This is a genomic window from Monashia sp. NPDC004114 (genome assembly GCF_053603855.1).
Window position 1 is genome coordinate 1 of the sequence record NZ_JBSGGK010000031.1, and the last position, 51,343, is coordinate 51,343.

At 70.5% G+C, this 51,343-nt stretch carries 44 protein-coding genes; 25 read left to right on the forward strand and 19 right to left on the reverse strand.

Annotation, left to right across the window (positions count from 1 at the left end; translation table 11 throughout):
• Positions 1-654: 654 nt before the first annotated feature.
• On the reverse strand, positions 655-2,022 hold the full coding sequence (locus ACWEOW_RS24200; RefSeq protein ID WP_452271811.1) for a polysaccharide biosynthesis tyrosine autokinase: 1,368 nt from the start codon (positions 2,020-2,022) through the stop codon (positions 655-657).
• Positions 2,023-2,197: 175 nt separating this feature from the next.
• Between ACWEOW_RS24200 and ACWEOW_RS24205 the strand changes: the two genes are divergently transcribed.
• The 8 genes from ACWEOW_RS24205 to ACWEOW_RS24240 all read left to right on the forward strand — a co-directional run bounded on the left by ACWEOW_RS24205 (position 2,198) and on the right by ACWEOW_RS24240 (position 10,754).
• Complete coding sequence (locus tag ACWEOW_RS24205) at positions 2,198-4,288, forward strand: glycosyltransferase (protein WP_452271812.1); 2,091 nt, start codon at positions 2,198-2,200, stop codon at positions 4,286-4,288.
• The gene (locus ACWEOW_RS24210; RefSeq protein WP_452271813.1) at positions 4,285-5,637 is read left to right on the forward strand and encodes an O-antigen ligase family protein; all 1,353 of its coding nucleotides are present in this window, start codon (positions 4,285-4,287) and stop codon (positions 5,635-5,637) included. The genes ACWEOW_RS24205 and ACWEOW_RS24210 overlap by 4 nt, the downstream gene beginning before the upstream one ends.
• The gene (locus tag ACWEOW_RS24215) at positions 5,634-6,773 is read left to right on the forward strand and encodes a glycosyltransferase family 4 protein (protein ID WP_452271814.1); all 1,140 of its coding nucleotides are present in this window, start codon (positions 5,634-5,636) and stop codon (positions 6,771-6,773) included. Before ACWEOW_RS24210 ends, ACWEOW_RS24215 begins: the two co-directional genes overlap by 4 nt.
• On the forward strand, positions 6,770-7,792 hold the full coding sequence (locus ACWEOW_RS24220) for a glycosyltransferase family 4 protein (protein WP_452271815.1): 1,023 nt from the start codon (positions 6,770-6,772) through the stop codon (positions 7,790-7,792). The genes ACWEOW_RS24215 and ACWEOW_RS24220 overlap by 4 nt, the downstream gene beginning before the upstream one ends.
• Before the next feature lie 13 nt (positions 7,793-7,805).
• Positions 7,806-8,942 carry a glycosyltransferase gene (locus ACWEOW_RS24225; RefSeq protein ID WP_452271816.1) on the forward strand — a complete coding sequence of 379 codons (1,137 nt, stop codon included), beginning with the start codon at positions 7,806-7,808 and terminating at the stop codon, positions 8,940-8,942.
• The gene (locus tag ACWEOW_RS24230; protein WP_452271817.1) at positions 8,939-9,718 is read left to right on the forward strand and encodes a hypothetical protein; all 780 of its coding nucleotides are present in this window, start codon (positions 8,939-8,941) and stop codon (positions 9,716-9,718) included. The genes ACWEOW_RS24225 and ACWEOW_RS24230 overlap by 4 nt, the downstream gene beginning before the upstream one ends.
• Entirely contained in the window at positions 9,715-10,026 is a 312-nt protein-coding gene (locus ACWEOW_RS24235) for a hypothetical protein (RefSeq protein ID WP_452271818.1), read from the forward strand. The genes ACWEOW_RS24230 and ACWEOW_RS24235 overlap by 4 nt, the downstream gene beginning before the upstream one ends.
• Positions 10,027-10,133: 107 nt before the next feature.
• Complete coding sequence (locus ACWEOW_RS24240; protein ID WP_452271819.1) at positions 10,134-10,754, forward strand: hypothetical protein; 621 nt, start codon at positions 10,134-10,136, stop codon at positions 10,752-10,754.
• Between the two features lie 242 nt (positions 10,755-10,996).
• Here the strand turns inward: ACWEOW_RS24240 and ACWEOW_RS24245 are convergent, their stop codons facing one another.
• Positions 10,997-12,001 carry a TlpA family protein disulfide reductase gene (locus ACWEOW_RS24245; protein ID WP_452271820.1) on the reverse strand — a complete coding sequence of 335 codons (1,005 nt, stop codon included), beginning with the start codon at positions 11,999-12,001 and terminating at the stop codon, positions 10,997-10,999.
• 73 nt (positions 12,002-12,074) lie between these two features.
• On the opposite strand from ACWEOW_RS24245, the gene ACWEOW_RS24250 reads away from it, so the two are divergent.
• Genes ACWEOW_RS24250 through ACWEOW_RS24270 form a run of 5 tightly spaced genes read left to right on the forward strand, consistent with a single transcriptional unit; the run spans position 12,075 to position 17,167 of the window.
• Positions 12,075-12,872, forward strand: coding sequence for an exodeoxyribonuclease III (locus ACWEOW_RS24250; protein ID WP_452271821.1), 798 nt, complete (start codon positions 12,075-12,077; stop codon positions 12,870-12,872).
• A 31-nt stretch (positions 12,873-12,903) separates the two neighbouring features.
• A complete protein-coding gene (gene trpS, locus ACWEOW_RS24255; protein ID WP_452271822.1) occupies positions 12,904-13,950 on the forward strand; it encodes a tryptophan--tRNA ligase in 1,047 nt (348 codons plus the stop codon).
• A 53-nt stretch (positions 13,951-14,003) separates the two neighbouring features.
• A complete protein-coding gene (locus ACWEOW_RS24260; protein WP_452271823.1) occupies positions 14,004-15,065 on the forward strand; it encodes a glycosyltransferase WbsX family protein in 1,062 nt (353 codons plus the stop codon).
• A gap of 19 nt (positions 15,066-15,084) precedes the next feature.
• Positions 15,085-16,233, forward strand: coding sequence for a glycosyltransferase family 4 protein (locus ACWEOW_RS24265; protein WP_452271824.1), 1,149 nt, complete (start codon positions 15,085-15,087; stop codon positions 16,231-16,233).
• Positions 16,226-17,167: a glycosyltransferase family 2 protein gene (locus ACWEOW_RS24270; protein ID WP_452271825.1), complete on the forward strand. Its 942-nt coding sequence runs from the start codon at positions 16,226-16,228 to the stop codon at positions 17,165-17,167. Before ACWEOW_RS24265 ends, ACWEOW_RS24270 begins: the two co-directional genes overlap by 8 nt.
• On the opposite strand, the gene ACWEOW_RS24275 is transcribed toward ACWEOW_RS24270, so the two are convergent.
• Both ACWEOW_RS24275 and ACWEOW_RS24280 read right to left on the reverse strand, forming a co-directional pair.
• Positions 17,102-18,772, reverse strand: coding sequence for an oligosaccharide flippase family protein (locus tag ACWEOW_RS24275; protein WP_452271826.1), 1,671 nt, complete (start codon positions 18,770-18,772; stop codon positions 17,102-17,104). The two genes, ACWEOW_RS24270 and ACWEOW_RS24275, sit on opposite strands and share 66 nt — an antisense overlap.
• 112 nt (positions 18,773-18,884) lie before the next feature.
• Positions 18,885-19,460 carry an acyltransferase gene (locus ACWEOW_RS24280; protein WP_452271827.1) on the reverse strand — a complete coding sequence of 192 codons (576 nt, stop codon included), beginning with the start codon at positions 19,458-19,460 and terminating at the stop codon, positions 18,885-18,887.
• A 50-nt stretch (positions 19,461-19,510) separates the two neighbouring features.
• On the opposite strand from ACWEOW_RS24280, the gene ACWEOW_RS24285 reads away from it, so the two are divergent.
• A complete protein-coding gene (locus ACWEOW_RS24285) occupies positions 19,511-20,581 on the forward strand; it encodes a hypothetical protein (protein WP_452271828.1) in 1,071 nt (356 codons plus the stop codon).
• Between the two features lie 22 nt (positions 20,582-20,603).
• On the opposite strand, the gene ACWEOW_RS24290 is transcribed toward ACWEOW_RS24285, so the two are convergent.
• Entirely contained in the window at positions 20,604-21,323 is a 720-nt protein-coding gene (locus tag ACWEOW_RS24290; RefSeq protein ID WP_452271829.1) for a class I SAM-dependent methyltransferase, read from the reverse strand.
• A gap of 78 nt (positions 21,324-21,401) precedes the next feature.
• On the opposite strand from ACWEOW_RS24290, the gene ACWEOW_RS24295 reads away from it, so the two are divergent.
• A complete protein-coding gene (locus ACWEOW_RS24295; RefSeq protein ID WP_452271830.1) occupies positions 21,402-21,932 on the forward strand; it encodes a 2'-5' RNA ligase family protein in 531 nt (176 codons plus the stop codon).
• 21 nt (positions 21,933-21,953) lie between these two features.
• Entirely contained in the window at positions 21,954-23,075 is a 1,122-nt protein-coding gene (locus ACWEOW_RS24300) for a YihY/virulence factor BrkB family protein (protein ID WP_452271831.1), read from the forward strand.
• Positions 23,076-23,215: 140 nt separating this feature from the next.
• Here the strand turns inward: ACWEOW_RS24300 and ACWEOW_RS24305 are convergent, their stop codons facing one another.
• The 11 genes from ACWEOW_RS24305 to ACWEOW_RS24355 form a co-directional block, all read right to left on the reverse strand.
• Complete coding sequence (locus ACWEOW_RS24305) at positions 23,216-24,760, reverse strand: D-alanyl-D-alanine carboxypeptidase family protein (protein WP_452271832.1); 1,545 nt, start codon at positions 24,758-24,760, stop codon at positions 23,216-23,218.
• A gap of 64 nt (positions 24,761-24,824) precedes the next feature.
• Positions 24,825-25,574: a succinate dehydrogenase/fumarate reductase iron-sulfur subunit gene (locus ACWEOW_RS24310; RefSeq protein ID WP_452271853.1), complete on the reverse strand. Its 750-nt coding sequence runs from the start codon at positions 25,572-25,574 to the stop codon at positions 24,825-24,827.
• A gap of 14 nt (positions 25,575-25,588) precedes the next feature.
• Positions 25,589-27,571, reverse strand: coding sequence for a fumarate reductase/succinate dehydrogenase flavoprotein subunit (locus tag ACWEOW_RS24315; RefSeq protein WP_452271833.1), 1,983 nt, complete (start codon positions 27,569-27,571; stop codon positions 25,589-25,591).
• A gap of 3 nt (positions 27,572-27,574) precedes the next feature.
• On the reverse strand, positions 27,575-28,300 hold the full coding sequence (locus ACWEOW_RS24320) for a succinate dehydrogenase cytochrome b subunit (RefSeq protein ID WP_452271834.1): 726 nt from the start codon (positions 28,298-28,300) through the stop codon (positions 27,575-27,577).
• A 156-nt stretch (positions 28,301-28,456) separates the two neighbouring features.
• Complete coding sequence (locus ACWEOW_RS24325; RefSeq protein ID WP_452271835.1) at positions 28,457-29,236, reverse strand: succinate dehydrogenase/fumarate reductase iron-sulfur subunit; 780 nt, start codon at positions 29,234-29,236, stop codon at positions 28,457-28,459.
• Positions 29,233-31,161: a fumarate reductase/succinate dehydrogenase flavoprotein subunit gene (locus tag ACWEOW_RS24330; RefSeq protein WP_452271836.1), complete on the reverse strand. Its 1,929-nt coding sequence runs from the start codon at positions 31,159-31,161 to the stop codon at positions 29,233-29,235. Before ACWEOW_RS24330 ends, ACWEOW_RS24325 begins: the two co-directional genes overlap by 4 nt.
• Complete coding sequence (locus ACWEOW_RS24335) at positions 31,161-32,006, reverse strand: hypothetical protein (protein ID WP_452271837.1); 846 nt, start codon at positions 32,004-32,006, stop codon at positions 31,161-31,163. The genes ACWEOW_RS24330 and ACWEOW_RS24335 overlap by 1 nt, the downstream gene beginning before the upstream one ends.
• 103 nt (positions 32,007-32,109) lie before the next feature.
• Positions 32,110-33,300, reverse strand: coding sequence for a glycosyltransferase family 4 protein (locus ACWEOW_RS24340; protein WP_452271838.1), 1,191 nt, complete (start codon positions 33,298-33,300; stop codon positions 32,110-32,112).
• Positions 33,301-33,473: 173 nt separating this feature from the next.
• Positions 33,474-34,562 carry a mannose-1-phosphate guanylyltransferase gene (locus ACWEOW_RS24345; protein WP_452271839.1) on the reverse strand — a complete coding sequence of 363 codons (1,089 nt, stop codon included), beginning with the start codon at positions 34,560-34,562 and terminating at the stop codon, positions 33,474-33,476.
• A 161-nt stretch (positions 34,563-34,723) separates the two neighbouring features.
• Positions 34,724-36,322: an ABC transporter permease gene (locus ACWEOW_RS24350; RefSeq protein WP_452271840.1), complete on the reverse strand. Its 1,599-nt coding sequence runs from the start codon at positions 36,320-36,322 to the stop codon at positions 34,724-34,726.
• Positions 36,319-37,260 carry an ATP-binding cassette domain-containing protein gene (locus tag ACWEOW_RS24355; protein WP_452271841.1) on the reverse strand — a complete coding sequence of 314 codons (942 nt, stop codon included), beginning with the start codon at positions 37,258-37,260 and terminating at the stop codon, positions 36,319-36,321. Before ACWEOW_RS24355 ends, ACWEOW_RS24350 begins: the two co-directional genes overlap by 4 nt.
• Before the next feature lie 80 nt (positions 37,261-37,340).
• On the opposite strand from ACWEOW_RS24355, the gene ACWEOW_RS24360 reads away from it, so the two are divergent.
• Positions 37,341-37,865, forward strand: a complete 525-nt coding sequence (locus ACWEOW_RS24360; RefSeq protein WP_452271842.1) for a GbsR/MarR family transcriptional regulator — start codon at positions 37,341-37,343, stop codon at positions 37,863-37,865.
• Positions 37,866-37,982: 117 nt separating this feature from the next.
• Complete coding sequence (locus ACWEOW_RS24365) at positions 37,983-39,575, forward strand: acyl-CoA mutase large subunit family protein (RefSeq protein WP_452271843.1); 1,593 nt, start codon at positions 37,983-37,985, stop codon at positions 39,573-39,575.
• A gap of 92 nt (positions 39,576-39,667) precedes the next feature.
• On the opposite strand, the gene ACWEOW_RS24370 is transcribed toward ACWEOW_RS24365, so the two are convergent.
• Genes ACWEOW_RS24370 through ACWEOW_RS24380 form a run of 3 tightly spaced genes read right to left on the reverse strand, consistent with a single transcriptional unit; the run spans position 39,668 to position 42,183 of the window.
• Positions 39,668-40,546, reverse strand: coding sequence for a carbohydrate kinase family protein (locus tag ACWEOW_RS24370; protein ID WP_452271844.1), 879 nt, complete (start codon positions 40,544-40,546; stop codon positions 39,668-39,670).
• On the reverse strand, positions 40,543-41,496 hold the full coding sequence (locus ACWEOW_RS24375; protein ID WP_452271845.1) for a pseudouridine-5'-phosphate glycosidase: 954 nt from the start codon (positions 41,494-41,496) through the stop codon (positions 40,543-40,545). The genes ACWEOW_RS24370 and ACWEOW_RS24375 overlap by 4 nt, the downstream gene beginning before the upstream one ends.
• Positions 41,497-41,505: 9 nt before the next feature.
• Positions 41,506-42,183: a (2Fe-2S)-binding protein gene (locus ACWEOW_RS24380; RefSeq protein WP_452271846.1), complete on the reverse strand. Its 678-nt coding sequence runs from the start codon at positions 42,181-42,183 to the stop codon at positions 41,506-41,508.
• A 31-nt stretch (positions 42,184-42,214) separates the two neighbouring features.
• Here ACWEOW_RS24380 and ACWEOW_RS24385 point away from each other — a divergent pair, with 31 nt between their 5' ends.
• The 7 genes from ACWEOW_RS24385 to ACWEOW_RS24415 all read left to right on the forward strand — a co-directional run bounded on the left by ACWEOW_RS24385 (position 42,215) and on the right by ACWEOW_RS24415 (position 50,840).
• Positions 42,215-43,468 carry an amidohydrolase gene (locus tag ACWEOW_RS24385; RefSeq protein WP_452271847.1) on the forward strand — a complete coding sequence of 418 codons (1,254 nt, stop codon included), beginning with the start codon at positions 42,215-42,217 and terminating at the stop codon, positions 43,466-43,468.
• Positions 43,469-43,580: 112 nt separating this feature from the next.
• Positions 43,581-44,657, forward strand: coding sequence for a BMP family lipoprotein (locus ACWEOW_RS24390; protein ID WP_452271848.1), 1,077 nt, complete (start codon positions 43,581-43,583; stop codon positions 44,655-44,657).
• 303 nt (positions 44,658-44,960) lie between these two features.
• Complete coding sequence (locus ACWEOW_RS24395; protein ID WP_452271854.1) at positions 44,961-46,616, forward strand: ATP-binding cassette domain-containing protein; 1,656 nt, start codon at positions 44,961-44,963, stop codon at positions 46,614-46,616.
• Positions 46,613-47,731 carry an ABC transporter permease gene (locus ACWEOW_RS24400; RefSeq protein ID WP_452271849.1) on the forward strand — a complete coding sequence of 373 codons (1,119 nt, stop codon included), beginning with the start codon at positions 46,613-46,615 and terminating at the stop codon, positions 47,729-47,731. The genes ACWEOW_RS24395 and ACWEOW_RS24400 overlap by 4 nt, the downstream gene beginning before the upstream one ends.
• Entirely contained in the window at positions 47,728-49,002 is a 1,275-nt protein-coding gene (locus ACWEOW_RS24405) for an ABC transporter permease (protein WP_452271850.1), read from the forward strand. The genes ACWEOW_RS24400 and ACWEOW_RS24405 overlap by 4 nt, the downstream gene beginning before the upstream one ends.
• Positions 49,002-49,493 (forward strand): cytidine deaminase, encoded by a 492-nt coding sequence (locus ACWEOW_RS24410; RefSeq protein WP_452271851.1) that lies wholly within the window; start codon positions 49,002-49,004, stop codon positions 49,491-49,493. The genes ACWEOW_RS24405 and ACWEOW_RS24410 overlap by 1 nt, the downstream gene beginning before the upstream one ends.
• Positions 49,494-49,550: 57 nt before the next feature.
• Complete coding sequence (locus ACWEOW_RS24415; protein ID WP_452271852.1) at positions 49,551-50,840, forward strand: thymidine phosphorylase; 1,290 nt, start codon at positions 49,551-49,553, stop codon at positions 50,838-50,840.
• Positions 50,841-51,343: the final 503 nt, after the last annotated feature.

Consider the following 51,343-nt stretch of genomic DNA (forward strand, 5'->3'; position numbering starts at 1 on the left):
GTGCCCTAGAAACCTGCCCGACGTCTCTGGTCGAGTGGCCGCCCCGTCCCACGCGCCCGACATGGTGGGGCGGGTTCGTGTGTGACGGGTGGGACAGGGCGCCCACTCGACGTGGAGAGGAGGGCCGCTCGGGTCGGTCGAGCGTGGCTGGGCCCGGCGGCATACGCCTGGCCGGCCCGGCGGCATACGCCTGGCCGGCCCGGCGGCCTGCGCCTGACTGTCGCGTGCCCTAGAAACCTGCCCGACGTCTCTGGTCGAGTGGCCGCCCCGTCCCACGAGCCCCACATCGTGGGGGCGCGGTCGTGTGTGACGGGTGGGACGGGGCGCCCACTCGACGTGGAAAAGAAGGGCGGCTGGGGTCGGTCGGGCGTGGCTGGGCCGGGCGGCATACGCCTGGCCGGCCCGGCGGCCTGCGCGTGGCCGTCGCGTGCCCTAGAAACCTGCCCGACGTCTCTGGTCGAGTGGCCGCCCCGTCCCACGCGCCCGACATGGTGGGGCGGGTTCGTGTGTGACGGGTGGGACGGGGCGCCCACTCGACGTGGAAAAGAAGGGCCGCTGGAGTCGGTCGGGCGTGGCTGGGCCGGGCGGCATACGCCTGGCTGGCGCGTAGCCCAGCAACCGTCGATCCATCAACGGCATACGAGCGGGCGAACCTCAGACGCGAACCGAGCCCCGGGTGGGGGTGTTCTGACGCTTGTCGCGCTCGCGCCGCTCGCGGCGGCTCAGCTTGACGTCCGCGTCGCGGTTGTAGCCGTAGTAGCCGTAGCGGTATGCCGTCGACGAGCTCGCCGGGACCATGTTGAGCGCGAAGCCGGCCACGGGTGCGTCGACCGTCTCGAGCGACTGGACGGCACTCGCGAGGTCCTTCTTGCGGGTGCGCTCGGCACCGACGACCATGATCAGGCCGTGGGTCAGCTTGTTGATGAGCACGGCATCGATGACCGGCACCACGGGCGGGCTGTCGACGAGGATGAAGTCGTAGTCGTGGGCGAGCTTGCCGAAGAGCTGCTCCATCGGCTCCGAGCCCAGCAGCTCGCTGGGGTTCGGTGGGATCGGGCCGGCCGGGAGCACGAACAGGGACGACTGCCGCCACCGCTGGATGACGTCGTCGGGCTCGGCGTGGCCGAGCAGCAGCGTGGTCAGGCCGAACGAGCCGTCGAGGCCCATGGTGCGCGCCACGGACGGGTTGCGCAGGTCGCCGTCGATGAGCAGCACCTTGGAGCCCGCATCCGCCATCGCCAGGGCGAGGTTGATCGTCGTGGTGGTCTTGCCCTCGCCGGGGACCGACGAGGTGACCACGAAGGAGTGGCCGCCCGTCGTCACGTCGACGAACAGGATGTTGGTGCGCAACCTGCGAATCGACTCCGCATGTCTGCCGTGCGGGTCGCTCTCGAGGGACAGCAGGCCGTCCTTGCCGGTCTTCACCAGCGGGATGTCACCGAGGATGGGACGGCCGGACAGGGCCTTGATGTCATCCTCGTTGCGGACCTTGGTGTCGAGGGTGTGGGTGAGCAGGGCGAGGCCGATGCCGATCGCGATGCCCAGGAGGCCGCCGATCAAGAGGTTCCGCTTGGCGTTCGGCGATGTCGGCTCACCGGGCGGGGTCGCAGGAGTGATCGTCTCGGACTGCACCGACTGGTCGTTGGCGGCAAGCAGCGGGGAGAACTTCTTGGCCGTCGACACCTCGGCCAGCACCGGGCCGACCGAGTTCGCGATCTGGGCGATGACCTGCGGGTCGCCACCTGTCGCCGTGATCGTCATCATCGGGGCGTTCTGCGACACCTCGCCGGACAGGCCCAGGGGGTAGCCGGGCGACAGGCCGAGCTTCGCGCGCAGCGGGTCCGTGACGGGCGGCTGGGTCAGCACCTCGAGGTAGGTCGTCAGGTCAGATGCCTGGAGCGCCGCCCGGCCCGCGTCCTTTCCTGCCTGCGGGCTGGGATCCGTGGCAGAGAAGAAGATCTTTGCGCTTGCCGTGTAGGTGGCAGGCGTCAGCATCGTCTGGACTGCCGTCGCTGCGATCACCGCGAGAAGGCTCAGCGCGATGATCCGCCAACGTGCTCCCAGAACGCTGAGAAACTCCCGGAACGTCACCTTGCCCCCGGCCCAACTCGACAGTACGTGCGAGCATCCTCCCATATCATCACAGGGGTTTGCGCCGTCTCTGGGACATCCCCGGCGTGCGAGCGAAGCAGGAGGAATGCTGATGTGGGCACTACGGGTGTCCCACAGTGCCGTCGTCGACGCCTGGCGCGAACGGGAGCGGGCGCTGCGGGCGCGGGGCCACCGTGTCTCGCTGTTCTCCGCCGCGTCGTGGTCGGAGGGTGGGCGGGTGGTGCCCCTTGCTGCGCGGCCGGGCGAGGAGGTCGCGCCGGTGCGGACGTTCGGCACCCACCCCGCGCTCTTCGTGTACGACCCCCGGCCGCTCTGGTCCGGTCTCGGGCAGCCGGTCGACGTCGTCGACATCCACGAGGAGCCGTTCTCGCTCGCAGCCGCCGAGATCATCGCCTTACGGGCGCTCCGCCGCCAGCGGGCCCCCTACGTCCTCTACTCCGCACAGAACATCGACAAGCGCTACCCCGTGCCGTTCCGATGGCTGGAGCGCTGGGCGCTTCGGGGGGCGGCCGGTGTCAGCGTCTGCAACGCCGCGGCCGGGCGCATCGTCGAGCGTAAGGGCTTTCCGGGCCGTGCCCGCGTCATCGACCTCGGGACCGACCTGACGGTCTTCACCCCGGGCGGTGGTCCGCGCACCACGGCCACCCACAGCACCGACGGCTCCGACGGCGCGAGCGGCTCCGCGGGGGGCTCGAGCACGGTCGTCGTCGGCTTCGCCGGCCGGCTCGACGCGGCCAAGGGGGTCGACGTCCTCCTCCGGGCTCTGGCGCTGGACGAGTCGCTCCGGGCCCGTGTCTGCGGCGACGGGCCCGAGCGGGCCGGGCTCGAGGCCCTGGCGCAGACGCTGGGCGTGTCGGACCGGGTCGAGATCCTCGGCGCGGTCGAGCCCGAGCGGCTGCCCGCGTTCTACCGGTCGCTCGACGTGCTCGCCGTGCCTTCGCTGACCACGACGAGCTGGGTCGAGCAGTTCGGCCGCGTGGCGCTCGAGGGGATGGCGTGCGGCATACCCGTGGTCGTCAGCGACAGCGGCGCCCTGCCCGAGGTGGTCGGCGAGGCCGCCCTGGTCGTCCCGGAGGGCCAGCCGGCAGATCTTGCGAAGGCACTCGCGGAGGCGGGCCGGGACACTGACCTGGCCGAGCGGCTGCGGAGCGCCGGCCTCGCTCGCGCAGCCGCCTCGTCGTGGGAGCACGTCGCGCACGAGCACGAACGGCTGCTGCTCACCGCCGCACACCGGGCGGATCCCGACGCTCCGACGGAGCGTCCCCTCGAGGTCGTCGTCGTCGCGTACGGCCAGCCCGACCTGCTGCGCGCCTCGCTCGAGCCACTGCGTGGCCTCTCGGTCACCGTCGTCGACAACTCCTCGTCGGGCCAAGTTCGCGCGGTGGCGAACGCCGCCCGCGCGCGCTACCTCGACCCGGGCCGCAACGGCGGATTCGGCGCCGGGGTCAACGTCGCTCTCGGGCACATCGACCCCACCGCGGACGTGCTGCTGGTCAACCCCGACGCCGTCGTGCAGCCGGCCGACATCGAAACCCTGCGGAGCGCGCTGCATGCGGACCAACAGCTCGCGAGCGTGGGGCCCGTCCAGGCCGACGCCGAGGGCCGCGAGTCCCAGGTCTACTGGCCCTTCCCGTCGCCGGTCGCGACCTGGGTCGAAGCCGCGGGGCTGGGCCGGTTCCGGCGCGCCCGGTACGTCATCGGTTCCGTGCTGCTGCTCCGACGCGAGGCGCTCGACCAGGTCGGCGGCTTCGACGACGAGAGCTTCTTCCTCTACGCCGAGGAGACCGACTGGGCCTACCGGGCCACCCGCCTCGGCTGGCGGCACGCGGTGGTGGAGCAGGCGCGGGCCGTCCATCTCGGCGCGGCGACGAGCACCGACGCCCAGCGCCGGGAGACCCACTTCCACGCCGGGCACGAGACGTACCTGCGAAAGCACCACGGCACGCTGGGCTGGCAGGTCAGCCGGGCCGGCCAGGTCGCCGGCTCGGCAGTGCGCGCAGTCGTCCTCCGCGGTGAGCGTGGGCAGGCAGCGGGGCAGCGTATGCGGCTCTACCTCGCTGGTCCTCGCCGCACTGAGGTCCGCCCGTCCGACGCGGTGCGCGCCGGTGCGGATGCCCCCAACCCCATGAACGACGGCTCCGACACACCGGCAGTGGGGGCACAATGGCGAGCGTGACCACCGCAGGCCGACGCGCCGGGCCGGCACCCGGCTGGTTCGGCCGGGTGTTCCTGGTCCTCGGTGTGCTCGTGCTGTTCGTGGCGGTCGGCCGCCTGGCCGTCGACCTGCCCGAGGCGGCGATCATGATCGCGGTCGCGGTGCTTGCCATCGGCATCACGGCCGTCCAGCCGGGGCTCATCCCGCTCGCGGTGCTGCCGCTGCTGCTCGCGGTCATCCGCGTCGGCAGCTCCGGCGTCGACCTGTCGCTGTCCGACTTCGCCCTCGCTTTCGCGACGCTGCCAGCGCTCCTGCTCGCGCGGCGGCCGTTCTCCTCGGGCATGCGGGCCGTCCTCTGGGCCTCGGCGGCATACCAGTTCGCAACTCTGGTCACGGTCGTCAACAACCCGTATGCCGCGAACGCCACCGAGTGGGCCCACGCGTGGATGACCGTCTCGGGAGGCCTCATCGTCGGCTGGGCGGTCGGTGCCAACGGCCATGCCCGGCTCGGCATGCGCCTGCTGGTCGGGACGATCACGGTTCTCGCGGTGATCACGATCGTCGAGGGCGCCGTGCACTTCGCCAATGGGGAGTTCGCCCCGGTCTACCCGAGCTTCCCGTACCCGATGCACAAGAACTTCGTCGGGACTCTTACCGCGATCGGCGCCACCATCGTGTACGCCCGCCCGAGCTGGGTGGGGCTGGGCAAGCGCGTGTCGGTCGTCCTCATGACGCTCATGATCGTGGCGACACTGCTGACCCAGTCGCGACAGGCGGTCATCGGGCTCATCGCCGCGGTGTTCCTGCTCGTCCTTCGGTCCAACGGCGAGCACCGCCGGTCCAAGCTCATCCTCCTCATCATGGGTCCGCTCGCGCTGTTCGTGACCAACCTCGTCCAGGACCAGATCCAGTCCGGCAACCAGTTCAACTCGGTGTTCCAGCGCATCTCCTGGCTGCAGGACTCGATCGACGTCTGGATGACCGACCCGTGGTTCGGCGTCGGCCTCCGATGGTGGTACACCGACCGCTTCGTCGTCCGGTTCCAGCCGCCGAACGCCGAGATCGAGGTGCTCACCTCCGGCGGTCTGCTCGGCCTCGCCGCGTTCGTGGCCCTGCTCATCGTGACGCTGCGCGTCGCGTGGAAGCTCGACCCGGTCTATGGGTCGGTCGCGCTCGCGGTGCTCGTCAACCGGTTCGCACAGGCGCAGTTCGACCTGTTCTGGGCCGCGGTCCAGGGCTCGGTTCCGTTCGTCGTGCTCGGCATCTGTCTGGGCGCCAAGGCGTATGCCGACCGCGCATCACCCGAGTCCTCCGAGCCTGCCGGGGTGGTCGCCCCGGATGGGCACAGGATCCCGGCGGGAGCCTCATGACCACGATCGTCCAGATCACCCCCGAGATCGGGCCGGGCACCGGCGTCGGTGCGGTCGCCCACCACCTCGAGCAGGAGTGGCAGCAGCGCGGGATCGACGTCCGGCGCTTCACCCTCGATGACGCCGGAGGTGCCTGGCTGCCAGCGCCTGGTGGCGGGGTGACCGGTCGGCTGGCCCTCATCGCGCGCGTCGTCTGGTTCTCCACGGTGGGCACCCGCCGAGCGCGTCGCTACCTCGCTTCTCACCCCGAAGCACTGTCGGTCTGTCACAACGACGCGCTTGCCGGTGACGTCTACGTCAACCACGGGATCGTCCAGGCCGCGATGCGTGCCCGGGGACACTACTGGTTTCGGATGGTCCGCAACCCGCTTCACCTCTTCACCACGCTCCGCGACCGGCGCCGCTACACCCGCCCTGAGACGCACCGGCTCGTCGTCAACCTCGTCAACGACGAGGACCGCCTGCTGCGAGCGGCATACCCCGGGCTGGCGATCCCCACCGTCGTCATCGGCAACGGCGTCGACATCGATCGCTTCCGGCCGCCGTCCGACGACGAGCGGGCACAGGCGCGGGCTGCGCTCGGGCTGGGCCCAGCGGACCGCTGCGTCCTGTTCATCGGCAACGAGTTCGGCCGCAAGGGGCTGCCTGCCCTCGTCGAGGCGGTAGCCGGGCTCGGCGACGACGTGCACCTGTTCGTGGTGGGAGGCACCCCCGACATGGTCCGCGCCGAGGTGGCCACCGCCGCGGCGGTCCGGCTGGGGCCGCGACTTCACTTCGCCGGCGCACACCCCGACCCTCGTCCGTGGCTCGCCGCCGCCGACGTGCTCGCCAGCCCCAGCGCCTACGAGTCGTACGGTCTCGTCGTCCTCGAAGCGCTCGCGTCCGGTGTCCCGGTGGTCGCGACCCCCACGGGCTGCGTCCCGGACGTCGTCGTCGACGGCGTGAACGGCGCGGTCGTCGAGGGCACATGCTCGGCCATCGAGGACGGACTGCGCCGGGTGCTGTCCATCGACCACGCCCGTGCGAGCGCCGCGGCCCGCGCGTCGGCGACAGAGCACTCGTGGTCCGCGGTGGCCGACCGGTACCTCACGATGCTGGGCCGGCTCGCGGAAACCCCCGTGCGAGACGCGACATGAGGGTCGTCCACGCGATCAGGTCAGACGCGTTCGGTGGGGTCGAGAACTACGTCGCGCGCTTGTCCCGGGCTCAGGCAGAGACCGGTGACGAGGTGACGGTGATCGGTGGCGACCCGATGCGCATGCGCAACGTCCTCGGGCCCGGCGCGGCGCAGGTGGTCCCCGCGACGTCGGTGGCGGCGGTCTGGCTCGCCGTCCGCGACCATCTCGGCGCCGCCGACGTGGTGCACGCCCACATGACTGCGGCCGAGCTCGCGTGCTCGGTGGCGATGATCGGCTCGAGGGTGCCCCTGGTCTGCACCCGCCACTTCGCGCAGCGGCGCGGACGGCACGCCCTGGTCCACCTGGGGTCGAGCCTCGTCGCCCGGCACATCGCCGCGCAGATCTCGGTGAGCCGCTTCGTCGCCGACTCCGTCGAGGGCGAGAGTGTGATGATCTATCCCGGCGTGCCACCAGAGCCTGCCGCACCGGACTGGGCGAGCAGGGAGCCCGTCGTCCTCGTCGCACAGCGGCTCGAGGACGAGAAGCACACCGACGAGGCCATCCGAGCCTTCGCCATCTCCGGGCTTGGCGCGGAGGGCTGGCGCATGGAGGTCGCCGGCGACGGCGCGTGCCGCGGGTCCCTCCAACGGCTGGCTCAGCAGCTCGGCACCGGCGACTCGGTCCGTTTCCTCGGGCAGCGCTCCGATGTCGGCCAGCTGATGCGCACCAGCCGGATCCTTGTCGCGTCCAGCCCGTCCGAGCACTTCGGCCTGAGCGTGATCGAGTCGATGGCGAGCGGCCTGCCCGTTGTGGCCACGGCATCGGGAGGGCACCTCGAGACCCTGGGCACCGTCGAGGGCGCCCGGCTGTACCCCGCGGGCGACGTCGACGCTGCCGCGAAGGCGATCCGCCGGCTGGCCGAGTCCCCGGAGTCCTGGGCGACCTACTCCCGGAGTCTTCGGGAGGCGCAGCAGCGGCACTTCACGCTCGACCAGCAGCTGGAGGCCACCCGGCGCGTCTACGAGGCGGTGCTCTGAGATGGATCTCGTCGTGACCTCGCTCGAGGCCTGGGACACCGTCTGGCGACGTAACCAGCACCTCGTCGCAGGCCTGCTGCGCCGCGAACCCGACCTGCGCGTCCTGTTCGTCGAGCCCTCGACCGACCCGATCCATGCGGCCCTCGGTTCCGCCCAGCCCCGTCGGGGACGAGGCTTGCGCCCCGCGCCCGAGCTGGACGGCATACGCGAGGGGCGGCTGTGGCTGCTCGAGCCGACCAAGTGGCTCCCACGACGGGTCGACGCCCGCCTCGACGAGCGCTGGGCCCGGCAGGTGCTGCGTGCAGTGCGCAAGCTCGAGCTCGTCGACCCGGTGCTGTGGGTCAACGACCCGACTGGGGCGTTGCTGGTGTCCGCGACTCCGTGGCCCTCGCTCTACGACATCACCGACGACTGGACCAAGGCGGTCCGGCCCGCCCGCGAGACCGACCGCATCGTGGCGCAGGAGACGATTCTGCTCGACCGGTGCGACGAGATCGTCGTCTGCTCGCCGGCGCTCGCCGAGAGCAAGGGTGCCGACCGGCCGGTGACGCTCGTCAACAACGGCGTCGACGTGGCGGCATACCGCGTCGACCGCCCGCGTCCTGCGGACCTGCCTGCCGGACCGGTTGCGCTCTACGTCGGCACGCTGCACGCCGACCGTCTCGACCTCGACCTCTGCGTCGAGACGGCGACCGGGCTCGAGGGGGCGGGGCACCTCGTGCTCGTCGGACCCGACGCGCTCCAGCCGGCCGAACGCACCCGGCTCGAGGACGCCGGCGTGGTGCTGCTCGGGCCGCGCGACTCCGGCGACGTGCCCGCGTACCTCCAGAACGCCGACGTGCTCGTCGTGCCGCATGTGGTCACGCCGTTCACCGACAGCCTCGACCCGATCAAGCTGTACGAGTATGCCGCCGCGCGCCGTCCCGTCGTCGCCTCGCCGGTTGCCGGGTTCCGTGACACGGACGACCCTCATGTGGTCGTCGCACCGGAGGACTATTTCGTGGCCGCTGTTCATGCGGCGCTCTCGGGGTCGGGCGAGCCGGTCGAGGAGCCCGATGCCTCTCGCGTCGACGAGCTCGACTGGAGCCATCGCGTCACGGAGATGGCCGCCGTGATCGACCGCCTGTCCGGCGACCGGGAGAGAACATGACCAAGGAGCTCACCGTGCACCGTCCCGTCGACGTGCGTGCCCTCGGCGCCGTCATCCGCATCCTCGTGCCGACGCGCGAGCTGCGAGCCGCCGTCGAGCGGACCTGGCGGCTGTGCCTCGCCGAGCCCGGGAGCGACATCGCGGCCACGGTCACGGCGGCGACCCCGTCTGACGACAGCGACGAGTCCCTGTCACGGACGATGCAGGGGCTCACCCAGCAGGTCACCGGCGCAGCGATCCGCGCTCGGGCGGGCTCGCTGCTGATGTTCCACGCCGCCGCGCTGTCAGACCAGTCGACGGGAGCCACCGTCGCGGTGGTCGCGCCGGGCGGCACCGGGAAGACGACCGTCGTGCGCACTCTCGGCCGGGGCCGGGGGTACGTGACCGACGAGACGGTCGGCGTCGCCCTCGACGGCTCGATCGCGCCGTACTCCAAGCCGCTCTCGGTGCGGCGGCCCGACTCGCCGACGCTCAAGGACGAGGTCCCGCCGGAGGAGCTCGGGCTCGAGCCGCCGGCGGTCGACCCGTGGCTTGCGTCGCTCGTCGCGCTGCGACGCGACCTCGACCCGGGAGAGCCGGTCGTGGTGGAGCGGGTCGGCCTGCTCGAGGGACTCGTCGCACTCGCGCCAGAGACGTCGTCGATCGCCGAGCTGGACCATCCGCTGCAACGTCTCGCCGACCTCGTCGACAAGGTGGGCGGCCTGCGGCTGGTCCGCTACCACGATGCTCACGACCTCGAACCCATCGTCGCCGAGCTGCTGCGGGGGCGGCGATGAACGCCCCAGGGCAGGAGCACGACCGGGTCGTCGTGCGGCGCGGTGCGGTCGTCGATCGTCTCGACACCGCCGACGGGACAGTGGTGCTCGTCGACAACGGGTTCGTCCACCGGGTGCTCGTCCTGTCGCCGGTCGGCTCGACGCTGCTCGATGTCCTCGACGAAGCAGGCGGTGCTGTGGGCCTCCCTGAGCTGACCGAAATACTGGTCGAACGGCTCGGCGAGCCGGATGGAGTGGACCCGGAAGACGTGGTCTGGCAGGCTGTCGATGCGCTGACCGCCGAGCACGTCGTCGTCTCCGAATCGTGACCTTTGGCGGTTGTCCCAAAATAGCCCGAACGGGGTATGCAAGGCGCAGGTTTCCGGTATCTTGGCAGCGCGTCTCGGGGTTTATTCATCGAGTGGGGGATTTACACATGTCGAACAACCATGGCGTCCAGTCGACGTCTCCAAGCCGGCGCTCTGTTGTCAAGGGTGCCGCTTGGGCAGTACCGGCGGTTGTCGTGGCTGGCGCCGCGCCGACCGTCGCGGCATCGAACGGGCCGCTCGAGTTCACCGGTGGTGCCTGCAAGCTTCCGGGCAACGCCACGGACGTGCTCAAGGGCTACGTCTTCGAGCTGACCGCGAACAACACGACCGGCCCGCTGCCGACCATCGGCATCACGGTCATCAGCAACGTCAAGATCAACAGCACCGCGGTGAGCGGGTTCAACGTCTCGATCCGCGGCGCGAGCCCCACCTGCTCGGGCGTCTGCGCGACGACGTCCTGTGGCGCACCTGCTGCGCACGCCTTCTGCACGCCGGACGGCGCGCAGCAGCAGATCCTCGTCTACACGGCCGACAAGCCGACCGGCAACAGCCAGAACGCCGAGATGTCGCTGTGTTACCAGCGGTACGACTGCTTCAGCGGCTCCTGCACGCCGATCGACCTGGCTCCGGTCTGCATCACGAGCGGTATCCACAGCACGCCTCCGGCCACCGAGGGCGGCGGCAGCTGCAACGTGACCAACGTCTTCCCGATCCCGACGACGATGTGAGGTCCTAGACGCGAGAACGGCGGCACCCCGACGGGTGCCGCCGTTTCTTGTCTCCGGACTCCCGCGGCGGTCAGCCCAGCCTCTCGCCCGGCTCGTCAGCACCGCAACACACCGGGAAACCGCAAGCACCCCATGGAAATAACCGCAGAACCTTGCGACTGCTCGGTGTGTTGCCGGAGCTGGGCGGGTCTGGTGTTGGGGCGGGGAGAGGGGCGGCGGGGCGCGGGCGCTCGTCCTGGGCGTCAGTCGAGGGTGCTGGCGCCCAGCTGCTCGGCGATGTCCGTGACGAAGGCCGCGACCTCGACATCGCCCGTGACCGGTCCACCGGCCAGCAGGCCATCGGCGCCGAGGACGACCGCGGACGGCGTCCCGCGGAACCCGAAGCTGGCCGGGAGCCGGTAGAGCGGGTCGTGCAGCGAGCGGGGCTCGTCCTGCGCCGTCAGCGTGCCGACACCCGGATCGACAGCGACGACATGGCGCACGTCGAGCTGCGGGAGCTGCTCACGCCACCGTGGCGTGGCCTCGATGACCTCGACGCACGGCGAGCAGCCCTCGGAGACGAACAGCAGCAGCTGGGCGCGGCTCGCACTCAGCTGCCGAAGGTCGGTCTCCGTGCCGTCACCGAGCACGACGGGCAGGGCGGGCGTGATGGCCCGCACATAGTCGCCCTGCTCGGCTGGATCGTCATCGGCACCGGTGCTGGACGAGGCGCTCCTGGCGGCATCGCCACGTGCGGGGGCCGTGACGAGAAAGGTCGTGACCGCGGCTGCCCCGGCGGCGGCGAGCCACCACCAGGGGGCGGTGCCGTCGACGACGCGTCCGAGCAGCGAGTCGCCGCCGAACGACCCGACGAGGCCCAGCACCGCCAGGGCGACGAGCCACCCGTTGCGCACCACCGTGCGCCGTCCGATCTGCCCGGGCGCGAACTCGCCGAAGCACGCGCAGTCCACCGGGACGTCGAAGCCCAGCGCGCGCACGACGAGAAGCAGGTATGCCGCGAAGAGCAGCACCGCGGCAACGGCGGCGACGACGCCGAGCCAGCCGCTCGCGACGAGGAGCAGCAGCGCGAGCAGGATCTCGCCCCAGGGCAGCGCCTCGACGGCCGGCTTGCTGTTGAACGGGGCGGGCACCCGCAGGTCGCGGAACGCCTCGGCGGAGCGTCGCGGTGACTGGAGCTTGCCGACGGCGCTGACGACCAGGACGACGGCGAGGATGACAGGTGCGATGGCGAGGGCGTCAGACGGCACGACCGCATTCTAGGCAGCCCGGCGCGACCGGCCCGGGGGAATCCCTGTCGGCGGACTCCTGCACAATCTGCGCATGCGCATCGTGTCGGCCAACGTCAACGGCATCCGCGCCGCCGCCCGCCGCGGGGCGGTCCCATGGCTGCAGCAGGCGGCTCCGGACGTCCTGTGTCTGCAGGAGGTCCGCGCGAGCGACACCGAGCTGGCCAAGGTGCTCGCCGAGATCGGCCTGGGGGACTGGTCGGTCGCGCACACCGAGGGTGATGCGAAAGGACGCGCCGGGGTGGCGGTAGCGACCAGGGAGACCCACACGGCATACGCGGTGGGGCTGGACGGCGACTTCGTCGACGCGGGGCGCTGGGTGGAGGCCGAGATCTCCACGCCCTCCGGGCCCATGACCATCGCCTCGACCTACGTCCACACCGGGGAGGCAGGGACCGACCGGCAGACGGTCAAGTACGAGTTCCTCGACGCCATGAGCCGCAGGATGCGGCGCGCGGCCGCGGCGGGCGGCCTCATGGTCGTGACGGGCGACCTCAACATCGCCCACCGCGAGGCCGACCTCAAGAACTGGAAGGGCAACCTGACCAAGTCCGGCTTCCTCGGGCCCGAACGGGCCTACCTCGACCGATGGCTCGAGGCGGGCGACTGGACCGACGTGCACCGGCGACTGGCGGGCGAGGGCCCAGGCCCATACACGTGGTGGTCCTGGCGGGGAAAGGCGTTCGACAACGACGCCGGCTGGCGGATCGACTACCAGCTCGCGACGAGACGGCTGGCCGAGCGGGCCACCGCTGCTTACGCCGGCCGGGCCCCGACGTATGCCGAGCGGTGGAGCGACCACGCACCAGTCGTCGTCGAATACGCCCTCTGACTTCCGGACTCCGTGCGGTCCCGGCCGATCTATGGGCCAGAATGCACCCATGCCCTCGACGCCCACCGTCCCGACCTCCACACCGCGCAGCCTGTCCGGCATGCAGCCGACGAGCGACTCGCTCCACCTCGGCAACTACATCGGTGCGCTCGTCGAGTGGGTGCGGCTGCAGGAGACTCACGACGCGTACTACTTCGTCGCCGACCTGCACGCCCTCACCGTGGCCACCGACCCGTCGGTCCTGCGGCAGCGCACCCGGATCACGGCAGCGCAGTTCATCGCCGGCGGTGTGGACCCCGGGCGGTCGGTGCTCTTCGTCCAGAGCCACATCTCGCAGCACACCGAGCTGAACTGGATCCTCAGCTGCCTGACGGGCTTCGGCGAGGCGAGCCGGATGACCCAGTTCAAGGACAAGTCGGCCAAGGGCACCAACACGAACGTCGGGCTCTTCACCTACCCGGTGCTCCAGGCCGCGGACATCCTCATCTACGACGCCGACGTCGTGCCGGTCGGCGAGGACCAGCGCCAGCACCTCGAGCTCTCGCGCGACCTCGCGATGCGTTTCAACACCCGCTTCGGCGACACGCTCGTCGTCCCGGAGCCGCACATCATGAAGGCGACCGCGAAGATCCAGGACCTGCAGGACCCGACCGCCAAGATGAGCAAGTCGGCCGCGACGGACGCAGGCCTCGTCAGCCTGCTCGACGAGCCCGGCCGCGTGGTCAAGAAGATCAAGTCGGCGGTCACCGACACCGAGCGCGACATCCGGTTCGACGAGGAGAACAAGCCCGGCGTCTCGAACCTCCTGTCGATCCACTCCGCGCTGTCCGGGCGCTCGATCGGCGAGCTCGAGGCCGACTACTCCGGCAAGGGCTACGGGGACCTCAAGAAGGACGTCGCCGAGGTCGTCGTCGAGGCGGTGACGCCGTTCCGCGACCGGACCCTCGAGCTGATGACCGACCCGGCCGAGCTCGACCGCATCCTTGCCGACGGCGCGGCGCGCGCCCGGGAGGTCGCGGAGGCGACGGTTCGTCGGGTCTACGACAAGGTCGGCCTGCTGCCGCGTCTAGGTCGTTGAGCGCGCACGCCGCCGCGCACGACGACGCGTATCCGACAAGGAGTGGATGACCGATGAAGGCACGGGCCATCGCCTTCTACCTGCCCCAGTACTTCCCGATCCCCGAGAACGACGAGTGGTGGGGGCCGGGGTTCACCGAGTGGACCAACACGGCGCGGGCGCGCCGGCTCTTCCCGGGCCACCAGCAGCCGACCCTGCCCTCGGAGCTGGGCTTCTACGACCTTCGCGTCCCTGAGACCCGCGCGCTCCAGAGCGACCTGGCCCAGGCCTTCGGCGTCGAGGCCTTCGCCTACTGGCACTACTGGTTCGGCAACGGCGACCGCATCCTGGAGCGGCCCTTCGCCGAGGTCCTGGCCAGCGGTGAGCCCGGCATCTCGTTCTGCCTGGCGTGGGCCAACCAGACCTGGACCGGCATCTGGCACGGCGCGCAGGACCGCATCCTCAAGGAGCAGACCTACCCCGGGCCGGAGGACGACCAGCGTCACTTCGACACCGTGCTGCCGGCCTTCCGCGACGAGCGCTACCTCCGCGTCGACGGACGACCCGTGTTCTATGTCTTCCGTCCGGAGGACCTGCCCGACCCACGGGAGTTCGTCGACCGCTGGCAGGCGATGGCCCGCAAGGCCGGCCTCGACGGTCTCTACCTCGTCGCCGAGGCCAGCGACCTGCTCGGCGCGGGGGTTCGCTACTCGCGTGCCGCCGCCGACGGCTTCGACGCCGATGTCTACATGCGCATCCCGGCGCGGGTCGACCGCTACACGCACCTGCGGATGCGCGTGCTGCGCAAGTCCATGGGCGGCGGGCCGGAGATCTACCCGTACAGCGAGGATGCCGCCAGCCTGCACCCCCACGGGCCGACCACCCAGCCGTGTGTCTACCCGAACTGGGACAACACCCCCCGGTCGGGCCGCGGCGGCCTGGTCCTCACCGGCGCCACGCCCGAGAAGTTCCGGCGCAACGTCGAGTCGGCGGTCTCGGTCCTGGCGAACCGCCCGGAGCAGGAGCGGCTCCTGTGGGTCAAGTCGTGGAACGAGTGGGCCGAGGGCAACCACCTGGAGCCGGACCTACGCGACGGTCGAGCCTGGCTCGAAGCCCTGCGCGACGGACTGGCATGAACGGGCGAGGCAGGCCACGGTGAGCCCGGCAGAGACCAGCGGGACAGAGACCAACGGTCCAGAGACCAACGCGCGGCCGTTGCGCATCGCGATGATCTCGTACTACCTGCCGAGCGGCAGCAAGATCGGTGTCGGGTACCAGGTTCACGCGCTCGCGACAGAGCTGGTGCGGCGCGGCCACCAGGTCGACGTCTTCACCGAATGCCCTCCGGTCTCCGGCGCGGCGTACGGCCATCGACAGATCTCCATCTCGGGCCCACTGCGGACGTTTCGCTTCGCGACCCGGCTCCGTCGCATGGACTTCACCGACTACGACGTCCTGCACGCCCACGGCGACGACTACTGGATGTGGCGGCGCCGAGTGGCCAACCACGTCCGGACCCTGCACGGCTCGTGCTTCGAGGAAGCCCTCCGGATCCGGGGGGTCTGGGAGCGTCTCCGGATGGTGCTGCTCGGCTTCAGCGAGGTCCTGGCCAGCCTGGTAGCGGACACGACGGTCGTGGTCTCGCCGGGCACGCGCCGCTGGACACCGTGGGTCCGCGAGGTGATCCCCAACGGCGTCGACCCGAGGCGCTTCCGTCCCGAGCCGGCATCGCGGTCGGCGCACCCGGTGGTCCTGTTCGTCGGGACGTGGGGTGGGCGCAAACGTGGTCGGGAGCTCGCGGACGCCTTCGCCAGCGCGGTCCGCCCGGCTGTGCCTGACGCAGAGCTGTGGATGGTGACCCAGGACGCTCCCGCTGCGGTTCCTGAGGGAGTCCGGGTTCTGGGACGGCTGTCGGACGACGAGCTGGCGCGGGTCTACCAGCAGGCCTGGGTGTTCTGCCTGCCCTCGACCTACGAAGGGTTCGGCATACCGTACGCGGAGGCGATGGCGTCCGGGCTCCCGGTGGTGGCGACCCCCAATGTCGGCGCCCGCTACGTCACCGCGCAGGGTCGGTTCGGCGTGCTTGCCGAGCTCGATGGTCTCGGCCCAGCCTTGGTCGAGCTGCTCACCGACGAGGGCAGGCGACGTGACTTGTCCGAGGCTTCGACGACCCGGGCGAGCGAGTTCAGCCTCGACCACGTCGTCGACGCGTATGAGCGGCTGTACCGCGACCGCGTGGCTACCCCAGGAACGTCGACCGCACTCCCCGCGCCACGACCACGGGCAGCGTCCGCCGATGGCTGAGATCACCGTCGTCATCACGGCACACAACTCGGGGGACATGCTGCAGGTGGCCCTCGACTCCGTGCTCGCGCAGACGTTCGAGGACTACGAGTGCATCATCGTCGACGACGCGTCGACACCGCCCGCCGAGACGCTCGTGCACGTCGAGGACCCACGGGTCACGTTCCTGAGGCTCGAGGCGAACGTCGGCGTCTCGATGGCGCGGAACATCGCTGTGAGCCGGGCGCGAACGCCGTGGATCGCGTTTCTCGACCATGACGACACGTGGAGCCCGGACAAGCTGCTGCTTCAGCACAAGGCACTGCTCGGCTCGCCCGGTGCATGGCTCTCCTACACGGCCTTCGAGTGGTTGTTCGCCGACGGTACGCGACTGGCTGACCCCCTCCGTGAGGTGACCTATCTGGGCCTGCTGGCGGACCAGATGGTCAACATGTCGAGCATCGTGGTCAGCAAGGCAGCCTACGAGCAGGTCGGGGGGTGCAACCCACTCCTCGTGTGGGCGCAGGACCATGACCTCATCCTCAAGCTCGTGATGTTCGGGCCACCACCTGTGTGGGTGAAGGACTGCGTCACGCAGTATCACCTGCACGGGGGCAACCACTCGTCGAACTACCTCGGGAGCATCACGTTCCGCAGGCTCGTCATCGAGCAGCACGAACGCCGTGCGCGTGCCAAGGGCGACGACAGGGTGCTGCCGGCGGCTCGTCGCGGCAGAGAGCGGGCCGACGAGCTGATGGCCGCGCAGTCGTTCGACGCCGCCCGCGCCGCGCACCGTCGCGGCCAGCGCACGGAGACCGCCCGTGAGCTCGCGCGTCACCTGCGGGCGCGTGCGAGCCTGGTGGCCCGTCGAGTCTCGGCGAGGGGACGGTCACTCAGGGGCGCGCGTCAGCAGCCTGAGCACGGGACCGCCGATCCGCGCGACCGGGCCGGGTAGCGCGCCCATGATGGCCCGCCCGTCGGATCGCGTCATGCCGCTGCGGGCCACGACGATGAGCACGATGTAGACGGGTGCTCCCACCGCGACGGCCAGGACAGCGAGCAGGACCGGTGGCGCGTCGACGGCGCCTGCAACCAGCCAGGCGAGAATCCCGCTGACGGCGCCGATGAGCACCGGGAGTCCGCGCCCCAGGACGTGGACGGTGGCAAGGCCCAGCGCCCGCGCCTCGCTGCGCACGATGATCATGAGCCGGGTCACGACGCCCGCCCCGTTCGCGATGGCGGCGCCCCAGACGCCGATAACGGGGATCAGGGCCACGATTGCGGCGATGTTCACGGCCAGGCCGGCGACGTTCGACCACAGGACCGTCCGGCCGGCGAGGCGGGCCTGGACGAAGGCCTGCAGCGGGTTGCCCGCGACCACGATTCCGCCGAAGACGCCGGTGACGAGCAGGAGCGGAGCGGCCGAGGTGAAGCTCGAGCCGTACAGCGTCGGGATCAGCAGGGCGAGTGCGGGCAGGGCGACAGCGAGCAAGAGGCCCGCTATGGACGCGGAGGCGCGGACGGTTCGCAACAGGGCCGGGAGCACCGCGTGCTCGTCGATCTCGCGCAGACCGGAGATGGCCGGCACGAGGGGTCCGACGAGCGCCTGGGCCGGGCTGAACAGGTGCGCGGCGAGCCCGAATGCCAGTGCGTAGGCGCCGACCGCCTCGGGGGTGGACCAGGCGGTCAACGCGAAGACCTCGGTGCGAGACCCGACGAGGATGGCGAGCAGCCCCGCGAGGCCGGTCGGAAGGGCGTAGGGCCAGAATCCCGGTGGGAAGCGGGGCGGGATGCGGGGGCGGAAGAGCGCGCGCCGGTAGTCCCGGGCGACGAAGACCAGGGCGAGGCCGACGATCACGCCGTTGCCGGCGAGCCGGGTGACCCAGATGGCATCCGGGGTGCCCACCTGCAGGGCCGCGACCACGACGGCGGCCTGCGTGACGAGGCCGCTGATGAGGACCACCTGCGCAACCTGCGCGGTCTTGTTCTCGATCCCCAGCGCCTGAGGAGCCCCGTTCAGCACCGCGGGAATCAGGATGCCGAGCAGGAGGACCGCGACGAGCAGCGCGGGGCTCACCTGCAGCACGAGGATCAGCACGAGCGTGAGGATGGGAACCTCGACCATGAGCCGGAATCCCTGCCCCGAGGCGAGCAGCCGCTTGACCTCGTCGCGCCGGTTCGCGGAATGGGCCTTGGCCCCGAACTGGATGACCCCGGGGCCTACTCCCAGCGCCAGGACTGCCGCAGAGATCTCGAACAGCGTGGTGAGGAACGCGAGACGCCCATACTCCTCGACGCCGAGCACGCGCGCGACGAGGAGGTTGACGCCGAAGGCGATCGGCACCGACACGAAGGTGTTGATGATGGTCCAGTACGCACCGCGGACCGCCCCGTGCTGCAGCGATGCACGCGTGGTGTCGGCGGGGTCCGCGGGCGTTGGCTGCGGGTCGCGCTGGGGGTCGGGCTGGGGGTCGGGCTGCGGATCGCGCTGGGAGCCGGGCTGCGGGCCGGGCTGGGAGCCGGGTTGGGAGTCGGCGGGCTGGGGTGGCTCGGCGCTCACGGGCGGACACCGTCCTGCCGACCTGGTGTCACCTCGCGTGCGGGCCCCGGGTCGTGGCTGAGGCCTCGTCGCAGCTGTCCGCCCCTGTTGCTCGCTGAGGGCAGCGTCGCTGTCAGTACCATTCGGGGCCGTAGTCGATCTCGTACGTCTGGTGGGGAGACCGGCTGCCGATGACCTTGGCCGGCACCCCGCTGACGACGGTCCACGGTTCGACGTCACGGTGGACGACGGATCCTGCGGCGACGACGGCGCCCTCGCCGATCGTCACTCCCTTGAGCACGATCACGCTGCTTCCGAGCCAGACGCGATCCTCGATCCGGATGCTGCCGAGGCGGCCGTCGAAGCCCGGTGCGTTGATGTCGTGGTCGGCGGTGATGAGCTGGGTGCGGCTGGCGATCACGACATTCCGGCCGAGCGTGATCCCGCCGCGCGCGTCCAGCAGGCACAGCCGACCCACGTGGCAGTTGCCCTCGATGGTCAGGTTCTGTGCCGCGAGGACCTCGGACCCGCCGAACAGGTACGTGTGCTCACCGGCGCTGAGACCCAAGGCACGCAGATAGGCGAGCCGCGCAGAGTTCCAGGGGACATGGGTCAGCAAGCGGTTGTGCAGGAGCTCCGCGACACCCCTGTTCGGCGTCACTTTCCGCAGGGGCCGGGGCAGGCGAGAGCGGAGCGTCGGCGAGGACATGGTGTAGATGGTCGCACACTCCCCGGGCGGCTCCGCTGTAGCCTGTCGCGATGGAGACGGGCGTTCACGATGGCACCGTCTACGTCAGCAAGTTTCCACCGTCGCGCAGCGGGATCGCGCTCTATGCACGCGTGTTCCAGCGCGTCCTCGAGCGACGTGGCCCCGTAACAGCTGTCCAGGCCCCACCGGACCCGTCCGACGCGCAGACCCTTCGCGCAGCCGCGCGCGGGTGGCGCCTGGGCAGGCGCCTGAGGCGTAGCAGCGCATCGTTGTGCCATGTCGAGCTCGGCGGGCGGTCGCTCTTCGAGTTCTTCCTCTGCGTCGGGCTGGTGACCGCGGGTGGTGGTCCGCGACTCGTCGTCACGTGCCACGACGCGCCGTCGCTCGTCGGCGCGTCTTTGCTGTTTCGCGGGCTCGACCGCCGCGGTTTCCGGCGTGCTGGACTCCTGCTGTCGTCCACCGTGGGAGCCCGCCTCGAACGCCGTGTCATCGCGTCGGCCGCGACCGTGCTGGCGCTGACCGGGGAAGGCGCCGACCGGCTCGCACTGAAGTTCGGGCGCGTGGTTCACCCGCTGCCACATGTCGTCGACCACCCGGTACTCGCTGCCAAGAATCGCGCAGTGTTCCTCCCTGGGCCGGTGGCCGACGCAGCGGAGGTCGAAGCGATAGCCGACGTCACGGCTCAGTCCGGGTGGAGCCTCGTGGTCGGCTCCTGCTCACCGGCGCTCAGACGGCACCTCGTGGAGGTCTTCGGTGACCGCCCGGACGTCGAGTTCACGGGGTTCCAGATGGAGGACGATCTGCTCGCAACCTTCGCGGCCGCCGGCATCGTGGTCCGTTTCCGCCGGCCGTCCGAAGGCGACAACGCCTTCGCTGCGAGCGGTCCGCTCATGTGGGGTGCCTCCCGAGGTTGTGTCTGCATCACCAACGACGGCAGGGCGGGAGCCCAGGAGCTGGCCACCGATGGCCTGGTCGTCCTGACCCCGGATCCGGTCGCCGGACTGGCGCAGGCCATCGCCGACTACACGCCCGCGACCGCGTCGCTCATCAGCGAGCGCACGCAGGAGATCCACGGCGTCCCCGCGGTCGCGGAGCTCTACCGGCGTGCCCTGACGAGCTGAAGCCGGCCGTGATCGTCGCTGCTCAGGAGCCGGACGGGCGCAGCGGCTTGCGGGCGACCATGACGATCATCGGACCCAGGGTCGGGCGCGCGATCGACATCCGGTTGAGCCCCTGCTTGACGACCCGGCGGACTGACGACGCGTCCTCGGTGTGGAAGTGCCGGCTCGTGGAGTACTCGATCTCCAGGCCGGCGATGGCCATGCAGCGCTCGACCTCGGGGAAGAGGTACTCGCGGGCGTGCCGGGCGTGTGGGACCCCGCCGATCCAGTCGTCGAGCGGGGTGTGCACCGTGCCGCCGCGCAGCAGCCGGATGCGGTTCATGACGTATGCCGCGTTGGGCGTCGTGAAGAACAGGTACCCGCCGGGTCGCAGGATCCGGGCGACCTCGCTGAGGGAGCGTACGGGGTAGTCGCGCAGATGCTCGAAGACCTCGGTGAAGATCACGCCGTCGAACGAGTCGTCGTCGAGCGGGTAGGGGGTGCGCTCGAGGTCCCACTCGACGTAGTCGACGCCGCCAGCCGCCAGCAGGTCCTTCATGCGGCCCTCGGTGCCGTCGGCCCAGCCGTCGGAGGCCACGCCGATGTCCACGGCGGTCGCGTCGTAGCCGCGGTCCGCGATCTTGACGATCTGGTCACCGGGAGCCGCACCCAGCTCGACGATGCGGGCCGGGGGCTGCAGACGCTCCGCGATCAGCTCGCCCAGGAACGCATACCTCGCCTGGGCGGTGACGTGCAGACTCATGGGCGGCACCCTACCCGGCCCGACTCGTCTGTGCGGCTGATGTTCCGGCGGCTCGCCACGTTCGGTACGGTCGGGGTCGTGAGTGTTGGCCATCCCACGACGATCGGTGTCTCGATCCCGATCCCGTCACCGCACGGCGAGTTCCTCCAGGAGCGTCGCGGCGCGTTCGGTGACACGTCCGCGTGGCAGATCCCCGCTCACATCACCCTGCTGCCCCCGACCGAGGTCGACGACGAGGGGTATGCCGCCTTCCGCGAGCACTGCGCGAAGGTGGCCGCCCAGCACGGCCCCTTCCGGGTCGTGCTGCGGGGCACCGGCACGTTCCGCCCGGTCTCCGATGTGGTGTTCATCCAGGTGGCGCAGGGAGTGTCGGCCTGTGAGGGCCTCGAGTCCGACCTGCGGTCCGGCCCCGTGCAGCGCGAGCTCGAGTTCAACTACCACCCGCACGTGACGATCGCCCACAACGTCCCTCTGGACGCCCTCAACCGTGCGTTCGACGAGCTTGCCGACTACAGCATCGACTTCCACGTGACGTCGTACTACCTCTACGAGCTGGGCACGGACGACGTGTGGCGCCCCGTTCACGAGTTCGAGCTGTCGGGAGGCTGACCGGTGCCGAGGTTCCAGGCGTTGACCACGTGGGTCAAGGCCTCGCGACCGTATGAGGCATGGCGCCGCTACGCCATCGCCAACGGCAACCTGCTGGCGGCGGGGGTGGCCTACTTCGCTTTCTTCTCGCTCTTCCCGGCCCTGGCCCTCGCCTTCGCGGTGTTCGGGACCATCCTCAAGGACCGGCCCGATGTCATGCAGACCCTCGTCCAGTCGGTCAACGACGCGTTCCCCGGGATGGTCAAGACACCGGAGACGCCGAACGGCGTCATCAGCATCGAGGCGCCTTCCAGCCTGACCCTGACCATCACCGGCGTCATCTCGTTCGTCACCCTGCTCCTCGCGGGCCTTGGCTGGGTGGGCGCGTTGCGCACTGGGATCCGGGGGCTGTTCGGCCTCAAGGCCTCGAGCGACAACGTCGTGTTCCGGCGGGTCCGCGACCTGTTCGCACTCGTGACCCTCGGGGCGGCCATCCTCGTGTCGGCCTTCGTCACGAGCGCCGTGGGCGGCTGGACCGGCACCGTGGCAGGCTGGCTCGGGCTGAGCGGCACCGGACCCTTGGTCGGCGTGCTCGGGTTCGTGCTCGGGGTCGCCCTCGACACCGCCATCATGGTCATCCTGCTGCGGATGTTCTCGCGGATCTCGCTGCCGTGGCGCAACGTCCGCGACGGCGCCGTGCTCGGCGCGCTCGCGATCACGCTGCTCAAGCTGATCGGTGGCTACCTCGTCAGCAGGGTGACGTCGAACCCCCTCCTCGGTGCCGTCGCCGTCTCCGTCGGTCTGCTCTTCTGGCTCAACCTCATCTCCCGCATCATCCTGCTGTCGGCGGCCTGGGCGGCCGCCAACGTCGACGTCGAGCGACTGGGCGCCGCGAACATCGGCCCGACGCTCGACCGCGTCGGCACCCCCGATCAGGACCTGCCGCGTCCTCCGGCTCTGTCCGCCGCGGCCGCCGGCGCGATGTCGGCCCCTCCGCCCGCCACCGGCGCCCCGACGTATGCCGCGCCGCTGGATGCGACGGAACGGCATACGTCAGCGGGGGGCTCGCGGGCGGCGGACCGGGTCAGCGTCGCGGCCGGAGCCGTGCTCGGTGCGGCCGCGACGGCCGCCGTGCTCGGGACACGTCGCAGGCGCCGGCGCTGACGACGCCTGGGAGTGGGCTCGAAAGGCCATCTGAAGGAACCACTCGATCGGGCGCGCGTGTGTCAGCTCGAGTGGCCGGAGCCAGAGCTACGGGACGGCGCGGTAGGCGCGCTCGTCACAGGCGACGAGGCCGACGGAGGTCACGTGGAGCTCCCGTCACTGCGGCGGCGGGCCCGACGGACACCCATGATGGTGGCGATGGCGACGAGGAGCACCGCGAGTGCGCCGCCTCCGACGAGAAGCACCGACTCACGGCCCGATCCGGCGATGGAGGCCACCGCCAGCTCGACCGACGACGGCGGGGGCGTGGTGATACCGGCGGCGGGCGTCGCCGGTCCGGCCGAGGGCTTCACGGCCGTCGCGGTCGTGGCGCTCGGTGGTGTCGCCTCGCCCGGTGAGACGAGACGCCCGACGGGCGTGACGCGCCCCGCGTTGGCGAAGCCCCAGTCGAGCAGCGCCGCAGTCGGCTTCCACGAGCCGGTGACGCTGCCCATCTGGGCGACCAGGAGGGTGCGGCCGCCGCGCGTCGCGGCGCCGATGAACGTGTGCTGGGCGCGATCGGTCCGGCCCGGCTTGATCCCCACGGCACCCTGGTAGTGCCTGAGCAGGTCGTTGATGTTGTAGATGTGGAACGGCTTCCACACCTTGCCCGACACGTCCTTGCCGCCCGGAAAGACCGCGTCGCGCTTGACGATCGTCGAGCGGAACTCCGGGAGCAGCATGGCCTGCCGGGCGATGAGGGCAAGGTCGTAGGCGCTCGAGCGCTGGTTGCCCTCGTCGAGACCGCTCGGGTCGACCACCACGGTGTCGAAGGCGCCGATCTGCTGGGTCGTCTCGTTCATCAACGCCACCGTGCGGTCGTAGCCGCCGGCCGCGTCGGCCAGCGTGTAGACGGCGTCGTTGGCGGAGAACATCAGCATCGCGTCGAACAGGCTGTGGACCGGATAGGGGTTGCCGGCGATGATTCCCACCCGCGAGCCCTCCGCGTTCTGCGCGTCCGCGCTCGCGCGGACCACGGTGCGGGGGTCGAGCCGCGGCATCAGGGTCAGCGCCGTCAGGGTCTTCAGTGTGCTCGCGGGGCGCAGCCACGCGTGCGGCGACTTTGCGGCCAGGATCTCGCCGGTGCCGAGGTCCGCGATGACGTAGGAGACGTCGAAGACGTCAGGGGGTGCCGGCACTCCGGGACGGGCATCGACGACGACGCCGGTCGACCCGAGCCGGGAGCCTCCGACGACCGTGTCCGCGGCCCATGCGGGGTGAGCGAACGGCGTGGGAGGGGCGTTACGGCATACGGTCCGCGGTTTGGCCGGTCTGGCTGGCTTGATCGGCGCGCCGGGGCGCGGAGGCGGCGTGACTGTCGCTTTGGGCGTCACGGGAGCAGTCGTGGGCGTCGTCGGCTCGGCGCTAGGGAAAACCCGTGGGGTGAGCACGACGCCGGGAGGCACGACGGTCGGGGTCTGCCAAGGCGCACACGTCGGCCCGGCCGCCGGAGCGGCAGCAGGCGCGACGGCAGGAGAGCCAGCGGGCGCGACCGCCGGGGCGCCGGCCGACGCCACACCCGGTGCCATGGCCGGCTCGGCGGCTCCCGCCGTCGTCACCGACAGGCCCAGTGCGGTTGCGCTGAGCAGGGCGCCCGCGACGGGGATCGTCCACGGGCGTCGCTGGCTCCGGTCAGCAGTCGTCATCGCCGGGAAAGACTAACCCGCCCCGGAGGTCCGGGGCGGGCGGTCGGACGAAGTGTCGTCAGGTCTACAGCACCTCGCGGTGGACGAGCGCGTGGCGCAGGTCCCGGTTCAGCTGGTTGATGACGTCGAGCGGGATCTCCTTGGGGCAGGCCAGGGAGCACTCGCCGATGTTGGTGCAGCCGCCGAACCCCTCGGCGTCGTGCTGGCTCACCATGGTGACGACCCGCGCGTCACGCTCCGGCTGGCCCTGCGGAAGCTCGCCCAGGTGGGTGATCTTCGCGCCCATGAAGAGCATGCCGGAGGCGTTGGGACACGCCGCGACGCAGGCGCCGCAGCCGATGCAGGCTGCGGCCATGAACGCGCGGTCCGCCTTCGGCTTGGGCACGGGGACCGAGTGGGCCTCCGGCGCCGCGCCGGTGTTCGCGCTGATGAAGCCGCCGGCCTGGATGATCCGGTCGAACGACGTGCGGTCGACGACGAGGTCCTTGATCACCGGGAAGGCGTCGGCCCGCCACGGCTCGATGGTGATCTCGTCGCCGTCCTTGAACGAGCGCATGTGCAGCTGGCAGGTCGTCGTGACCTCCGGCCCGTGCGCCTTGCCCGAGATCATCAGACCGCACATGCCACAGATGCCCTCACGGCAGTCGGAGTCGAAAGCGATCGGCTCCTCCCCGCGGGCGTTCAGCTGCTCGTTGAGCACGTCGAGCATCTCGAGGAAGGACATGTCGGGGGAGATGTCCGTGACCGGGTAGGTCACCATCTCGCCCTTCGCCTTCGGACCGGACTGGCGCCAGATCTTGAGGGTGAGGTTCATCGGGGTGTTCTCGGTCACTTGTAGCTCCGCTGCTTCATCTCGACGAACTCGTAGACGAGGTCTTCCTTGTGCAGGACCGGTGCCCCGCCCTCACCGCCCCACTCCCACGCCGCGACGTACGCGAACTCGTCGTCGTGGCGCAGCGCCTCGCCGTCCTCGGTCTGGCTCTCGGCACGGAAGTGCCCGCCGCACGACTCCCGCCGGTGCAGGGCGTCGATGCACATCAGCTCGCCGAGCTCGAGGAAGTCGGCGACGCGGCCGGCCTTCTCGAGGCTCTGGTTGAGGGTCTCGGCGGACCCGAGCACCTTGAGGTTGCGCCAGAACTCGTCGCGCAACCCGCGGATGAGGTCGATGGCCTTGAGCAGGCCCTCCTCGCTCCGCTCCATGCCGCAGTACTCCCACATGATGCTGCCGAGCTCACGGTGGAAGGAGTCGACCGACCGGTCGCCGTTGATCGACAGCAGCCGGGATACGCGGGAGTCGACCTCGGCCTTCGCCTCGACGACGTCGGGGTGGCTCTCGTCCAGCTGGGGGTACGGACCCTTGGCGAGGTAGTCGCGGATGGTGTGCGGCAGCACGAAGTAGCCATCGCCCAGGCCCTGCATGAGGGCTGAGGCGCCGAGCCGGTTGGCCCCGTGGTCGGAGAAGTTCGCCTCACCGGTGACGAAGAGGCCGGGGATGCTCGACTGGAGGTCGTAGTCGACCCACAGGCCGCCCATCGTGTAGTGCACCGCCGGGTAGATGCGCATCGGCACCTCGTAGGGGTTCTCGCCCGTGATCCGCTGGTACATGTCGAGCAGGTTGCCGTACTTCTCGGCGATCGCCTCGGCGCTCATCCGCTTGAGCGCGTCGGTGAAGTCGAGGTAGACGCCACGGCGGAAGTCGCCGACCTTCGGGCCGACACCCCGGCCCTCGTCGCAGACGTACTTCGCTGCGCGAGAGGCGATGTCACGGGGGACCAGGTTGCCGAAGGAGGGATAGATCCGCTCGAGGTAGTAGTCGCGGTCCTCCTCGGGGATCTGCCGCGGGTCCTTGTCGCAGTCCTCGGCCTTCTTGGGCACCCAGATCCGCCCGTCGTTGCGCAGCGACTCCGACATGAGCGTCAGCTTGCTCTGGTGCTCGCCCGAGACCGGGATGCACGTCGGGTGGATCTGCGTGTAGCACGGGTTGCCGAAGTAGGCGCCCTTGCGGTGCGCGCGCCACGTCGCGGTGACGTTGCTGCCCATCGCGTTGGTCGACAGGAAGAAGACGTTGCCGTAGCCACCGCTCGCCAGGACGACGGCGTCGGCCAGGTGGGTCTCGACCTCACCTGTCACGAGGTCGCGGGCGATGATGCCGCGGGCCCGGCCGTCGACGACGACGAGCTCGAGCATCTCGTGGCGGCTGAACATCTCGACGGTGCCGGCAGCCACCTGACGCTCGAGCGCCTGGTAGGCGCCGAGGAGCAGCTGCTGCCCCGTCTGGCCGCGGGCGTAGAACGTCCGCGACACCTGAACCCCGCCGAAGGAGCGGTTGTCGAGGAGGCCGCCGTACTCGCGCGCGAAGGGCACGCCCTGCGCGACGCACTGGTCGATGATGCTGGTGCTGACCTCGGCGAGGCGGTAGACGTTCGACTCGCGGGAGCGGTAGTCACCGCCCTTGACCGTGTCGTAGAAGAGGCGATACGTCGAGTCGCCGTCCTCCTTGTAGTTCTTGGCCGCGTTGATGCCGCCCTGGGCCGCGATCGAGTGGGCGCGGCGCGGGGAGTCCTGGTAGCAGAAGGTCTTCACGCGGTAGCCGGCCTCACCGAGCGTCGCGGCGGCCGCGCCACCTGCGAGTCCGGTGCCGACGACGATGACCGAGAGCTTGCGCCGGTTGGCCGGGTTGACCAGGGCCGCCTCGAACTTGCGCGTGCTCCAGCGGTCCGCGATCGGTCCCTCCGGCGCCTTGGTGTCCTGGATCGGGTCGCCCTCGGAGTAGAGGCCGTGGATGAGCGGTGCGTTGGCTGTCGTGGTCATCGGTCAGCTCCCCTTGACGATTCCGAACAGGATCGCGAGCGGCGGCAGCGCGAACCCGACGCTGATGACGAGCGCGATGATCGTGGCCTGGTACTTCGCGCGCCTCCGGGTCCGGGCGCTCCCGGTCCACCCGAGCGTCTGCGCGGCGCTCCAGACGCCGTGCCACAGGTGCAGGCCGAGGGCCACGAGAGCGAGCAGGTAGATCAGCACGACCCACCAGACCTGGAAGCTCGAGATGACGAGCTGCCCTGCGCTGTCACCGGATACGGCGTCCGGGCCGACGTTGAACTTGAGGATCGTGAACTGCAGCAGGTGCCAGACGAGGAAGAGCAGGATGGCCACTCCACCCCAGCGCATCACCTTGCTCCGGAGCGTCGCCTTCGCCGCCTCCTTGGCGACGTAGCGCGTGGTCCGGGCCCCGCGGGCCCGGCTCCACAGGTAGAACGCGGACCAGGCGTGCACGACGAGCGCGACCACCAGCAGGACCCGCAGGATCCACAGCAGGCCACCGAACGGCAGGAACGGCGTGAACATCGTGCGCAGGTGCAGGGCGTAGTCGTCGAACTCAGCGACACCGCCGAAGATCTTGAGGTTTCCGTACATGTGCAGGAACACGTAGAGCACGAAGAACGCACCGGAGACGGCCATGAGCAGCTTCATGAACACGGTGGTGCGGTGTGCCGCGGCAGGTTTACGTGCCCCCGCCTCGGGGAGAGTGTTGGTGGCCACGGACGCACCTTATCGCCGCGCTTCGGCGCCCCCGCTCGCTACTCCGGGGTAGACGGTCGACTGTGACAATTTCAACAAAGCGCGTTCAGTGTGCGGTCACCCGCCCTTTCCGCGTCGAGTGAGTCAGAGCGCTCACTCGACGGTGGGACGGAGCGCTCAATCGACTCTGGGGTGTGGTGGGGCTCCGGACTTGCGACGGCCGATCTTGGATCCGAGCCAGACGAGCGGGTCGTAGTGCCGCCCGGCGACCCTCTCCTTCATCGGGATGATGGCGTTGTCGGTGATCCGGATGTGCTCGGGGCAGACCTCGGTGCAGCACTTGGTGATGTTGCACATCCCGATGCCCTGCTGGTCGCGGGCGAGGTCGGCGCGGTCGGTGCGCGCGTCGAGCGGGTGCATGTCGAGCTCGGCGGCACGGATGAGGAACCGCGGCCCGGCGAAGGCGTCCTTGTTGGCCTCGTGGTCGCGCACGACGTGGCAGGTGTTCTGGCAGAGGTAGCACTCGATGCACTTGCGGAACTCCTGCGAGCGCTCCACGTCCACCTGAGCCATCCGGTACTCACCGGGTGCGAGGTCCGGCGGCGCGAACGCCGGGATCTCACGAGCCTTGGCGTAGTTGAAGGACACGTCGGTGACGAGGTCGCGAACGACGGGGAACGTCCGCATCGGGGTCACGGTGACCGTCTCGCCCTCGGCGTAGGTCGACATCCGTGTCATGCACAGCAAGCGGGGTATGCCGTTCACCTCGGCGCTGCACGACCCGCACTTGCCCGCCTTGCAGTTCCAGCGGACCGCGAGGTCACCGGCCTGCGTGGCCTGGAGCCGGTGGATGACGTCGAGGACGACCTCGCCCTCGTTGACCTCGACCGTGTACTCGACGAGCTCGCCGCCGGTCTCGTCGCCCCGCCAGACCCGGAACGTCGCGTCGTAGCTCATGACCCGCTCCCTTCGCTTCGTCCGGCCGGCTCGGGCAGGGCTGCCAGCTCGTCCGGGGTGAGGTACTTGCCCAGCTCGGCGCGCGTGAACAGGGCGAGCAGGTCGTCGCGCATCGGCGGCATCGGCTGCTCCTCGACCGTGATCCCGGTGCCGTCCGGCGTCATCGAGCAGATGAGGTTCTTCGCGCGCCACTCGGGGTTCATGCCGGGGTAGTCGTCGCGGGTGTGTCCGCCGCGGCTCTCCTTGCGCTGCAACGCGGCTCGCGCGACGCACTCGCTGACGGCGAGCATGTTGTGCAGGTCGAGCGCGAGGTGCCAGCCGGGGTTGAACTGCCGGTGGCCTTCGACGGTGAGGTGCCGGCTGCGCGCCTTGAGGTCCTCGAGGGCGGCCAGGGCCCGCTCGATCTCGGGCGCGGTGCGGATGATGCCGACGAGGTCGTTCATCGTCTGCTGCAGCTCCTGGTGGAGCGAGTAGGGGTTCTCGCCGCCCTCCTCCTCGAACGGTGCGAGCGCTGCCGCAGCGGCGGCGTCGATGGCCGCCTGCGGCACCTCGGGCCGCGTCTGCCCGAGCCCTTCGACGTATGCCGCAGCGCTGGCCCCCGCACGGGCGCCGAACACGAGCAGGTCCGACAGGGAGTTGCCACCGAGCCGGTTCGACCCGTGCATCCCGCCGGACACCTCGCCGGCGGCGAACAGCCCGGGCACGCGGGCGGCCGCGGCGGTGTCGGGGTCGACCTCGACACCGCCCATGACGTAGTGGCAGGTCGGTCCGACCTCCATCGGCTCGGTCGTGATGTCGACGTCGGCAAGCTCCTTGAACTGGTGGTGCATCGAGGGCAGCCGCTTCATGATCTCGGCGGCGCTGCGGCGCGAGGCGATGTCGAGGAAGACCCCGCCGTGGGGTGACCCGCGGCCTGCCTTGACCTCGGAGTTGATCGCGCGGGCGACCTCGTCACGCGGGAGCAGCTCCGGTGGTCGCTTGTTGTTGTCCGGGTCGGTGTACCAGCGGTCGCCCTCTTCCTCGGTCTCGGCATACTGGCCGCGGAACACGTCGGGCACGTAGTCGAACATGAACCGCCGGCCCTCGGAGTTCTTGAGGATGCCGCCGTCGCCGCGCACTGACTCCGTGACGAGGATTCCCTTGACCGACGGCGGCCACACCATGCCGGTCGGGTGGAACTGGACGAACTCCATGTTGACGAGCGTCGAGCCGGCCCGGAGGGCGAGCGCGTGGCCGTCGCCGGTGTACTCCCACGAGTTGGAGGTCACCTTGAACGACTTGCCGATCCCGCCTGTGGCGAGCACGACGGCCGGTGCGTTGAACCGCACGAAGCGGCCGGACTCGCGCCAGTAGCCGAAGCCGCCGGCGACGGCTCCGTCTGCGTCCCGGAGCAGCTCGGTGATGGTGCACTCGGCGAAGACCTTGAGGCGGCTCTCGGCGTCGCCGGTCTCACGCGCGTCGTCCTGCTGGAGCGAGACGATCTTCTGCTGCAGGGTCCGGATCAGCTCGAGGCCGGTGCGGTCCCCGACGTGAGCGAGCCTGGGGTACTCGTGGCCGCCGAAGTTGCGCTGGCTGATCCGCCCGTCCGCGGTCCGGTCGAACAGGGCACCGTACGTCTCGAGCTCCCACACCCGGTCGGGGGCCTCCTTCGCGTGCAGCTCGGCCATGCGCCACGAGTTGAGGAACTTGCCGCCTCGCATCGTGTCGCCGAAGTGCACCGACCAGCTGTCGTTGCTGTTGACGTTGCCCATGCTCGCGGCGATCCCGCCCTCGGCCATGACCGTGTGAGCCTTGCCGAAGAGGGACTTGCACACGATCGCGGTGCGCATGCCCGCCTCGCGTGCGGCGATGGCCGCACGAAGCCCGGCTCCTCCGGCGCCGACGATCAGGACGTCGTAGTCATAGGTCTCGAGCTCGGCGCTCATCAGTTGACGAACCTCAGATCGGTGATGGCCCCGATGGACACGAGGGCGATGTAGGCGTCCGTGAGCATGAGCGTGCCGAGGGTGATCCAGGCCAGCTCCATGTGCCGCGTGTTGAGCCGGGACACCACGGTCCAGGCGCGGTACCGGACGGGGTGCTTCGAGAAGTGCTTGAGGCGGCCGCCGATGAGATGGCGGCACGAGTGGCAGGACGTCGTGTAGAGCCAGAGGAAGCAGACGTTGACGACCATGATGACGGTGCCCAGGCCGATGCCGAAGCCGCCGTCGGCGCCGTGGAAGGCACGGATGGCGTCGTAGGTGTTGAGGGCCGAGACGACGAGGGCCGCGTAGAAGAAGTAGCGGTGGATGTTCTGCAGGATCAGCGGAAAGCGGGTCTCACCGGTGTACGACCCGTGGGGCTCGGCCACCGCGCAGGCCGGCGGCGACAGCCAGAACGACCGGTAGTAGGCCTTGCGGTAGTAGTAGCAGGTGAGGCGGAAGCCGAGCAGGAACGGCAGGATGAACAGCGCGAAGGGTACGAAGGGCGGGAACTCGCCGAACCACGTGCCGAAGTCGCGTGATGCCGGGATGCACGATTCGGAGACACAGGGGGAGGAGAACGGCGAGAGGTAGTGGTACTCCTCGACGAAGTAGGCCCGCTGAGAGACCGTCCGCACGAGTGCATAGAGCAGCCACAGGGTGAGCAGGACGAAAGTGACGACCGGCTGAACCCACCACCGGTCGACTCGGAGCGTGCGTTCCGCGAGCCGTGCTCTGCCGGGTGTGCCCACACCCCCTGGGACAGAACCGCCCGACGCCGACCCAGAGTCGAGTCGCGTACCACTCATCGTCAGAACCTCCACCGTCGTTGGCCGGGCGCCGTCGATCACTCTAGGTCCGGGCCCGCCTCGATGGTGGTTGTTGACGCGATCGCTTTGTCGGCGTTGCGGCTCAGGCGGCCGGCGCGCGCACGCCGGCGCGCCGACGACCGGCGAGCACGTGCTCGAAGTGCTCCACGAGACGCACGACGACGCTCGCCCACGACCGGTCGCGGACTCGTTCGAGGCCGCGCCGGCCGAGGTCCGCACGGTGCCGCTCGGAGGCGAGCACCCGGCATACCTCGTCGCGCAGGGACCCCTCGCGCGTGGGGTCGAACAGGTAGCCGTTGACGCCCTCGTCGACGAGGTCGACAGGGCCGCCCGCCCGGGGCACGACCACGGGCAGGGCGGTCGCGCCGGCCTCCTGGATCGTCTGGCCGAAGGTCTCGGCGGTGCCCGTGTGGACGAACACGTCGAGGCAGGCGTAGGCGCGGGCCAGGTCGTCGCCGTGCCGCGCCCCGAGGAACACGGGGGAGCGGTTCGGCCGGCCTGGCGACGAGGCGACCGCCTCGGCGAGAACCGCTCCGAGCAGGGCTCGCGACGGACCGTCGCCGACGACGACGAGGCGGGTGCCCGGCAGGTCGGCCAGCTCGGCGAGCCGGTCGACCTCCTTCTCCGGCGCGAGCCGTCCGACGTAGCCGATGAGCAGCTCCCCGTCCGGGGCCAGGTCCCGGCGCATCGCCCGCGTGAGGGCATCCAGACGCCAGGCCGGGTTGAAGAGTGCGGCGTCGACGCCCCTGCCCCACAAGGCGGTTCGCGGCACGTCATGGCTGCGGAGGTCAGCCAGCGACTGGGTCGAGGGTGCCAGCGTCAGGTCGGCCCACGAGTGGATCCGTCGGATCCACCGCCACGTCGTCGCGGCCGCGGCGGTGCCGGCGGCGCCGGGCGTGTGCTGCCGCACGTATGCGGCCATGTCGGTCTGGAAGACGGCGACGCTGGGCAGCTCGAGACGGCGGGCCGCGGCGAGGCCGCCTGCCCCGAGCACGAACGGGCTGGCGACATGCACGACATCGGGCCCGAAGCCCTCGAGCACGCGTTCGATCTCGGGCATCGGCAGCCCGACGTCGAACTGCCGGACGGGCAGGGATGTGACGCGGTGGACTGCGGCGCCGTAGAAGGTGGCAGGACCCTGCTCCCGGGTCCGGGGTGCGATGACGGTGACGTCGTGCCCACTCTCGGTGAGGTGCTCGACGACCCGGCACACGCTGTTGGTGACGCCGTTGACACTCGGGAGGAACGACTCGGTCACGATCGCGACTCGCACAGTTCCACGGTGCCGACCGCAGGTCGCCGGTGGGCGACCTGCGGGGGTGTCTCCGATGGCGGGTGGGTGACAACCCTTCTGACTACAGGTTGCCCCTCAGTGCCACTGAGCGACGCACACCCGGCCCACGGACATATCTAGGGTCCCGCCGGGGTTGCCGTCGCCAACGGTGGTCAGGTGAGGTCGGTGCGGCCGAGGGCGGTGAGGGCCTCGACGATCTTCTTGACGTCCTGAGCGCGGTCGGGGCGCGTGATGAGCAGGGCGTCCTGGGTGTCGACGACCACGAGGTCCTCGACCCCGATGAGGGCCACGAGGCGGCCACCGGTCGCGACCGTGGCCTTCGAGTCGATCGTGATGATGTCGTCGGCCGGTCCGATGGCCGTGATCCCCGGGAGCTCGGCCGAGGGGGCGACGAGGCCGGCCAGGGACGCGAAGTCTCCGATGTCGTCCCAGCCGAGAGCGGCCGGCACGACCGCGACCCGGCCTGCGGCGGCGGCCGGCTCGGCGACGGCATGGTCGATGGCGATCTTGGGCAGGGTCGGCCACAGGTCACGCATCCGACGCGGGTCGGCCGCGATCGTCCTCAGGTGGTTCACCATGTCCGGGTGCTGCTGCGCGAGCAGCTCGAGCAGGGTCGTCGCTCCCACGACGAACATGCCTGCGTTCCACCGGTACTCACCCGTGGAGAGGTATGCCGTGGCGGTGGCCTTGTCGGGCTTCTCGACGAACTCGTCGACCCGGTGCGCGCTCGGGGCGTCCGGGACGTCGAGGTGGGCACCGAGCTTGATGTAGCCGAAACCGGTCGCCGGGTGGGTCGGCTCGATGCCGATGGTGACCAGCTCGCCCAGGCGGGCCAGCGCCACCGCCTCGGTGACCGCCGCGCGGAAAGCGTCCGGCTCGGTGATGACGTGGTCGGCCGCGAAGGAGCCGAGGACGGCCTCCGGGTCGCGACGCTCGAGGATCGCCGCAGCGAGGCCGATGGCCGGCATCGAGTCGCGGGGCGACGGCTCTCCGACGACCGCGTCGTGGCCGAGCATCGGCAGCTGCGCCCGAACGGCGTCCTCGTGGGCGGTGCCGGTGACGACCAGCATCTGCTCGCCGACCAGTGGCTCGAGGCGGTCCCACGTCGCACGCAGCAAGGACTGTCCGGACCCGGTCAGGTCGTGCAGGAACTTCGGTGACTGCCGGCGCGAGATCGGCCAGAGTCTCGTGCCGGCTCCGCCGGCAGGAATCACGGCCCAGAAGCCGGGGATCGCAGTCATGGAGCACACCGTAGCGACTGATCCGCCGGGTCATCCGCCGACTCAACGTCGACTCAACGTCGACTCAACGTCGGCGGGCATCAGTCGGCGGATCAGGCTGCCCTGCCGGTCGCCTTGGCGGCACCAGGTGCAGCTGACCCGCCGACTGACGGGTCTCGACGTCAGGCCGGGAGGTCTCTGCGCCGCAGCCCGGCGAGCCCGATGGCCAACACCGCGGCAGCGATCACGAGGAGCGCGACGACGGGGGTGGCGTGGAAGGTCCCGCCTGGAAGCGCCGGGACATGCCCGAACGGCGACAGGTTCGTCGTCCAGTCCGGCAGCCCGAAGATCGTCGCGAACTCGCCGAGCAGCAGGAACGCGATGAGGACCGCCCAGACGAGCCCGGTGAACCGCGGCACCAGGCCGACGAAGGCGACGGCGATCGCGATGCACACCCAGATCGCGGGCAGGGTGACGAGCGATGCCGCGACGAGCCGTCCCACCGAGCCGGCGACATCACCCGTGCGGCGGCCGTCGACGAGTCCCGCGGACGCACCGACGAGGGCCATCACGACGGCCGTGGCGACCATGGCCGTGCCGGCGTGCGCCAGACCCCACCGGATGCGGGTCACCGCGGTGGCGAGGACGGACTCCGCACGCATCGACGTCTCCTCAGAGCGCATCCGCGTGACGAGCGAGATCCCCATCGCTGCGACAGCGATCGCAGCGATGTGCAGCTCCGCCGTGAAGAACGTGTCGACGAGGGATCCGACGCCGCTGCCGAGCTTGCGGAGCAGCTCCGCGGTCTGCGGGGAGTCCATGAGGGACTGGACGTTGCCGGCGATGGACCCGACGACCGAGCCCAGCAACACCGAAAGGACCACCCAGCCGATCACCGTGCCCCGGGCCAGCCGCGCGGTCAGCCCCTCGACGGTGGACATCCGCCCCCTGGCGGGGCCGGGCCGTGGCGGGATGATGCCCGCGCCGAGGTCGCGTCGCTCGAGCAGGTAGAAGGCGGTCGCGGTGAGCGCTGCGTATGCCGCGACGCCGAGGAGCAGGGGCCAGAGGCGGTTCTCGCCGTAGGGGGACACCTTCTCGCCCCAGCCCAGGGGAGAGATCCAGGTGAGGAAGCGGACTGGGCTGTCGTCTGCGGCCGTGTCGCCGACGGCGCGGAGCAGGAAGGCGACGCCGAGAGCCCCGAGCGAGAACGTCGCGGTGCCGCGGGCGGTCTCGGTGAGCTGGGCCGCGAAGGCGGTCACGCCGACCCAGGTCAGCCCGATCGTCAGCCAGGCGACGCCGAGAGCGACCGAGCCGGTGTGGTCGAGGCCGACGCCGATCGCGGAGATCGTGATCAGAAGGGCCGTGACGAGCACGGCGATGGTCCCCAGCAGGACCGCGGCGGCGAGGGGCGCGCGTCGACCGACGACGCCGGACCCGACCAGCTCGAGCCGTCCTTCCTCCTCCTCGGTCCGGGTGTGCCGGCGCACGACGATGTAGGCGAGCAGGCAGAGGAAGACGGCGCCGAGCAGGATGGTCTTGAAGACCGCGAACGCGTCGAGGGTCATGCTCGTCAGCGGGCCGTACATCGCGACGAGGGCCGGGTTCTTGAAGATGTCGCCGATCGCACCGAGCGCAGATCCGGTGTCGGGATAGAGCGCCACCGTCGCCTGTGCTGAGCCGGCGACGAACACGACGAGGACGAGGATGCTGACAGGGATGAGCACCCGGTCCCGCCGGGCTGCAAGGCGCAGGAGGGCGCCGGTTCCGGTGAAGCCGTTCATCGGGTGGTCGCCGCCTCCCGAGCAGGCTGCTCGCCGTCGGGGCCGGCGGCGGTCGAGCGGTACTGCTCCATGAAGAGCTCTTCGAGCGTGGGCGGCGCGCTGGTCAGCGTCCTGATGCCGTGCCGGCCGAGGACGGCGAGCAGGTCACCGAGGTGCTGGGTCTCGACGGCGCACACGACATGGTGGTCGGTGACGGCGAGATCGGCCAACCCTGGCACCCCGTCGAGCTCGGCCGCCTCGATCGTGCGCTCGAGCGTGGCGTCCACCGTGGTGCGCGACAGGTGCCGCAGCTGGTCGAGCGTGCCGGACTCGACGTTGCGCCCGGCCCGGATGATGCTGACCCGGTCGCAGAGCGACTCGACCTCGCTGAGGATGTGGCTGGAGAGCAGGATCGTGGCGCCGCGCTCCCGGAGCTCGCGGGCGGCTTCCTTGAAGACCGCCTCCATCAGCGGGTCGAGACCCGAGGTCGGCTCGTCGAGCAGGAACAGCTCGACGTCCGAGGCCAGGGCCGCGACGAGGGCCACCTTCTGACGGTTGCCCTTGGAGTACGACCGGCCCTTCTTGGTGGGGTCGAGGTCGAACCGCTCGAGCAGCTCGGCGCGGCGCTTCTCGTTGAGCCCGCCGCGAAGCTTGCCGAGCAGGTCGATGACCTCGCCGCCCGTGAGGTTGGGCCACAGTGCGACGTCGCCCGGGACGTAGGCCAGCCGCCGGTGCAGAGACTCGACGTCGCGCCATGGGTCGCCGCCGAGCAGGGTGGCACTGCCACCGTCGGAGCGGAGCAGGCCGAGCAGGATGCGGATGGTCGTGGACTTGCCGGCACCGTTGGGGCCGAGGAAGCCGTGGATCTCTCCGGTGGCCACGTCGAGGTCGAGCCCGTCGAGGGCGACCGTGGCTCCGAAGGTCTTGCGCAGGTCGTTGACCTGGATCGCTGAGGTCATACCAAAGACGATACACAACATTCAGCATTTACTGAACGTAAAAATTTCGTTAAAATCGCTGACAGACCATGGGAGGCGACATGAGCTCAGCAGGGCGAGGCGGCAAGCGTGACGAGCGCGCAGTGGCGACGTACGTCGAGCGGTTGGGTGACACGCTGACCGACGCCGGTATGCCGCGGCTGGCCAGCCGCGTCTTCGCCCAGCTGCTTGCCGACGACGACGGGCGGATGACCGCGGCCGAGCTGACCGAGGCCCTCGACGTGAGCCCGGCAGCCATCTCCGGTGCGGTGCGCTACCTCACCCAGACGTACCTGATCGGCAAGGAGCGCGAGCGCGGCTCGCGGCGGGACGTGTACGTCGTCCAGGCCGATGCGTGGCACGGGGCGATGCTCTCGCGGGACCGGGTGCTCTCCCAGATCGAGGCCAACCTCCGAGCGGGTGTGCCGGCCGTCGGCGGGACCGCGACCCGCGCCGGCCGCCGCATCCAGCTGTCGGTGGCGTTCCTCGAGTTCCTCGCCGAGCGGCTCGGCGCGATGGAGTCCGAGTGGCAGCAGCACCGGATCGAGGTCACCCGCGGCTGGCCCGCCGACGAGTCGCCCGGCTGACCCGAACGGTGGCCGGCCGGTCGGCTCAGCGGAACGGCATACGAACGTGAACGTGAGATCGGCAACGTTCGGCCCTCGGCCGGAGACCGCGCCGACCATCGCCGATACGCTCGAAGCATGGCTGACAGCACTGGCGCGCGCTCCGAGTCCGACCTGCCCATCGAGCCCGTCTACGACGCGTCGGCCCTCGACGGCTGGGACCCGTCGGCACAGCTCGGCGCGCCCGGGCGGTACCCGTTCACGCGCGGCGTGTACCCGTCGATGTACACCGGCCGGCCGTGGACGATGCGGCAGTATGCCGGCTTCGGCACCGCCAAGGAGAGCAACCAGCGCTACCACCAGCTCGTCAAGGCCGGCACCGGCGGGCTCTCGGTCGCCTTCGACCTGCCGACCCAGATGGGCTACGACTCCGACGAGCCCATCTCCCATGGTGAGGTCGGCAAGGTCGGCGTCGCCATCGACAGCATCGACGACATGCGGGTGCTCTTCGACGGCCTTCCGCTCGGCGAGATCTCGACGTCGATGACGATCAACGCCCCGGGCTCGACGCTGCTGCTGCTCTACCAGCTCGTCGCCGAGGAGCAGGGCGTCTCGAGCGAGCTTCTTGCGGGCACGATCCAGAACGACGTGCTCAAGGAGTACATCGCCCGCGGCACCTATATCTACCCGCCGCGCGAGTCCCTCCGTCTCGTCGCCGACGTCTTCGCCTACTGCCACAAGGAGATGCCGCGCTGGAACACCATCTCCATCAGCGGCTACCACATGGCCGAGGCGGGCGCGTCGCCCGTGCAGGAGATCGCCTTCACCATCGCCAACGCCATGGAGTACGTCCGCGCGGCCGAGGCGGCCGGCCTCCAGGTCGACGACTTCGCACCGCGCCTGTCCTTCTTCTTCGTGGCGCGCACGACGCTCTTGGAGGAGGTGGCCAAGTTCCGTGCCGCGCGCCGCATCTGGGCCCGCATCATGCGCGACACCTTCGGCGCGCAGAACCCGAAGTCGATGATGCTGCGCTTCCACACCCAGACCGCCGGGGTGCAGCTGACCGCGCAGCAGCCGGAGGTGAACCTCGTGCGCGTCGCTCTGCAGGGCCTCGGCGCGGTGCTCGGCGGCACCCAGTCACTGCACACCAACTCGTTCGACGAGGCGATCGCGCTGCCCACCGAGAAGGCCGCCCGCCTCGCGCTGCGCACGCAGCAGGTCATCGCCTACGAGACCGATGTGTGCAAGACCGTGGACCCGTTTGCGGGCTCGTATGTCATCGAGTCCATGACCGACGAGATCGAGAAGGCGGCGCTCGAGCTGATCCAGGCCGTCGAGGACAAGGGTGGAGCCGTCGCCGCCATCGAGCAGGGCTTCCAGAAGTCGGAGATCGAGCGCTCGGCCTACCGCGTGCAGCTGGAGATCGACAGCGCCGAGCGCACCGTCGTCGGCGTCAACCGGTTCACGCTCGACCAGGAGGAGCGGTACGAGCCCCTCCGTGTGGACCCGACGATCGAGGCCGACCAGTGCCGCCGGCTGGAGCAGCTGCGGACCGAACGCGACGACGCCGCGGTCAAGGCGGCCCTCGCGCAGCTGCAGGAAGCCGCCCGCGGCACCGACAACGTCCTCTACCCGATGAAGGACGCGCTCGCAGCGCGCGCGACCGGAGGCGAGGTCGCGCACGCCCTTCGCGAGGTGTGGGGCACCTACCAGCCCCGCGAGACCTTCTGAGCCGGCCGGCATACCCGGCACTGTGTGGTGCCAAGGGCCCGACAGAGCGTCCGTCCGGCACCACACGGCAAGGCCGAGGGCCGTATGCCGGGTCAGCTGGGTCGCGCTCCGAGGCGCAGGCACGCTGTGGTGCCCGCCTCGATGCCGGCGCGCAGCGAGGCCATCCGTGACCCGCCGCTGAGCCAGACCGACAGCAGACCGGCGTCGAAGGCGTCGCCCGCCCCGGTCGAGTCGACCTGCTCGATCCGCGGCGCCAGGGCCGACTCGTCGATGTTGTCGCCGATCCAGCGGGCTCCGTTGGGGCCGTAGGTCGCGACCACCTCGCCGACGTGCTCGAGGGTGTGGTCGAGGCCCCCCAGCGCGTCGAGCTCGTCGGCGTTGGGCAGCAGCAGGTCCACGCCCTCCACCCACGACAGGAACTGCTCGGCACCCTCACGGCGGATGAGTGAGGCCGCCTGTGGGTCGACCGAGACCGTCCAGCCGAGGGAGCGGGCCTGCCGGATCGCCTCGAGCCCACCGTCGCGCGACTCGCGGTCGAACAGGACGTACGCCGACAGGTGGAGGTGTGGTCGGGCGCCATCTCGGTGAGGCAGGTCGGCGAACCACACGTCGTCGGGGCAGAAGGCACGGTTCGCCCCGCGGTCCGCGAGCATCGTGCGCTCGCCGTGCTCGTCGACGATCACCGTGACGCAGCAGGTCGGCAGGGCGGGGTCGACCGCGAATGCCGTGTTCACGCGGCGCTGCGCCAGGTCACGCGCGACCGTCTGGGCGGCGAAGTCGTTGCCGACCCGCGCGACCACGGTGACGCTCATGCCCGCCCAGGCCAGCCAGGCCGCGGCGTTGGCGCCCGCGCCACCGGGCACGAGGCGCACGGACGCCGGGGTGTCTGTGCCCCAGGAGATCGGCCCACCGGGCAACGTGATGACATCGAGGCCGACGTCGCCGACCACGACGACCGGACGCGTGGTCACGCCGACACCTCCGCCCTGCTCGACTCCGCGACGTGCGCCGCGACCTCCGCCGCGAGGCGGGCGTTCGACAGGACGAGCTCGACGTTCGCCCGCAGCGACTCGCCTCCGGAGTTGTCGTGGAAGTACTCGAGGAGCCTCGGGGTGACGTCCTTGCCGTGGACGCCGTCGCGCTCGAGCATCGCGAGCCCTTCCGCGACGAGCCGGTCGTGCAGGTCTCGGTCGACCTCGTGAGCGGCCGGCAGCGGGTTGGCGAGCACGACGCCGGCGCGGTCGGTGCCGAGCCGGTCTCGCGTGACGAGGATCCGCGCCGCCTCCTGCGCGGACTCGACGCGCCACGGCACCTCGTGGCCCGAGTCGGCGAGGTAGAAGCCGGGGAAGGCGTCGGTGCGATACCCGACGACAGGGACCGACAGGGTCTCGAGGTACTCGAGCGTGCCGGCGACGTCGAGGATCGACTTCACCCCGGCGCACACGACAACCACCGGCGTCGACGCGATGACACCGAGGTCGGCGGACACGTCGAAGGTCTCGGAGGCGCCGCGGTGCACGCCGCCCAGCCCGCCTGTGGCGAAGACCCGGATGCCGGCCCGGTGGGCGAGCGCCGCGGTGGAGGCGACCGTGGTCGCCCCGCTCTTCCCGAGCGCCGCAGCGACTCCGACGTCCCGGATGGAGAGCTTGGCGATGTCGGGGTCGGTGCAGACACGCTCGACCTCGATGGTCCCGAGGCCGACGTGGACGACGCCGTCGAGGACCGCGATCGTCGCCGGCACGGAGCCGCCGTCGCGCACGGCGGCCTCGATCCGCGCCGCTATCTCGATGTTGTCCGGGTGGGGCAGGCCGTGGGCCAGGATCGTGGACTCGAGCGCCACGACGCCGCGACCCGAGTCGAGCGCCTCGCGGACGTCCTCGTGGACGACGAGCAGGTCGGACGGCGGCAGCGCGTGGGGCATGGCGCCACACTAGTTCGCCGCGTGCGTGGCCTCGGGAGCGCGTCTCGGGCACGCGGCGCACTCACGCATGCCCGGCAGGGCGAAGATGAAGCAGCACGACACCCGTCGCGGCTCACTGCCCACCGACTCGCCCGCAGCACCTCGCGCGAGCCGCGCGGCGGCCGACCACATGTCGTCGACGACGCCCCAGCGCTGCCGCGAGCTCATCTTCACCTCGGGCGCGAACGCCGCCACCACCGGAGACACCAGGTCCCCGTATGCCGTCCGCGCCCGCTCGCGCCGCCGCTCGGTCTCGGGGTCGGTCACGACGGCCGCACGGTCCGGGTCGACGACGATGCGGTGCGGGTACAGGCCCGGCGCCAGCTCGAAACCGAGCCCGCCAGGCGCGGGGGCCAGCAGCCACGGACCCAGCTCAGCGGCATACGCAAGCGGTGTGGCGACCACCTCGCACCACCACTGGAGGACGAAGGCGGCCGGGATGTGCGGCGCGACTGGGGCGGCGTGGCGCTGCTCGAGCTGGATGCGGAGCGCAACGCGCCACGGTGCCAACGGGTCCGCGCCGGCGCGGACGTGTGCGACGACGTCGTCGCACCACACCGTCGCCGCCGACGAGCCAATCGTCATCGTCGTGAACGGCAGTGCGCGGTCGACCTGGCGCACCACGTACTCGACCGAGTCGTCGGCCACATCCCCTCCCGGTCGCTAGAATCCACTGCTCGTGACCGACCATGCCTTGCACGTGCCCTTCGACGCCATCTCCCGGACCGTCGAGGAGCACGTGGACGAGCTGGTCGCGATCCGCCGTGACCTGCACACCCACCCCGAGCTCGGGCGCGGCGAGGTCCGCACCACGGCCCTGATCGCGCACCGACTCGAGCAGGCCGGGATCGAGGTACGCAAGCTGCGTGGCACCGGCCTCATCGCCGACCTCGGGGCAGCCGACCCGGCCCACCGCATCGCGCTTCGAGCCGACCTCGACGCCCTGCCGATCCGCGAGCAGACCGGCCTCGAGTTCTCGTCACAGACCGATGGCGTCAGCCATGCGTGCGGCCACGACGTCCACACCACCGCGCTGCTCGGGGCCGCGCTTGCCCTCAAGGCGGTCGAGGGCCGGTTGCGCGGCGCGGGCATCGCTGCGCGCCTCGTCTTCCAGCCGGCGGAGGAGCTCATGCCGGGTGGCGCCGAGGACGTCGTCGCCCAGGGTGGGCTCGACGCCGTCGACCGGATCTTCGCCCTGCACTGCGACCCCGGCCTCGACGCGGGCCAGGTCGGACTGCGCGTCGGCGCGATCACCGCAGCGGCCGACCAGGTCGAGGTGACGCTGACCGGTCGCGGCGGCCACACGTCACGACCCCACCTGACGCAGGACCTGACGTACGCCCTCGCGAAGGTCGTCACCGACGTCCCCGCGGTGCTCTCGCGACGGCTCGAGCCGCGTGCCGGTGCCGCGCTGGTCTGGGGGTCCATCCACTCCGGCGGTGCGCACAACGTCATCCCGTCCGCCGGCAAGGCGGGCGGCACCCTCCGGATGCTCGACGCGAGCATCTGGGACGGCGTCGAGCGCCTCCTCGAGGAGGTCGTGCACGCTGTCGTCGCGCCGTATGGCGTCCACGCCGAGGTCGCGATCACCAAGGGCGTGCCGCCCGTCGTGAACGAGGCCGGCTGCATCGACGCGCTGACCGCGGCGGTGACCGGTGCGGGGGCGTACGTCGCGCCGACGCCCCAGTCCCTCGGTGGTGAGGACTTCGCCTGGTACCTCACGCACATCCCCGGAGCCATGGCCCGGCTCGGCACCCGCACGCCGGGCGGCCTGACCTACGACCTGCACCGCGGGGACCTCGTCGTCGACGAGGCCGCCATCCCGGTGGGGGCCCGGACGCTGGCCGGCGTGGTGTTCGCCGCGGCCGCCCAGCTGGCTGGAACGCGCACCCTTGGGGGCGTTTCGCCGCTCTCAGCGGTCGCGGATCGGTAACACTTCCTGCGAGTTGTGCCGAGGCGATCAGATCTTGCAGCGGCGGGGATTACCCTTCCCTGCTATGTGGGCCGATGTCGTCGTCGGCCCGACCGAATTTAAGGAGCACCCCTTGCGTTCTGCAACCAAGGTCGCGGCTGTTGTCGCGGCTGCTGCGCTCGGCCTCGCCGCCTGCGGTAGCAGCAGCGACAACACGTCCACCGGCGGCAACACCTCGCCCGCCGGCGGCACGAGCTCGGCACCTGCGTCGAAGATCGTCGTCGGCATCGCCTACGGCGTGGGCGGTCGCGGTGACCAGTCCTTCAACGCCTCGGCGGCGGCGGGCCTCGACAAGGCCAAGGCTGACCTCGGCATCACGTACAAGGAAGCGACCCAGGTCAACGGCGAGAGCGAGGCCGCGACCGAGGAGCGCCTCCAGCAGTTCGTCGACGCAGGCGCGACCCACGTCATCGGTGTCGGGTTCGCCTACGCCAAGGCCATCGGCAAGGTCGCCAAGGACAACCCCGACGTGCACTTCGCCATCATCGACGACGCGTCCGCCGACTCGGCCGGTTCGAACGTCGCCCAGCTGACCTTCGCCGAGGAGCAGGGCTCGTTCCTCGTCGGCGCGGCCGCCGCGCTCAAGTCGAAGACGAACACCGTCGGCTTCGTCGGTGGTGTCGGCGTCGACCTCATCAAGAAGTTCGAGGCCGGCTACATCGCGGGCGCCAAGGCCGCCAAGCCGAACATCGTCGTCAAGAGCCAGTACCTCTCGCAGCCGCCGGACTTCTCGGGCTTCAACGACCCGGCCAAGGGCAAGACGGCCGCCGAGGGTCTCTTCCAGGGTGGGGCCGACGTGGTGTACCACGCCGCTGGTGGCTCGGGCTCGGGCGTCTTCACCGCGGCGAAGGCCGCCGGTGCCGGCAAGTGGGCCATCGGCGTCGACTCCGACCAGGCCCTGACGGCCACGCCGGACGTCCGCGACATCATCCTCACCTCGATGATCAAGAAGGTCGACGTGGCGGTCTACGACTTCCTCAAGTCGGCCTCCGAGGGCAACAACATCACCGGCAACAAGGTCTACGACCTCAAGGCCAACGGTGTCGACTACGCCACGACCGGTGGTCACGTCGATGACATCAAGGCCCAGCTCGACGACTACAAGCAGAAGATCATCTCGGGGCAGATCGTCGTCCCGACCAAGCCCTGAGCTGACACTCGCCAGTAATTGGCTCCAGATGGGCGACACGGCCCGTGCGTCGCGGTAGCGTCGTCGCGGGCCGTGTCCGTCCCCGGATCCGGTTGCGGGCGTAACCGGCAGTAGCCCCACCGTCCGTGGCCATCCGTGGCGGTCGGCCTGCCGAGAGCCGTGACCACTTTCTGCCCGGCCCACGCCGGGCCCGGACGAGGAGTAGTCGCCATCACCGCTGCAGCAACCGAGCGAAGGGCCGCACCCGCAGCCGCCGAGTATGCCGTCGAGCTCGAGGGGATCACCAAGCGGTTCCCCGGCGTCGTGGCCAACAAGGACATCGGCTTCAAGGTGCGACGTGGCACCGTCCACGCGATCGTGGGCGAGAACGGCGCCGGCAAGTCGACGCTCATGAAGATCCTGTACGGCGTGCAACGGCCCGACGAGGGCACGATCCAGGTCGACGGCCACGAGGTGAACCTCCACTCGCCCTCGGATGCCATCCGCGAGGGCATCGGCATGGTCTTCCAGCACTTCCAGCTGGCCGACAACTTCACCGTCCTCGAGAACGTCGCACTGGGCGCCGAGCGCCTCTACGGCATCGGAGACGAGGCGCGCGACAAGATCCGCGAGCTCTCGGCGGCATACGGCCTCAACGTCGACCCGGATGCCCTGGTCGAGGACCTCGGTGTCGGCGCCCGGCAGCGGATCGAGATCCTCAAGGTGCTCTACCGGGGCGCCAAGATCATCATCCTCGACGAGCCGACCGCGGTCCTCGTGCCGCAGGAGGTCGAGGAGCTCTTCGACAACCTGCGTGGGCTCAAGTCCGAAGGGCTGACGGTCCTGTTCATCTCGCACAAGCTCGACGAGGTGCTCTCGGTGGCGGACTCGATCACCGTCATCCGCCGCGGGACCACGGTCGACACGGTCGACCCCACGTCGGTCAACGCCCGCCAGCTCGCCGAGCTCATGGTCGGCGCCGAGCTGCCCACGCCCCAGACCGAGGAGTCGACGGTCACCGACCGCGTCGTGCTGCGCACGGAGGACATCGTGCTCGCCGGGGACGGCGAGACCCGCAACGTCCTCGACGGCATCTCCCTGACGATCCATGCCGGTGAGGTGCTCGGCATCGCGGGCGTCGAGGGCAACGGCCAGGCCGAGCTCGTCGAGGTCATCATGGGGATGCGCGAGCCGACCTCCGGCACCGTGCACCTCGGTGGCGTCGACATCTCCGACTGGGCTACCCGGGAGATCCGCGAGGCGGGGGTCGCCTACATCCCCGAGGACCGGCACCGCCACGGGCTCCTGCTCGAGGCGCCGCTCTGGGAGAACCGCATCCTCGGCCACCAGACCGAGCCGCCCAACGCCCGCGGCTACCTCATCAACGCCGCGGGGGCCAAGGCCGACACCGAGCGCATCGTCAAGGACTTCGACGTGCGCACCCCGTCGATCTTCGTCAAGGCCGGGTCGCTCTCGGGCGGCAACCAGCAGAAGCTCATCGTCGGACGCGAGATGAGCCACCAGCCGAAGGTCCTCGTCGCGGCGCACCCGACCCGTGGCGTCGACGTGGGCGCCCAGGCGAGCATCTGGGACATCATCCGCCAGGCCAGGCGTGACGGCCTTGCGGTCCTGCTCATCTCCGCCGACCTCGAGGAGCTGATCGGCCTGTCCGACACCATCGAGGTCATCCTCCGCGGCCGGCTCACCGGCACGTTCGACCCGGACACGGTGACCGCCGAGGACCTCGGCGCGGCGATGACCGGTGCCGCACACTCGTCCGGTGAGGCGAGCGAGACGAACGCCGATCCCGCGGGCGAGCCGACCGCCGAGCCATCTGCGGAGCCGACTGCGCAGCCGACTGCCCAGCATCCCGGTGAGCCGACTGCCGAGCCGACTGCCGAGCCGACTGCGCAGTCGACTGCCGAGCCGACCGCCGAGCCCGATACCGGCACCGCGCCGGGGACGGAGGACCAGCGATGAGCCGCTTCTCGCCCCGCAAGCTGCTGCTCGGCGTCGCGGCTCCGGTCCTGGCGCTGCTCGTCGCCTTCCTGCTCACGTCCGTGATCCTGCTGGCCCTCGGCGACCCCGTGCGCGAGGTGTGGGCCACGATCCTGTCCTGGCCGAAGCCGAGGCAGATCGTCCAGATCATCAACGGCGCGACGGTCTACTACCTCTCGGCCGTCGCCGTGGCCGTCGGCTTCCGGATGAACCTGTTCAACATCGGCGTCGACGGGCAGTACCGCGTCGCCGCCTTCACCGGGGCGCTGTTCGCGGGCCAGGCGTGGTTCCCCGGCCCGATCAACGTCATCCTGACGATCATCGTCGCGATGGTCGCCGGTGGCTTCTGGGCCAGCATCGCGGCATACCTCAAGGTCACCCGCGGCATCTCCGAGGTCATCAGCACGATCATGCTCAACGCCATCGCCACCGGCGTGGTGCAGTGGCTGCTCATACAAGTCGCGGTCAAACAGCCCGGCAGCAACACGATCACGACCCAGCCGATCCCGGAGTCGTCGCAGCTCGACGGCCTCAGCCTGATCCCCGGGGCGTCCAACAAGGTCTACACGCTGCTGATCCTCGCCATCATCGTCGGTGTCGGGTACTGGTTCGTCCTGGGCAAGACGCGGTTCGGCTTCGACCTGCGCGCCACGGGTAGGTCCGAGACCGCGGCCGTCGCGAGCGGCGTCAAGGTCAAGCGGATGGTCCTGACGACGATGATCTCCTCGGGCGCACTCGCGGGCCTGGTCGGGATGCCGCTGCTGTTCGGTGAGGACCACTACTACGGCACGACGGCCCAGGCCGGCCTCGGCTTCGCCGGGATCGGCGTCGCCCTGCTCGGCCGCAACAACCCGCTCGGGATCGCCGTCGCGGCGCTGCTGTGGTCGTTCCTCGACGTCCAGTCCAACGCCCTTCAGATCCGGGCCGGTGTGGCCTCGGAGGTCGTGTTCATCATCCAGGGCATCATCCTGTTCGCCGTCGTCATCGCCTACGAGCTGATTCGCCGGGCCGACGTCCGACTCGAGCAGCAGCGCGTGGCCCGGGAGCTGTCGGCGTCGAGACCCGATGCCCCGGCCGTGGAAGGAGCCCCGGCATGAGCGCCACCGGTCTCGAGGTCGGCACCCAGCGGGTCAGCACGGCCCCCTCGGGCAAGCGGTTCCGGTTCACCCCGACACAGTGGGTGGGCGTCTTCCTTGCCGCGGTCTTCGTCCTGTCCGTCCTTCGCGTCGTCACGGGCGCCAACGACATCGACTCCTCGGGTCTGCTCATCGCCGGTATCGGCCTCGCCGTCCCGATCGGGCTGGCGGGTCTCGGCGGCCTGTGGTCCGAGCGCGCGGGTGTGGTCAACATCGGCCTCGAGGGCATGATGATCCTCGGCACGTGGGGTGCGGGCTTCCTCGGCTACCACATGGGGCCCTGGATGGGGCTGGTCGGCGCGGTCATCGGCGGCGCCATCGGAGGCGCGATCCACGCGATGGCCACGGTGACGTTCGGCGTCGACCACATCGTCTCGGGTGTGGCGCTCAACATCATCGCGCTCGGGTTCGCCAAGTACCTCTCGGTCCGCTTCTTCAGCACCCTGCCCGGTGGTGGCCCGACGCAGTCACCGCCGCTCGACCAGCTGCCCACGTTCACCCTGCCGGGGCTGTCCGACTGGCTGGGCGACATCGAGCAGCAGCACATCTTCTTCATCTCCGACCTTGCCGGCATCCTTCGGGCGTTCTGCACGGACGTGTCGGTCGTGACGATCATCGCCGTGCTGCTGTTCATCGCTACGGCCTGGGTGCTGTGGCGCAGCGCCTTCGGCCTGCGCCTTCGGTCCTGTGGCGAGTCGCCGGTCGCGGCTGAGTCCCTGGGTGTCAACGTGCTGCGGTACAAGTTCACGGCGGTGCTGATCTCGGGCGGCCTGGCCGGCCTCGGTGGCGGATTCCTGGCGCTCGTCGCGGCCAACCTGTTCCGCGACGGACAGACCGGCGGGCGCGGCTACATCGGCCTCGCCGCGATGATCTTCGGCAACTGGCGGCCCGGTGGCCTGATGGCCGGCGCCGGCCTGTTCGGCTACACCGACGCCGCGCAGCTGCGTGGCGGCGGCACGACGGTCCATGCGTTCCTGCTGTTGTTCGCGGTGCTGCTTCTCGGCATCGGCATCTGGCAGATCGTGCGCAGGAACCGTCGCCTGCAGGGCATCATCGCGATCGTCGTCGGCGCCCTCGTCGGCTTCTGGTATGCCGCGACGGACGTCGTGCCCCAGGAGCTGTCCGGCACGACGCCCTACGTCGCGACCCTGCTCGTGCTGGCCTTCGCCTCGCAGCGCCTGAGGATGCCTGCGGCCGACGGCCAGATCTACCGCAAGGGTGAGGGCGCCTAGTGCCCGCAGCACCCGAGGACGCGACCGGCATACCCAGCAACTCCGGGTATGCCGGCACTCCCGCCGAGGAGGCCACCGGCGCCTCTGCGGAGGGCGAGGTCGACTGGGAGGCGCTGCGTGAGCGCGCCGTGCAGCTGATGCGCCGGGCGTACGCGCCCTACTCCGGCTTCCCGGTCGGCGTCGCGGGCCTCGTCGACGACGGCCGGGTGGTGGCGGGCTGCAACGTGGAGAACGCGGCATACGGCGTGGGCCTGTGCGCGGAGTGCGGGATGGTCTCCGACCTGCACGCCAGCGGGGGCGGACGCCTCACCGCGGTCTTCTGCGTCGGCAGCGACGGCCAGGCGCTCATGCCGTGCGGGCGGTGCCGGCAGCTGCTGTGGGAGAACGGCGGGCCGACCTGCCTGCTCATGACCCCCGAGGGCGTGCTGCCCATGGCTGAGGTCCTTCCGCAGGCATTCGGGGCCGACAACCTGCATCACGCTGAGGGCTGAACACCTCGACCGGCGTACACCCGCCGGGCGGGCGACGGCTGGGACATGATGTCTCCCGTGAGCGAAGCCTTCGATGCCGTTGACGTCATAGCCACCAAGCGCGACCGGTCCGAGCTGTCGGACGCGCAGATCGACTGGGTCATCGACGCCTACACCCGTGGCGTCGTCGCCGAGGAGCAGATGTCCGCGCTGGCCATGGCCATCTACCTCAACGGGATGAACGCGCGCGAGATCTCGCGCTGGGCCGACGCCATGATCCGCACGGGCGAGCGGCTGGACTTCTCGGGCCTGAGCCGGCCGACCGCCGACAAGCACTCGACCGGAGGGGTCGGCGACAAGATCACGCTGCCGCTGGCGCCGCTCGTCGCGGCATGCGGTGTCGCGGTGCCGCAGCTGTCCGGGCGCGGGCTCGGTCACACCGGGGGCACGCTCGACAAGCTCGAGTCGATCCCCGGCTGGCGGGCCGAGCTGACGAACGACGAGATGATGCGCCAGCTCGAGGAGGTCGGCGCGGTCATCTGCGCTGCGGGGTCGGGGCTCGCACCGGCGGACAAGAAGCTCTATGCGCTGCGAGACGTCACCGGCACGGTCTCGTGCGTCCCGCTCATCGCGACCTCGATCATGAGCAAGAAGATCGCCGAGGGGACCGGGGCGCTCGTGCTCGACGTCAAGGTGGGCTCGGGGGCCTTCATGAAGGAGCTCTCCCAGGCGCGCGAGCTGGCCGAGACCATGGTGCGGCTGGGCACGGACGCGGGGGTGCGGACCGTGGCCCTGCTGACCAACATGCAGACCCCGCTCGGGCTCACAGCGGGCAACGCGCTCGAGGTCCGGGAGTCGGTCGAGGTCCTCGCCGGAGGCGGGCCCGAGGACGTGGTCGAGCTGACCGTCGCGCTCGCTCGGGAGATGGTGACCGCTGCGGGCCGGGACGACATCGACCCTGCCGACGTGCTCGCCGACGGGCGGGCGATGGACGCGTGGAAGCGGATGATCCGGGCGCAGGGAGGCGACCCCGACGCGCCCCTTCCGGTCGCCAAGGAGCAGCACCACGTGCTCGCACCGGCCGACGGCGTGCTCGTCGAGCTCGACGCCCTCGCGGTCGGCGTGGCTGCCTGGCGCCTCGGGGCGGGGCGTGCCCGCAAGGAGGACCCGGTCCAGGCCGGGGCCGGGGTCGAGATCCACTACAAGCCCGGTGCGACCGTCCGCGGCGGCGAGCCGATGCTGACCCTGCACACCGACGAGCCCGACCGGTTCGAGCGCGCCATCGAGGCGCTTGAGGGCGGATACCTCATCGCCCCCGAGGGTTCGCGTCCCGACCTCGCGCCGATCGTCATCGACCGCGTCGCCTGAGGACTGCCCGCCGAGCCGGGCGCGGTCACCCCGCACGCCCGCGGCGGTCGAAGGAGCGCCCCACCCTGCCAGGTCGAGTGGGCGCTCCGTCCCTCGTGTAACCGCGGCCGCGCGTTCATGTCGAGTGGGCGCCCCGTCCCACCTGTCACAGGGGCCCCACTGCCTCGGGTCGAGTGGGCGCCCCGCCCCTCCTGTCACAGGGGCTTCCTGGGTTGCACCCAAGGGCCGCCTGCGGGGCGCGTTTGCGCAGGTCAGAGGCCATATGGGGTCGCCCGGGGAGCCCGATTAGGAGATCCCGCGGACCCCGTGTAATGTTCTCTTCGCCGCAAGGGAAACCAAGCGAGCGAGTCCGGCCCCTCCAAGAGGCGGATCACGGATTTGACTCCCAAGCAGACGCGCGGCAAAATTGAAGGGTTGCCCCGGAGTCCGGTCGTTTGGCTGGGTGATGGTGTGTGTCCGATTCTTGAGAACTCAACAGCGTGTCAAAAATCGATGCCAATACC

Bases quoted from the DNA above. Each gene is read 5' to 3' on its own strand.
- ACWEOW_RS24205 (WP_452271812.1), top strand. From the start codon at position 2,198: ATGCTGATGTGGGCACTACGGGTGTCCCACAGTGCCGTCGTCGACGCC.
- ACWEOW_RS24215 (WP_452271814.1), top strand. From the start codon at position 5,634: ATGACCACGATCGTCCAGATCACCCCCGAGATCGGGCCGGGCACCGGC.
- ACWEOW_RS24220 (WP_452271815.1), top strand. From the start codon at position 6,770: ATGAGGGTCGTCCACGCGATCAGGTCAGACGCGTTCGGTGGGGTCGAG.
- ACWEOW_RS24230 (WP_452271817.1), top strand. From the start codon at position 8,939: ATGACCAAGGAGCTCACCGTGCACCGTCCCGTCGACGTGCGTGCCCTC.
- ACWEOW_RS24235 (WP_452271818.1), top strand. From the start codon at position 9,715: ATGAACGCCCCAGGGCAGGAGCACGACCGGGTCGTCGTGCGGCGCGGT.
- ACWEOW_RS24240 (WP_452271819.1), top strand. From the start codon at position 10,134: ATGTCGAACAACCATGGCGTCCAGTCGACGTCTCCAAGCCGGCGCTCT.
- ACWEOW_RS24250 (WP_452271821.1), top strand. From the start codon at position 12,075: ATGCGCATCGTGTCGGCCAACGTCAACGGCATCCGCGCCGCCGCCCGC.
- trpS (WP_452271822.1), top strand. From the start codon at position 12,904: ATGGGCCAGAATGCACCCATGCCCTCGACGCCCACCGTCCCGACCTCC.
- ACWEOW_RS24260 (WP_452271823.1), top strand. From the start codon at position 14,004: ATGAAGGCACGGGCCATCGCCTTCTACCTGCCCCAGTACTTCCCGATC.
- ACWEOW_RS24270 (WP_452271825.1), top strand. From the start codon at position 16,226: ATGGCTGAGATCACCGTCGTCATCACGGCACACAACTCGGGGGACATG.
- ACWEOW_RS24280 (WP_452271827.1), bottom strand. From the start codon at position 19,460: ATGTCCTCGCCGACGCTCCGCTCTCGCCTGCCCCGGCCCCTGCGGAAA.
- ACWEOW_RS24285 (WP_452271828.1), top strand. From the start codon at position 19,511: ATGGAGACGGGCGTTCACGATGGCACCGTCTACGTCAGCAAGTTTCCA.
- ACWEOW_RS24290 (WP_452271829.1), bottom strand. From the start codon at position 21,323: ATGAGTCTGCACGTCACCGCCCAGGCGAGGTATGCGTTCCTGGGCGAG.
- ACWEOW_RS24305 (WP_452271832.1), bottom strand. From the start codon at position 24,760: ATGACGACTGCTGACCGGAGCCAGCGACGCCCGTGGACGATCCCCGTC.
- ACWEOW_RS24310 (WP_452271853.1), bottom strand. From the start codon at position 25,574: ATGAACCTCACCCTCAAGATCTGGCGCCAGTCCGGTCCGAAGGCGAAG.
- ACWEOW_RS24315 (WP_452271833.1), bottom strand. From the start codon at position 27,571: ATGACCACGACAGCCAACGCACCGCTCATCCACGGCCTCTACTCCGAG.
- ACWEOW_RS24325 (WP_452271835.1), bottom strand. From the start codon at position 29,236: ATGAGCTACGACGCGACGTTCCGGGTCTGGCGGGGCGACGAGACCGGC.
- ACWEOW_RS24330 (WP_452271836.1), bottom strand. From the start codon at position 31,161: ATGAGCGCCGAGCTCGAGACCTATGACTACGACGTCCTGATCGTCGGC.
- ACWEOW_RS24335 (WP_452271837.1), bottom strand. From the start codon at position 32,006: ATGAGTGGTACGCGACTCGACTCTGGGTCGGCGTCGGGCGGTTCTGTC.
- ACWEOW_RS24345 (WP_452271839.1), bottom strand. From the start codon at position 34,562: ATGACTGCGATCCCCGGCTTCTGGGCCGTGATTCCTGCCGGCGGAGCC.
- ACWEOW_RS24350 (WP_452271840.1), bottom strand. From the start codon at position 36,322: ATGAACGGCTTCACCGGAACCGGCGCCCTCCTGCGCCTTGCAGCCCGG.
- ACWEOW_RS24355 (WP_452271841.1), bottom strand. From the start codon at position 37,260: ATGACCTCAGCGATCCAGGTCAACGACCTGCGCAAGACCTTCGGAGCC.
- ACWEOW_RS24360 (WP_452271842.1), top strand. From the start codon at position 37,341: ATGAGCTCAGCAGGGCGAGGCGGCAAGCGTGACGAGCGCGCAGTGGCG.
- ACWEOW_RS24365 (WP_452271843.1), top strand. From the start codon at position 37,983: ATGGCTGACAGCACTGGCGCGCGCTCCGAGTCCGACCTGCCCATCGAG.
- ACWEOW_RS24375 (WP_452271845.1), bottom strand. From the start codon at position 41,496: ATGCCCCACGCGCTGCCGCCGTCCGACCTGCTCGTCGTCCACGAGGAC.
- ACWEOW_RS24400 (WP_452271849.1), top strand. From the start codon at position 46,613: ATGAGCCGCTTCTCGCCCCGCAAGCTGCTGCTCGGCGTCGCGGCTCCG.
- ACWEOW_RS24405 (WP_452271850.1), top strand. From the start codon at position 47,728: ATGAGCGCCACCGGTCTCGAGGTCGGCACCCAGCGGGTCAGCACGGCC.